General features: G+C 66.1%; 41 protein-coding genes and 1 tRNA gene. 21 read left to right on the top strand and 21 right to left on the bottom strand.

What is annotated here, in order from left to right:
- From G3N98_RS17625 to G3N98_RS17605, 5 genes are all read left to right on the top strand, one after another.
- A partial coding sequence (locus G3N98_RS17625) for an efflux transporter outer membrane subunit (protein ID WP_206148776.1) occupies positions 1–1,365 on the top strand: 1,365 nt, incomplete at its 5' end.
- A gap of 304 nt (positions 1,366–1,669) precedes the next feature.
- Positions 1,670–3,205 (top strand): catalase, encoded by a 1,536-nt coding sequence (locus G3N98_RS17620; protein ID WP_206148775.1) that lies wholly within the window; start codon positions 1,670–1,672, stop codon positions 3,203–3,205.
- Between the two features lie 77 nt (positions 3,206–3,282).
- A complete protein-coding gene (locus G3N98_RS17615; protein ID WP_206148774.1) occupies positions 3,283–3,894 on the top strand; it encodes an ankyrin repeat domain-containing protein in 612 nt (203 codons plus the stop codon).
- Positions 3,895–4,611: 717 nt separating this feature from the next.
- Positions 4,612–6,444 (top strand): S53 family peptidase, encoded by a 1,833-nt coding sequence (locus G3N98_RS17610; protein WP_206148773.1) that lies wholly within the window; start codon positions 4,612–4,614, stop codon positions 6,442–6,444.
- Between the two features lie 450 nt (positions 6,445–6,894).
- Complete coding sequence (locus G3N98_RS17605) at positions 6,895–8,571, top strand: DUF3300 domain-containing protein (protein ID WP_206148777.1); 1,677 nt, start codon at positions 6,895–6,897, stop codon at positions 8,569–8,571.
- A 136-nt stretch (positions 8,572–8,707) separates the two neighbouring features.
- Here the strand turns inward: G3N98_RS17605 and G3N98_RS17600 are convergent, their stop codons facing one another.
- The gene (locus G3N98_RS17600; protein WP_206148772.1) at positions 8,708–9,358 is read right to left on the bottom strand and encodes a pyridoxamine 5'-phosphate oxidase family protein; all 651 of its coding nucleotides are present in this window, start codon (positions 9,356–9,358) and stop codon (positions 8,708–8,710) included.
- A 314-nt stretch (positions 9,359–9,672) separates the two neighbouring features.
- Between G3N98_RS17600 and G3N98_RS17595 the strand changes: the two genes are divergently transcribed.
- Positions 9,673–11,139 (top strand): PLP-dependent aminotransferase family protein, encoded by a 1,467-nt coding sequence (locus G3N98_RS17595; protein WP_206148771.1) that lies wholly within the window; start codon positions 9,673–9,675, stop codon positions 11,137–11,139.
- 21 nt (positions 11,140–11,160) lie between these two features.
- On the opposite strand, the gene G3N98_RS17590 is transcribed toward G3N98_RS17595, so the two are convergent.
- The 7 genes from G3N98_RS17590 to G3N98_RS17560 form a co-directional block, all read right to left on the bottom strand.
- Positions 11,161–12,711, bottom strand: coding sequence for a phospholipase D family protein (locus G3N98_RS17590; RefSeq protein WP_089474435.1), 1,551 nt, complete (start codon positions 12,709–12,711; stop codon positions 11,161–11,163).
- A gap of 260 nt (positions 12,712–12,971) precedes the next feature.
- A tRNA-Ile gene (locus G3N98_RS17585) sits at positions 12,972–13,047 on the bottom strand.
- 129 nt (positions 13,048–13,176) lie between these two features.
- Positions 13,177–15,597: an RNA polymerase sigma factor RpoD gene (gene rpoD / locus G3N98_RS17580; protein ID WP_089427997.1), complete on the bottom strand. Its 2,421-nt coding sequence runs from the start codon at positions 15,595–15,597 to the stop codon at positions 13,177–13,179.
- 88 nt (positions 15,598–15,685) lie between these two features.
- On the bottom strand, positions 15,686–17,563 hold the full coding sequence (dnaG, locus tag G3N98_RS17575; protein ID WP_089474434.1) for a DNA primase: 1,878 nt from the start codon (positions 17,561–17,563) through the stop codon (positions 15,686–15,688).
- Positions 17,564–17,631: 68 nt separating this feature from the next.
- Positions 17,632–18,078: a GatB/YqeY domain-containing protein gene (locus tag G3N98_RS17570; RefSeq protein WP_089427999.1), complete on the bottom strand. Its 447-nt coding sequence runs from the start codon at positions 18,076–18,078 to the stop codon at positions 17,632–17,634.
- A gap of 209 nt (positions 18,079–18,287) precedes the next feature.
- On the bottom strand, positions 18,288–18,500 hold the full coding sequence (rpsU, locus tag G3N98_RS17565; protein WP_006479415.1) for a 30S ribosomal protein S21: 213 nt from the start codon (positions 18,498–18,500) through the stop codon (positions 18,288–18,290).
- 107 nt (positions 18,501–18,607) lie between these two features.
- Positions 18,608–19,828, bottom strand: a complete 1,221-nt coding sequence (locus G3N98_RS17560; RefSeq protein ID WP_206148770.1) for an NAD(P)/FAD-dependent oxidoreductase — start codon at positions 19,826–19,828, stop codon at positions 18,608–18,610.
- A 130-nt stretch (positions 19,829–19,958) separates the two neighbouring features.
- Between G3N98_RS17560 and tsaD the strand changes: the two genes are divergently transcribed.
- Entirely contained in the window at positions 19,959–20,999 is a 1,041-nt protein-coding gene (gene tsaD, locus G3N98_RS17555) for a tRNA (adenosine(37)-N6)-threonylcarbamoyltransferase complex transferase subunit TsaD (RefSeq protein ID WP_011355802.1), read from the top strand.
- A 98-nt stretch (positions 21,000–21,097) separates the two neighbouring features.
- Here the strand turns inward: tsaD and folE2 are convergent, their stop codons facing one another.
- The 4 genes from folE2 to G3N98_RS17535 form a co-directional block, all read right to left on the bottom strand.
- Positions 21,098–21,907, bottom strand: a complete 810-nt coding sequence (gene folE2, locus G3N98_RS17550; protein WP_089428001.1) for a GTP cyclohydrolase FolE2 — start codon at positions 21,905–21,907, stop codon at positions 21,098–21,100.
- Positions 21,908–22,061: 154 nt separating this feature from the next.
- The gene (gene dxs / locus G3N98_RS17545; protein ID WP_089474432.1) at positions 22,062–23,966 is read right to left on the bottom strand and encodes a 1-deoxy-D-xylulose-5-phosphate synthase; all 1,905 of its coding nucleotides are present in this window, start codon (positions 23,964–23,966) and stop codon (positions 22,062–22,064) included.
- Positions 23,967–24,047: 81 nt separating this feature from the next.
- A complete protein-coding gene (locus G3N98_RS17540) occupies positions 24,048–24,932 on the bottom strand; it encodes a polyprenyl synthetase family protein (RefSeq protein ID WP_089474431.1) in 885 nt (294 codons plus the stop codon).
- Complete coding sequence (locus G3N98_RS17535) at positions 24,929–25,222, bottom strand: exodeoxyribonuclease VII small subunit (protein ID WP_027791079.1); 294 nt, start codon at positions 25,220–25,222, stop codon at positions 24,929–24,931. Before G3N98_RS17535 ends, G3N98_RS17540 begins: the two co-directional genes overlap by 4 nt.
- 270 nt (positions 25,223–25,492) lie before the next feature.
- Here G3N98_RS17535 and G3N98_RS17530 point away from each other — a divergent pair, with 270 nt between their 5' ends.
- Positions 25,493–26,599 carry an aromatic ring-hydroxylating dioxygenase subunit alpha gene (locus G3N98_RS17530; RefSeq protein ID WP_089474430.1) on the top strand — a complete coding sequence of 369 codons (1,107 nt, stop codon included), beginning with the start codon at positions 25,493–25,495 and terminating at the stop codon, positions 26,597–26,599.
- Positions 26,600–26,716: 117 nt separating this feature from the next.
- Positions 26,717–27,586, top strand: coding sequence for a sulfurtransferase (locus G3N98_RS17525; RefSeq protein ID WP_206148769.1), 870 nt, complete (start codon positions 26,717–26,719; stop codon positions 27,584–27,586).
- A 55-nt stretch (positions 27,587–27,641) separates the two neighbouring features.
- On the opposite strand, the gene G3N98_RS17520 is transcribed toward G3N98_RS17525, so the two are convergent.
- The 3 genes from G3N98_RS17520 to polA all read right to left on the bottom strand — a co-directional run bounded on the left by G3N98_RS17520 (position 27,642) and on the right by polA (position 33,299).
- Positions 27,642–28,517, bottom strand: coding sequence for a dienelactone hydrolase family protein (locus G3N98_RS17520; RefSeq protein WP_089474428.1), 876 nt, complete (start codon positions 28,515–28,517; stop codon positions 27,642–27,644).
- A gap of 423 nt (positions 28,518–28,940) precedes the next feature.
- A complete protein-coding gene (locus G3N98_RS17515; RefSeq protein ID WP_089474427.1) occupies positions 28,941–30,275 on the bottom strand; it encodes an NAD(P)/FAD-dependent oxidoreductase in 1,335 nt (444 codons plus the stop codon).
- Between the two features lie 270 nt (positions 30,276–30,545).
- Positions 30,546–33,299 carry a DNA polymerase I gene (gene polA, locus G3N98_RS17510; RefSeq protein ID WP_089474426.1) on the bottom strand — a complete coding sequence of 918 codons (2,754 nt, stop codon included), beginning with the start codon at positions 33,297–33,299 and terminating at the stop codon, positions 30,546–30,548.
- A 1-nt stretch (position 33,300) separates the two neighbouring features.
- Here polA and G3N98_RS17505 point away from each other — a divergent pair, with 1 nt between their 5' ends.
- Together G3N98_RS17505 and G3N98_RS17500 are read left to right on the top strand one after the other, a co-directional pair.
- Positions 33,301–34,059, top strand: coding sequence for a TIGR00730 family Rossman fold protein (locus tag G3N98_RS17505; RefSeq protein ID WP_039358092.1), 759 nt, complete (start codon positions 33,301–33,303; stop codon positions 34,057–34,059).
- Between the two features lie 386 nt (positions 34,060–34,445).
- A complete protein-coding gene (locus G3N98_RS17500) occupies positions 34,446–34,742 on the top strand; it encodes a hypothetical protein (RefSeq protein ID WP_089474425.1) in 297 nt (98 codons plus the stop codon).
- 127 nt (positions 34,743–34,869) lie between these two features.
- On the opposite strand, the gene G3N98_RS17495 is transcribed toward G3N98_RS17500, so the two are convergent.
- Positions 34,870–36,396, bottom strand: a complete 1,527-nt coding sequence (locus G3N98_RS17495; RefSeq protein ID WP_089428010.1) for an AMP nucleosidase — start codon at positions 36,394–36,396, stop codon at positions 34,870–34,872.
- 129 nt (positions 36,397–36,525) lie between these two features.
- Here G3N98_RS17495 and G3N98_RS17490 point away from each other — a divergent pair, with 129 nt between their 5' ends.
- The 5 genes from G3N98_RS17490 to G3N98_RS17470 all read left to right on the top strand — a co-directional run bounded on the left by G3N98_RS17490 (position 36,526) and on the right by G3N98_RS17470 (position 40,027).
- Positions 36,526–36,921, top strand: coding sequence for a hypothetical protein (locus G3N98_RS17490; protein ID WP_039358086.1), 396 nt, complete (start codon positions 36,526–36,528; stop codon positions 36,919–36,921).
- A 101-nt stretch (positions 36,922–37,022) separates the two neighbouring features.
- Positions 37,023–38,021, top strand: coding sequence for a homoserine kinase (locus G3N98_RS17485; RefSeq protein ID WP_206148768.1), 999 nt, complete (start codon positions 37,023–37,025; stop codon positions 38,019–38,021).
- A complete protein-coding gene (locus G3N98_RS17480) occupies positions 38,012–38,821 on the top strand; it encodes a BPSS1780 family membrane protein (protein ID WP_069251080.1) in 810 nt (269 codons plus the stop codon). The genes G3N98_RS17485 and G3N98_RS17480 overlap by 10 nt, the downstream gene beginning before the upstream one ends.
- A gap of 177 nt (positions 38,822–38,998) precedes the next feature.
- Entirely contained in the window at positions 38,999–39,451 is a 453-nt protein-coding gene (locus G3N98_RS17475; protein ID WP_206148767.1) for a MarR family transcriptional regulator, read from the top strand.
- 156 nt (positions 39,452–39,607) lie between these two features.
- Positions 39,608–40,027 (top strand): organic hydroperoxide resistance protein, encoded by a 420-nt coding sequence (locus G3N98_RS17470; RefSeq protein WP_011355825.1) that lies wholly within the window; start codon positions 39,608–39,610, stop codon positions 40,025–40,027.
- A 113-nt stretch (positions 40,028–40,140) separates the two neighbouring features.
- Here the strand turns inward: G3N98_RS17470 and G3N98_RS17465 are convergent, their stop codons facing one another.
- Positions 40,141–40,317, bottom strand: coding sequence for a DUF3563 family protein (locus G3N98_RS17465; protein ID WP_069251078.1), 177 nt, complete (start codon positions 40,315–40,317; stop codon positions 40,141–40,143).
- 81 nt (positions 40,318–40,398) lie between these two features.
- Complete coding sequence (locus tag G3N98_RS17460) at positions 40,399–41,508, bottom strand: PHB depolymerase family esterase (RefSeq protein WP_089474420.1); 1,110 nt, start codon at positions 41,506–41,508, stop codon at positions 40,399–40,401.
- 248 nt (positions 41,509–41,756) lie between these two features.
- On the opposite strand from G3N98_RS17460, the gene G3N98_RS17455 reads away from it, so the two are divergent.
- From G3N98_RS17455 to G3N98_RS17440, 4 genes are all read left to right on the top strand, one after another.
- The gene (locus G3N98_RS17455; protein ID WP_089428015.1) at positions 41,757–42,455 is read left to right on the top strand and encodes a phosphatase PAP2 family protein; all 699 of its coding nucleotides are present in this window, start codon (positions 41,757–41,759) and stop codon (positions 42,453–42,455) included.
- A gap of 137 nt (positions 42,456–42,592) precedes the next feature.
- Entirely contained in the window at positions 42,593–43,393 is an 801-nt protein-coding gene (modA, locus tag G3N98_RS17450) for a molybdate ABC transporter substrate-binding protein (RefSeq protein WP_089432359.1), read from the top strand.
- 10 nt (positions 43,394–43,403) lie between these two features.
- On the top strand, positions 43,404–44,081 hold the full coding sequence (gene modB / locus G3N98_RS17445) for a molybdate ABC transporter permease subunit (RefSeq protein WP_069251074.1): 678 nt from the start codon (positions 43,404–43,406) through the stop codon (positions 44,079–44,081).
- A 55-nt stretch (positions 44,082–44,136) separates the two neighbouring features.
- The gene (locus G3N98_RS17440) at positions 44,137–44,838 is read left to right on the top strand and encodes an ATP-binding cassette domain-containing protein (RefSeq protein WP_089428017.1); all 702 of its coding nucleotides are present in this window, start codon (positions 44,137–44,139) and stop codon (positions 44,836–44,838) included.
- Between the two features lie 167 nt (positions 44,839–45,005).
- Here G3N98_RS17440 and G3N98_RS17435 read toward each other — a convergent pair whose 3' ends face one another.
- The 3 genes from G3N98_RS17435 to G3N98_RS17425 all read right to left on the bottom strand — a co-directional run bounded on the left by G3N98_RS17435 (position 45,006) and on the right by G3N98_RS17425 (position 48,035).
- On the bottom strand, positions 45,006–45,842 hold the full coding sequence (locus G3N98_RS17435) for a TOBE domain-containing protein (protein ID WP_089428018.1): 837 nt from the start codon (positions 45,840–45,842) through the stop codon (positions 45,006–45,008).
- 48 nt (positions 45,843–45,890) lie between these two features.
- The gene (locus tag G3N98_RS17430; RefSeq protein ID WP_206148766.1) at positions 45,891–47,525 is read right to left on the bottom strand and encodes a CHAD domain-containing protein; all 1,635 of its coding nucleotides are present in this window, start codon (positions 47,523–47,525) and stop codon (positions 45,891–45,893) included.
- A 126-nt stretch (positions 47,526–47,651) separates the two neighbouring features.
- A complete protein-coding gene (locus tag G3N98_RS17425; protein ID WP_089428020.1) occupies positions 47,652–48,035 on the bottom strand; it encodes a tautomerase family protein in 384 nt (127 codons plus the stop codon).
- A gap of 115 nt (positions 48,036–48,150) precedes the next feature.
- Between G3N98_RS17425 and G3N98_RS17420 the strand changes: the two genes are divergently transcribed.
- Positions 48,151–48,722, top strand: a 572-nt coding sequence (locus G3N98_RS17420; protein ID WP_206132237.1) for a LysR family transcriptional regulator, incomplete at its 3' end; no start/stop codon positions are given.

The following is a 48,722-nucleotide window of genomic DNA, read 5'->3' as shown; positions in this document are numbered from 1 at the left end:
TTCGTGCGCGCGCCGGCCACCGGCGTCGACCCCACGGCGCCCGCGCCGAGCGCATGGTGGCACGCGCTCAACGATCGCCAGCTCGACGACCTGATCACCGCCGCGCTCGCGTACAACCCCGATCTGCACGCGGCACAAGCCCGCTTGCGCGCATCGCGCGCGCAGCTCGCGCAACAACGTGCGGCCCAGTTGCCGAAATCGTCGGCCACCGTCGCCGCCATCCGCACGCGCGAGCCGGACGTCAGCGCGCTCGGTTCGCTGCTGCCGTCGAACGGTGCGAGTCAATCGGGCGGCACCTCGCCGTCGCTGGGTGGCTCGGGCCCGCTGCAGCTCTATTCGGCAGGCTTCGACGCAACCTGGGAAATCGACCTGTTCGGCGGCACGCGCCGCGCGGTCGAAGCGGCATCTGCGCAAGCGGAAGCGGTCGACGCCGATCTCGCCGACACGCAGGTGTCGATCGCTGCCGAAGTCGCCAACGCGTACATCGACCTGCGCGATCAACAGCAGCGGCTTGCGCTGTCGCGGCGCACTGCCGAGCTGCAGCAGAAGATGCTCGAACTCACGCAGCAGCGTCGAGCGCGTGGCGTTGCCGCCGATGCCGACATCGAACGCCTGACGACGCAAGTCGAAAACACGCGTGCATCGCTGATCCCGCTCGACGCGCAGGTGACGGAATCGCTCGACCGGCTCGCGATCCTGACGGGCCGCGCGCCCGGTGCGCTCGACGCGGCACTGTCGACATCGGATGCGCCGCTGCCGACGCTACCCGGCAGCGTCGCGATCGGCGATCCGGCCACGCTGCTGAAACAGCGCCCCGACATTCGCGCGGCCGAGCGCCGGCTCGCATCGAGCAATGCGCAGATCGGCGAGCACGTCGCCGATTATTTCCCGAAGGTGACGCTGCTCGGCGATCTCGGCTTCAGCGCGACGGATCCGGGCCACCTGTTCCGCAAGCAGAACTTCACCTGGGTCGGCGCGCCGTATCTGCAATGGAACATTCTCGACTTCGGGCGTACGCGCGGTGCGGTGCGCGCGGCCGAGGCATCGCGAGACGAGGCGGAAGCGAACTATCAGAAGGCGGTGCTCGGCGCCCTGCAGGATGCCAACACGGCATTGCAGCGTTACGGGCACCAGCGCGAGCATGTCGTTGCGCTCACCAAGGTGCAGACGTCGGCCGTGCATTCCCGATCGCTGATGGACGAGCGCTATCGCGCGGGCGTCGCATCGATGATCGACCTGCTCGATACGCAACGCGAAGCGTTGGCCGCGCAGCAGAACGTGATCGCCGGGCAGGCCGAGCTGATCAAGGACTACGTGTCGTTGCAGAAGAACCTCGGGCTCGGGTGGCAGGCGGGCGCCGGTTGATGCCGGGTTGATCGGTGCCGCACGGCAGGGTTCGTCGAGGCTACTGCGGCGCCGATGCTCGCAATGCGGAGCAAGTCCAACGCACCCGCGTTCGACGCTTGTGATCGCTTCACGGCGCGCGACGCAACAACTCATTGCGCACGCAACAATATTCATCGTCCGCGCTGATGAGAACCGCACCCACGCCGCATCGACGCCGTCGCTATCGGAAACATATCGAATATCAATTAGCCAATCGTCTGACGATCTCTTCTAATTCAGTCGGCTTCCCCACCACCGATCGGATTCAAGGAGTTCCATCGTCATGTCCTCATCCTCCCATCGCGTGCTGAGACACGCAGTCGCCGCGATCTGCGTTGCACTTTCCGCGTCCCCCCATGCCGCCGAACTCACGCGAGACACGGGCGCCCCCGTCGGCGACAACGAGAATTCGCAGACGGCCGGCCCTGCCGGCCCCGTGCTCCTGCAAGACTCCGCACTCATCGAGAAACTGCAGCGCTTCGATCGCGAACGCATTCCGGAACGGGTCGTGCATGCACGCGGCACCGGCGCATTCGGCGAGTTCGTGCCGACCGCCGACATCTCGAACCTGACGAAAGCGAAGGTCTTCACACCCGGCACCCGCACGCCCGTGTTCGTGCGCTTCTCCACCGTGATGGGCTATCGCGGCTCGCCCGAACAGGCGCGCGATCCGCGCGGTTTCGCGGTGAAGTTCTATACGCAACAGGGCAACTGGGACATGGTCGGCATCAACTGGCCCGTGTTCTTCATTCGCGACGGCATCAAGTTCCCCGACTTCGTTCACGCGAACAAGCCGAGCGCCGTGACCGGCGTGCAGGACCCGAACCTTGCGTTCGACTTCTTCGCGCACACGCCCGAAGCGACTAACATGCTGACGATGCTGTACACGAATGCGGGCATGCCCGATTCGTATCGTCACATGGACGGCTTCGCGGTGCACGCGTTCAAGTTCGTCAATGCGCACGGCGACGTGCATTACGTGAAGTTCCACTGGAAGAGCCAGCAAGGCGTGCACGGCCTGCGTCCGCAAGACATCAATGCATCGATCGGGCGCGACTGGAACATGATGACGAACGACCTGTACGGCGCGCTGAAGCAAGGCGAATTCCCGAAGTGGGATCTGTACGTGCAGGTGCTCACACCGCAGGACCTGAACCGTTTCGACTTCGATGCGCTGGACGACACGAAGGTATGGACGGGCGTGCCCGAGCGCAAGATCGGCACGATGACGCTGAACCGGGTGCCCGACAACTACTTCCAGTCGACCGAGGAATCGGCGTTCGCGCCGTCGCGACTCGTGCCCGGCATCGAGCCGTCAGAAGACCGGATGCTGCAGGACCGGCTGTTCGCGTACGCCGACACGCAGATGTACCGGCTCGGCGCGAACTACATGGACCTGCCGATCAACCGGCCCGCCGTGCCGGTGGTCAACAACAACCAGGACGGCAAGATGAACGCCGGCGACCGCAAGGGCGAGGTGAACTACGAACCGTCGACGCTGCATGAACTCGCGCCGGATCCGCAATACAAGTCCGTGCGCATGACGCTCAACGGAACGACGCAGCAGGAAGCGATCCACAAGAAGCTGCGGTTCCGTCAGGCGGGCGAGTACTACCGCAGCCTGTCGCAGCAGGACAGGGACGACCTGATCACCGCGCTGTCCGGCGACCTCGGCAAGGTGACGAACGCGCACAACCAGTACGCGATGCTGTCGTACTTCTACAAGGCCGATGCCGACTACGGCACGCGTCTCGCGCAGGCCGTGCACGCCGACGTCGGGCAAGTGCAGGCGCTCGCCGCGAAGCTGAGCGAGAACTGATCCCGCGACTCCGGTCGCCGTCGACGTGCGGGGTTGCGCCGCGCACGTCGACCTTACCCACCCATCAGGACATCCTCATGCAATCCGAACGCCTGACGCGCGCGATCCGCTCCACCGCGACAGCCCTGGCGCTGGCCGCGCTCGCCGGTTGCGCGCACCTTCCCGACCAGCCGGCGTATGCGCCGGCCGACCCTGCCGCGCTGCGTCGCTACGACGGCGACTGGTTCGACGCCGCCCGCGTCGGCCGCGTCGACATCCTGCGCGCATTGCACGACGCCGGCTATCCCGTCGATGCCACCGACAGCCATGGCTTTACGGCCGTGATACTCGCGTCCTACGATGGCCAGCCCGCCGCGCTCGACTACCTGCTGTCGGCCGGCGCAAACGCATGCGCCGGCGACCGCCACGGCAATACGGCGCTGATGGGTGCCCTCTTCAAGAACGAACCCGACATCGCGCGGCGCCTGATCGACACGCCATGCCCGATCGACCAGACGAACGGCGCCGGGGAAACCGCGCTGGGATTTGCCACGCTGTTCAACCGATTCGACCTGATTCCGCTCCTCGTCGCGCGTGGCGCGAATCCGAATCATGTCGATCGGCGCGGTCAGTCGCTGTTGCAGCTCGCGCGGTCGCACGACAACACGGAAGCCGTGGACGCGCTGCAGCATGCAGGTGCGCGGCAGTAGCTTCATGCCCTGCTTCCTGATGCCCGCGTGCTCGCCTCGCTTCACCGCGACCCAGCGATTCGAGTCACGCCTCGAACACGATCGGCGAATTGCGCCCATTACGCATCAAACCGGAAATGATCGGCAATTCGCATTCCGCATTACTTTATTTGGCGGCCTCGAATATTACAAAACACTGCCAATATTTTCAAAAACATTGCGCCTATTCGCTTTAATTTAGTTTCATATAATCAAAAAAAGTTTGACACCTCGCTTTCGTTCTTGATACCGTCCGATGCAAGCAATCTGACGAATTGCTCACTACGCAATCGCTTCCGCTCTACGTTTTTTCGCTTTCGCCGCACCGCAGTGCTCGCCGCCGGCCGCATCGTTCGCGCGCCGACGCATGCAACATCCCGATGCATCTCATTGGACAACTGCCATCCGGCAGCGGGTCGAAGGATCGAATCAAATGAGCAGGACAACGAAACTGTTGCTCTAGCAACCCCGCCCGCGTCACGTCCGGCGCAGTTGTGTCGTATCGCGGCGCAGCCTTCCCGTTACCGCGTTTTCCGTATTTCGCCCCCGGAGAAAAGACACCGTTCCGGATCGGGCGAAAGGCCCTGTCGCGTCCGTGCCATCCGCACGCGTGCGACAGAAATCGGCGGTGCATGACCCGCACCGCTGTCGACCGTTGTTGTTCGTGCTGTTCGATGTTCAACCGGAGGGGTAATTCAAATGAATCAGGTTGCAGACAAGAATCAAAAGCACAATCGCTTCGTCAAACTCGCCTTCGCCGCCGCGGCCGCCGCATCGTTCGGCATGGCGACCGCCCATGCCGCGCCTGCGGCCGGCTGGACGGAAACGCACACCAAGGGTTTCCTGCCGCTCGTGCAGCAGAGCGAAGCCGGTACGGCCGGCGCGCCCGCCGCGAGCACGGCGGCGGCTGCAGCAGCCGCCGTCGAGATGGCGCCGGGCGAGTCGGTGGACATCGTGCTCGGGCTGAACCTGCGCAACGAGGCGCAACTCGACCAGTATCTGCACGACCTGCATACGCCTGGTTCGCCGCACTACCGGCAGTTCCTCACGCCGGCGCAGTTCGCGTCGCAATACGCGCCGACCGACCAGCAGGTCGCCTCGGTCGTCGCGCATCTGCGCACGGCAGGCTTCGTGAACATCGTCGTCGCGCCGAACCGTCTGCTGGTCTCCGCGTCCGGCACCGCGGCCACCGTCAAGTCCGCGTTCCGCACGACGCTCAAGCGCTTCACGCGCAACGGCCGCAGCGTCTACGCGAACACCGACGCCGCGCAAGTGCCGAACGCGATCGGCGGCGTCGTGGGTTCGGTGCTGGGCCTGCAGAACGTCGAGCTGATGCACACGGGCGCGGGCAGCCAGCCGCAAGGCAACACCAGCAACCTGACGATTCCGGCCGGCGCATCGGCGGTGCCGCACAACCCGACCGAATTCTCGTCGATCTACGGCGGCGACGGCACGCCGACCGCGTCGCAGACCACCGTCGGCATCATTTCCGAAGGCGACCTGTCGCAGACGGTGAGCGACCTCAATACGTTCGCCGCAAACAACAGCCTCGGCACGATCAGCAGCAGCATCGTGAAGACGGGCCCGTCCGGCAGCTCGTACACCGACACCGACGGCACCGTCGAATGGAACCTCGACAGCCAGTCGATCGTCGGCGCGGCCGGCGGCAGCGTGAAGCAGGTCGTGTTCTACGTCGCACCGTCGATGACGCTCACGGCGATCACCGCCGCGTACAACAAGGCCGTGACCGACAACGTCGCAAAGGTGATCAACGTGTCGCTCGGCGTGTGTGAATCGTCCGCGAACAGCACCGGCTCGCAGGCCACCGACGACACCATCTTCAAGCAGGCAGTCGCGCAGGGGCAGACCTTCTCGGTATCCGCCGGCGACCATGGCGCGTACGAATGTGCGAGCGGTACGCCGTCGCGCTCGACCTACACGGTGAGCGAGCCGGCAACATCGCCGTACGTGATCGCGGTGGGCGGCACGACGCTGTTCACCAATACGTCGACCAACGCGTACAACAGCGAGATCGTCTGGAACGATCCGAGCTGGCAGCCGGGCACCGTGTGGTCGACGGGCGGCGGGTACAGCAAGTACGAAGCCGCGCCGTCGTGGCAATCGTCGAGCCTCACGGGATCGACCAAGCGCGCACTGCCCGACGTCGGCTTCGACGCGGACCTGCGCACCGGCGCGATTCTCGTCGTCAACGGCCAGACGTCCGACACGCTGTGGGGCTCCGGCTACCTCAACAACGAAGGCGGCACGAGCCTCGCCGCGCCGATCTTCACAGGCATCTGGGCGCGCCTGCAGTCCGCCAACAACAATGCGCTCGGGTTCCCCGCGTCGAGCATCTACAAGTACTTCCCGAGCAACGCGGCGCTACTGCACGACGTCACGTCCGGCAACAACGGCAGCGGCACCTACGGCTACAAGGCGAAGGCCGGTTGGGACGCGACGACGGGCTTCGGCAGCGTGAACATCTCGAAGCTGAACACGTTCATCCAGAGCACATCGGATTTCGCACGCTGATGGAAAGATGACCGCCCCGGTTCCGCATGCGCACCGCAGCGCATGCATGGAACCGGATGTGATCGCTTGAGCAACCCGTGAGGGCCGCAAGGCCTTCGCGGGTTTTTTGTGTTCCGCGCAATCTCGAGGCGCAACCTCCGGCGCGACGATGCCTTCTCCAACCTTCCAATCGTTGCACAAGCAACTTTCATGTCCATTACCCGGGCAGCATCGACCCGCTTACGGACTGCAAGGTACACACTGTTACACAACGCACAGACAACTTCCGCGCGTGTCGTGCGTTTAACTGAATATATCGATTCGTCGCGGGACAACCACGCTGCGAGCGCGACCCTGCCGCCAGCCCCGGCCGATGCCCCCGGAGCATGCGCTGACGGCCGCGGCACAGTACTCAAGCCGATCGCACGGCCCGCGTGCCTGCCAACGCCGACACAACACCGAACGAACAACATGAACAACACACGTGCATACCGCCCCGTGAGAACGCTGATCGCGTCGTCCCTCATCGTGTCGCTGCTCGGCCTCTCGGCCTGCAACAAGAACGGCGACAGCAGCGCCGCCGCTGCGGCCAGCGACGCAAGCGCGGCCGCCGCAGCCCAGCCCGCCTCGACGCCCGTCGCCTACACGCCGCCGACTGCCGACCAGCTCTACCAGATGGTCGCGCCGATCGCACTGTTCCCCGACAAGCTCGTCGCGCTGGTGCTGGCGGGTGCAACGTACCCGGACCAGGTCACGGCCGCCAATAACTGGGTCATGCAGAATCCGTCGTTGAAGGGACAGCCACTCGCCACCGCCGCCGATTCGCAGCCATGGGATCCGGCCGTCAAGGCATTGACCGCGTTCCCCGCGGTGCTGTCGCAGATGGCATCGAACCCGGCCTGGACCACGTCGCTCGGCCAGGCCTACTACAACGACCCTACCGACGTGATGAACGCGATCCAGGTGATGCGCCAGCGCGCGCAGACGTCCGGCCATCTCCGCTCGGGCGGCCAGATGCGGGTCACGCAAGTCGCGCAGGCCGCGCCGACCGGTTATACGCCGGCTACCGACGCGCCCGTGGTCTACGCCGGGCCGGCGATCGTGCCGCCCCCCGCGCAGGCGATCGAGATCGAATCGGCACAGCCCGACGTCGTCTATGTCCCGTCGTACAACCCGACGGTCGTCTACGGCGAGCCGGTTTCGGCCTACCCCGGCTACGTGTACCGGCCCCCTTCATACAGCACGGGGGAAGTCGTTACTGCCGGCGTGATCACGTTCGGCATCGGCATCGCCGTCGGCGCCGCGATCTTCGGGCACCACGACTGGGGTTGGCATGCATGGGGCATGAACTGGGGCGCGCCGCGTCCGGAAGGCCCCCGCTGGAATGGCGGCTGGGAGCGCCCGGCCGTGGTGTACAACCACACCACGTACGTGTCGAAGTCGACCACCGTGATCAACAACATCACCAACATCCGCAACACGCGAATCACGAACAACTACGGCGGCAACGTCACCAACAATACGACGAACACGACGATCGAACGCAACACGATGCAGCCGGGTGCGGAGCCCATGCGCGGGCAGGCCATGGCGCAACACCCTGGCGCCGTGCCGATGACGATGCCGCACTTCGGCGCGAACGACGCGCGCCCCGGCGCGCGCCCGTCGCCTGGCGCGTTCGCACAGAACCGTGCGAACGAACCGCATGCCGAGGCACCGGCGCAACATGCGCCTGACGCGATGCGCGAAGAGCGGCAGCAGGCCATGCAGCAGGCGCACGCCGCGCAGGAAAATCGTGCGGCCGCCCAGCAGCAATTGCAGCAGCAACGCGAGGCGATGCAACAGCACAACGCAGTACAACAGCAGCAACGCGAGGAAATGCAGCAACACAACGCAGCCGAGCAACAGCAGCGCGAGGCGTTGCAGCAACACAATGCGGAGCAGCAACGCCAGCGCGAAGCCATGCAGCATCGCAACGAGACTCTGCAGCACGTGCAAAAAGAGACGCCACAGCACAACGAAGCGCAACCACAGGAACACGCGGCAGCGCAGCCGCGGCAACCGGCCCCCGAGCACGCACCCGCACCGCATCCGCACCCTGCGGAGTCGCATCCGCCACACGAGACGCATGAGCATCGCGCCGAGTGAAATGCTCGCCGTGACGGCAGCGCGGTATTCGCACTGCCGGCGGCGAAATCGCGTCTCGTTGCCGTGCGAACGCAGCTCGGCGCAACATTCCGCGCGCCACCATTCTCAGCGAAACCGCACGGCCCTGCCGTGCAACTTACTCCTCCCAGTTCCGGACATAATCCGGCACCGGCACGCTGCCCTCGGCATGGACCGGCGCACCGCGCGTCATCTTCAGCGGCAGGATCCCCGTCCAGACAGCAAGCGCGAGATCTTCGTCCTTGTCGGACGGCATTGAGTCGCTGACCTTCACGGCTGCTTCCGCAAGCGCAATCCGCAGCACGCTGGTCGCATTGATTTCTTTCTCGTTGCCGGGCCGCGCGTCATGCCTGCGACCCGGCGCGATCTTGTCCATCAATGCATCCAGCGCCGCCAGCTTGTCCGCACTGCCCTCCACCATCTCGAACCGCCCGTAGATCACCGCGGATCGATAATTCATCGAATGGTTGAAGGCCGACCTCGCCAACACGAGACCGTCCAGCAACGTCATCGCGACGGAGGCCTGTGCACCCGCGGCCAGCGCCTTGATCATCCGGCTGCCGTTCGATCCGTGAATATAGAGGTGATCGCCCCGTCTCCAGTGCGCGGTCGGGATGCAGTGCGTGTCCTCGCCCGAACCGAATGCAATGTGGCACACGTAGGCCTCGTCCACGATGCGATGAAGCATCTCGCGATCGTGGTTTGCCAGCTCCGGCAGGCGGCGAATGGTGGTGCGGGATGTGGGTGAGATGACGGTCTGGTCTTTCATGTTTCGTTTTCCTGTTTGCACGCTCTTGCGCGCATCGAGCGGCCCGCGTTTCGGCAACGCGCAGGCATTCACTCGAAATATATTTGTACTACGAAGTGAATGGCATCGAACGCTACAGCTTGCGCGCGCGAATGACCGGTCGATCGGCCCATCGACAGTCGCTTGGCAAATCAATCAAAATACGCGTACGCGCCTATCCGTGACGATCGCTGGACATGCCCGCGCACCGCGCCGGCACCACGAGAACGTGAACGATACGACGCGCGTCGAATCTTCAAAAGAACCAGCTCAACGAAAAATTCTGGAACCAGCCCATGGATCTCGCGCTGCTCGTCTCATCGCTTTCCAGACAGGACGGCACGACACGACACAGCCAGCAGGAGACCCTCTACCGGAGCCTGCGCAACATGCTGCTGGACGGGCACATCCCGCCCGGCACGCGGCTCGTGTCGACGCGCGTGCTCGCGGCCGAGCTGGGCATCGCGCGCAACTCGGCGGTCTATGCGTACGAGCGCCTTGCCGAGGAAGGCTTCGTGGCGGCCACGCGCAACGGGACGATCACACTATGGGACGGGTGCGGCCGTTCCACCACAGAGCCCGAACGCGGCCCGGCCCCGGTTCGATTGTCCGAGCGCGTGCATGGGCTGGAGAACGCCGATCCCGAACCCGAACGCATGCTGCCGTTCGTTCCCGGCCTCCCTTCGCTCGATGAATTCCCCGTCGCCCAATGGCGCCGTTGCATCGAGCGCGCATGGAAAGTCATCAAGCCCGCGCAGCTCGCCTACGGCCCGGTCGAAGGGCTGCCCGAATTGCGGCGTGCCGTGGCCGCCTACATCCGGGTCTCGCGCGGCGTGCGCTGCGAAACAGGCCAGGTATTCATCACCGACGGCACGCAAAGCAGCCTCGAACTGTGCGCGCGCATGCTGGCGAATCCCGGTGAATATGGCTGGCTCGAGAACCCCTGCTACAACGGCGCCCGAACCGCATTCCGGTCGACCGGGCTGGAGCTCGTGCCAATCGAGGTCGACCACGAAGGCATGGCGCCAACCGACGAACAATGGCGCACCCGGCCGCCCCGGCTGATCTATACGACACCGTCGCACCAGTACCCGCTCGGCGCGCTGATGAGCCCCCGTCGGCGCGCGGCGCTCGTCGAGCACGCACGTGCGTGCGGCGCGTGGATCATCGAGGACGATTACGACAGCGAGTTCCGCCACGGCGGCCAGCCCCTGCCCGCGATCCAGGGCCTCGATGCCGACGCACCGGTCTGCTATCTCGGCACCTTCAGCAAGACGATGTTTCCCGCCCTCCGGCTCGGCTTCATGGTGGTACCGCCGACGCTGGTCGATCGCTTCACCCGCACGCTGCGCGAACTCGTCCATCGCGGCCACTCGGCCGATCAACTGGCGATGGCCGAATTCATCGACACCGGCCTCTTTGCACGACACCTGCGCAGGATGAGGACGCTGTACGCCGAGCGTCGGAGCAGCCTCGAAGCCGCACTCGCCCGCCACCTCGGGGCCGTGCTGGGCATTCGCGAAAGCGCGGGCGGCATGCATCTGTCGGCCAATCTCGCGATGCCGCTGCACGACACCGACGTCGCCCGCGCCGCAGCCGCGCATGGCCTGCTGCTTCAGCCGCTGAGCAGCTATCGGGTCGGCGACGGCCGCTCATACAACGGCTTCGTGCTGGGCTATTCCGGGCTTAACGACGCGACGATCGAAGCCGCGACGAGGCAGCTCGCAGCCATCATCGAGCAACACGGCCGCACGCGCGGCTGAATGTCGCGCCGGCATCGTTGCTCACAGTTGCGACTCGAGCGGAAACAGCCCGAGGAACCAGACTTCCATCCGCCGCGCAGCAGACACTTCCGGTTCGTGATCGAGCTCGGTGACCTTCCCGTCCGAATCGGTCTGAATCCACTTGAGCCGCCCTTTGCCCGCCGGATCGGTTCTCAGCTCGACCCGCCACGCGATGCGATCGAGCCGTGCCTCCAGATCGTTGGCCACCTGCGACGCAATCGCCGGACTCTCGCAGTAAACGCCGATCTCCGTATTGAGATTCAGCGAGCGCGGATCGAGATTCATCGACCCGATGAAAATGCTCTTGTGATCGAACACGTAGGTCTTGGCATGCAGCGATGCGCGCGACGACCCGATGATGACCTGCTTCGAGATACTCTTGTCACCCGACGGCCGCCGCTCGTAAAGCCGCACGCCGGCCGCCACGAGATCGCTCCGATAGTGCCGGTAGCCCGCATGCACGGCCGCGACGTCGGTCGACGCGAGCGAGTTGGTCAGCACCGTCACGCGCACGCCACGCGCCGTGAGCGCGCGCAGCCGCTCGACGACCTCCTTGCCCGGCACGAAATACGGCGACACGATCAGCAGGTCATGTTCGGGCTGCAACGCGAGCGCCCGCAGCTGCGGCATCAGGTGTCCGTCGCTGTCCTTCGGCGCATGCGCGATCTTCGACGGATCGTCGTACAGCACCGTCGCGTGCCCCCACGACAGTTCCGTGCCCTGCCCGTGAACGATCCGGTCGAGCCGCTGTCTGGCCTCGAGCACGTACGGATTGTCTTCCATGGCCCTCAGGTAGTCGCGCAACCGTTCGCGCTCGCGGTCCAGCCCACCCGGCGCCGCATCGTGCCCGACCAGCGCACTGATCGGGTACGCGTACGGGGAATTCCAGAACGTATCGAATTCGGTCGAAATGTCCTTCACGACCGGGCCGTGAACGACGACATCGAGATCGCCGAACTCCAGCATCGACGATGCGCCGAAATACTCGTCGCCGATATTGCGGCCACCGACGATCGCCGCCTGGTTGTCCGCGATCATCGCCTTGTTGTGCATGCGACGATTGACGCGCGAGAACTCGAACACCGTGCCGATCTTCTTGAACCGGCGCGTGGCGACCGGATTGAAGAGCCGGATCTCGATGTTCGGATGCGAACTGATCTCGAGCAGCTTGCGGTCATCCGCGTTCGTGCCGAGGTCGTCGAGCAGCGCACGCACGCGCACGCCGCGATCGGCCGCGCGAATGATCGCATCGGCCAGTTCGTGCCCGGTCAAGTCGTCATGCCAGATGTAGTACTGAAGATCGATCGAGCGGTCCGCGCGATCGGCGAGCAACACGCGCGCATCCAGCGCGTCGACCGGGTCGGTCAGCAGATGAAACGCGTCCTGCCCCGGATGCGTACTGGCCTGCTGCTGGAACGCGACACCCAGCCGCGTGTTGTCCGTATCGGTGTACGCGTGCGTCGGCGCGCGATCTGCCTGCGGCGGCAGGCTCGCGCATGCAACGAGCGCCAGCAACGAAAGAAGCGCACCCCACGAACGCAGCATGGTCATGATTGCCGTCCCACTCCCGGCCGAAGTCTGTTTGTTCTCGCCGCCGGATGGATCGCGGGGCTGTTTGGCTTGCCTTGGGCCGCAATCGGTATCGCGTGTGAAACGGCCGCGCTACAGCATACTTCGATTGACGGCGACGCGGCACCCTCTCGGTACTTTCCTGATCACGACATGGGTCACGCGCCCCCGCAAAGAAAAACCCGCGACGCATGAAGCGATCGCGGGTTTTCGGCATGCCGCACGAACGCGCGCATGAAATCTGGTGGGCCCGGCGGGGTTCGAACCCGCGACCAATCGATTATGAGTCGACTGCTCTAACCGCTGAGCTACAAGCCCTGATGAGAAGCGAAGCGTGTCACACGCTGCCCCGACGAAGAAGCCGGGCCGGCATTGTAACAACAAAGGAGAGAAACGCCACCGGCATCACGCGGATGCCGGTGGCGTTCGCAGGAGAGACGCTGGAAATCAGTTCCCTTCGAGGAACGACTTCAGCTTGTCGGAACGGCTCGGGTGACGCAGCTTGCGCAGCGCCTTGGCCTCGATCTGACGGATCCGCTCACGCGTGACGTCGAACTGCTTGCCGACTTCCTCGAGCGTGTGATCGGTGCTCATCTCGATACCGAAGCGCATCCGCAGCACCTTCGCCTCGCGCGGCGTCAGCGAATCGAGCACGTCCTTCACGACGTCGCGCATGCTCGCATGCAGCGCGGCATCCGCCGGCGCGACCGTGTTGGTGTCCTCGATGAAGTCGCCGAGATGGGAATCGTCGTCGTCACCGATCGGCGTTTCCATCGAGATCGGCTCCTTCGCGATCTTCATGATCTTGCGGATCTTGTCTTCCGGCATCTCCATCTTCTCGGCGAGCGTTGCCGGATCCGGCTCGAGACCGGTTTCCTGCAGGATCTGCCGCGAGATGCGGTTCATCTTGTTGATCGTCTCGATCATGTGAACCGGAATACGGATCGTGCGCGCCTGGTCCGCGATCGAGCGCGTGATGGCCTGACGGATCCACCACGTCGCATAGGTCGAGAACTTGTAGCCACGACGGTATTCGAACTTGTCCACCGCCTTCATCAGGCCGATGTTGCCTTCCTGGATCAGGTCGAGGAACTGCAGGCCGCGGTTCGTGTACTTCTTCGCGATCGAGATCACGAGACGCAGGTTCGCCTCGGTCATTTCGCGCTTCGCCTGGCGCGCCTTCAGTTCGCCGGCCGCCATCTGACGGTTGGTTTCCTTCAGGTCCTTCAGCGGCAGCACGACGCGCGCCTGCAGGTCGAGCAGGCGCTGCTGCTGTTCGCGGATCGCCGGGATGTTACGCGACAGCACCGCGCTGTACGAATGGCCTTCGGCCATGATCTTCTCGGCCCAGTCGAGATCGGTCTCGCTGCCCGGGAAGCGCGCGATGAATTCCGAGCGCGGCATGCCGCACTTGTCGACGACGATGTGCAGGATCTGGCGCTCGACCTGACGCACTTCGTCCACCTGCGCACGCAGCGTGTCGCACAGGCGTTCGACGGTACGCGCGGTGAAGCGGATCGTCATCAGTTCGGTCTGGATCGTTTCCTGCGCCTTCAGGTAGGCCTTCGACTTGTAGCCTTCCTTTTCGAATGCGCGGCGCATCTTGTCGAACCACTCGCTGATCTGCGAGAACTTCTCGAGCGACGCACGCTTGAGGGCTTCGAGCTGGGCGGCGTTGGCCGATGCCTGCGCGGCACCGTCATCTTCCTCCTCTTCCTCTTCTTCCTCTTCCTCTTCGGCTTCCTCGTCCTCGTTCTCGATGGCTTCCGCTTCCTTCGCGGAGAAGCCGTCGGTATCGGCGGAGTCCGAAGCATTCGGATCGAGCAGGCCGTCGACGAGCTCGTCGACGCGGATCTCTTCGTTCGCGACGCGTTCGGCCATCGCGAGGATGTCGGCGATCGTCGTCGGGCACGCGGAGATGGCCATCACCATGTGACGCAGGCCGTCCTCGATCCGCTTCGCGATCTCGATTTCGCCTTCGCGCGTGAGCAGCTCGACCGTGCCCATTTCACGCATGTACATCCGGACCGGATCGGTCGTGCGGCCGAATTCCGAATCGACGGTGGACAGCGCGACTTCCGCTTCCTCTTCGACTTCATCGTCCGACGACGCGGCGGGCGCGTTGTCGTTCAGGAGCAGCGTTTCCGCGTCCGGCGCCTGCTCGTAGACCGCCACGCCCATGTCGTTGAACGTGCCGATGATGCCTTCGAGGGCTTCGGTCTCGGTGAAGTTGTCCGGCAGGTGGTCGTTGATTTCGGCGTACGTCAGGAAGCCGCGCTCCTTGCCGAGCTTGATCAGCGCGCGCAGTTTCACGCGGCGCTCTTCGAGCTCCTCGGCCGTACCAGGCGTGCTCGTCGCGAACGCTTCCTTCAGTAGCGCCTTTTCCTTGGCGCGACGATCGCGCACCTTGGATTTGCCCGGGGCAGCCGCCGCTGCTGCGGGCTGCTCGTCGCTCTGATTTGCGTCGTCTTCGACGGATACTTCGTTCAGCTTTTTGGTCATGGAGTTCGCCGTACCGGCTATATCGACTCGCGGCTGCTGGACGACAGCCGGTTGAACCGTGGGTGCATGAGTAGTACGTACTGCCGTTTCGTCCGCGGCGGCAGTCGTGTCCCTTGCGCTTTTCGCACTTGCCCGCTTCGCCGCCGGCTTGGCCGGCCCGGAGTCGGGTCTGGCGGCAGCCCGTGTTCTGGCTGCCGGCGCCGGCGCAGCCTGAGCAGTGCCGGCCGCGGTTTTCTTTCCTGCCGGGGCTGACGTGGCTGAAGACGTTGTCCTGGTGGAAGAAGCAGACTTGGCCGCTGTGACCTTTTTGGTCGGCTCCGTCGAGCCCTTGCCTGTTGCTTTCTTTCCGCCTGTCGTCTTTGCCATCGCGATTCTCGCCTCTGCTTGGAAAACAAACCGCTGGAAACCTTATATTATAGCACGCTGGGGAGCCCTCTCTAAGCTCTCCAGCCGCCTACAGCCCGAGCCGACGCTTCATGTCGGTTCGCTGCTGGTTCAATTCCGTCAATTCGGCCAATTCCTCGGGTGTGAAGGTAGATTGCCGCGCCAGCCTGTCAAGCCGGTCGCAGCAAGCGTCGTAACGCATCTTGAGCACCGCCGCCTGCAGTTCCTCCCCCGCGATCCGTTCCTGTTCACGCTGCCGCTCGGGCACCGTCTCGTCTTCCGGATTCTGTAACAGCAAGTCGCGGACGTTTTCATCATAGTCCAGAATTTCGCGGAAGATTTCCTCGTAAGTCGCTCCATTCGAGGACGTCCGCAGGACATCCGACAGCAGCCGGAACTCCGCGCCTTCGCCCAGCGCGCGCGCGTGATCGACGACTTCCGCGAACAGCTCGCCGATGCGCGGCAATGCGCGCAGGGTCGCCAACTGCTCATCGTCGAGCTGCGACGCGATGCGCGGATGCATCACCAGCGTGCGCAATGCACGCTTTTCACTGTCCGTCACGCGGCGCCGCTCGCTGCGCGGGGGCGCCTGGCGCGGCGGTGCCGCGATCCGCGTATCGACGTCGGAGAGCGCCGCGACCTCTTCGAACGGGATATCAAGGCGGTCGGCGAACATGTGCATGATCTGCGCGCGCAACGCGTTCGCGGGCAGCGCCTGCAACAACGGCTTCGCATCGAACAGCGCCTTCGCGCGGCCTTCCGGCTGATCGAGCGCCTTGCCGGAAATTGCTTCGTTCAGCAAAAATTGCGACAACGGCATCGCGCGCTCGACCTGCTCGGAGAACGCCGCCTCGCCGAACTCGCGCACATAGCTGTCCGGATCGTGCTCGGCCGGTAGAAAAAGGAACCGGATCGTGCGGTTGTCCCCCGCATGCGGCAGGCAGGCCTCGAGCGCTCGCCGGGCCGCTCGCCGCCCGGCCGAATCGCCGTCGAAGCTGAAAATGACCGTATCGGTCTGGCGCAGCAGCTTCTGCACGTGAATCGGCGTGCACGCGGTACCGAGCGTCGCGACCGCGTTCGGGAACCCGAGCTGGGCGAGCGCGACGACGTCCATGTAGCCTTCGACGACCAGCACGTACTTGCGCTCGCGAATCGCGAGCCGCGCCTCGAACAGGCCGTACAGCTCGCTGCCCTTGTTGAACAGCGGGGTTTCAGGCGAGTTCAGGTACTTCGGCTCGCCGCTGCCGAGCACGCGCCCGCCGAAGCCGATCACCTGGCCCTTCACATTGCGGATCGGGAACATGATCCGCTCGCGGAACCGGTCGTAGCGGCGCGCGACGCCCTGCGCATCGGTCTTCTCGCTGACGATCACGAGCCCCGACTCGACGAGCGACTCGTCGCGATAATCCGGGAACGCGGCCTCGAGGTTCTGCCAGCCGTCCGGCGCATAACCGAGCCCGAAGCGCGCAGCAATCTCGCCGGTCAGGCCCCGGTTCTTCAGGTACTGGATCGCGACGGTCGCGCCGCGCAACTGCTTGCGGTAGTAGTCGCACGCGGCGGTCATCGCATCGGACAACGCAGTCGCGACCGATTTCGACACCGGCGCCGGATAGTCACCGCCACCGCCGCCGCCCCCACCGCCGCCACGCATCGACGGCTCGTGCGGCACGGTCAGCCCGACGGACTGCGCGAGATCCTGCACGGCCTCCGGGAACGTGAGCCCCGCGTGTTCCATCAGGAAGCCGATCGCGGTGCCGTGCGCCCCGCAACCGAAGCAGTGATAGAACTGCTTGGTTGGACTAACGGTAAACGACGGGCTCTTCTCGTTATGGAACGGGCACAGCCCCATGAAATTGGCGCCGCCCTTCTTGAGCTGCACGTACTTGCCCACCACGTCGACGATATCGACGCGGTTCAGCAAGTCCTGCAGGAACGAATGCGGAATCACCGTGGGATCGAGCGAAAAAAGACAATACGACACCCCGGCGCACGCACCGCGCGCCGGGGAAACAGGTGTTACTTCGTGAGCGCGGCCTTGACCAGCGCGGAAATGGCCGTCATGTCGGCGCGGCCGGCGAGCTTGCCCTTCAGCACGCCCATCACCTTGCCCATGTCCTGCGGGCCGGCGGCGCCCGTCTGCGCGACCGCGGCCTGGACTTCGGCGGCCACCTCGGCCTCCGACAGCTGCTCGGGCATGTAGCCGCTCAGCACGACCAGTTCGGCCTGCTCCTTCGCGACGAGGTCGTCACGGCTGGCGGCCTGGAACTGGCTGATCGAATCCTTGCGCTGCTTGATCATCTTGTCGATCACGGCCGTGATGCCCGCATCGTCGAGGGTGATCTGATCGTCGACTTCGCGCTGCTTGATCGCGGCCATCAGCAGGCGAATCGTTGCCAGGCGCTCGCTGTCCTTCGCGCGCATCGCGGCCTTCATGTCTTCGCTGATCTGCTCTTTCAAACTCATCTTTCACCCGGGAAGGAAACGTGAATCCGACGCCCGCCAAAGGGCGTCAACACAAAAACCCGCTTGGGACAATGTCTCAAGCGGGTTGCTCGAATCCGGCATCGGCGGCTCGCCCGATCGGTCGCACGATCATGCTCGATCTTTCGCGATCACCTGATCGCACGGAGTCGCCGGTGCGCCGCTCAGCGAACCGCGCGGCGCCCAATCGTTCAGTACAGCTTCTTCGGCAGTGTCTGGCTGCGGATGCGCTTGTAATGACGCTTCACTGCAGCAGCCTTCTTGCGCTTGCGCTCCGCGGTCGGCTTCTCGTAAAACTCGCGCGCACGAAGCTCGGTCAACAGACCATTCTTCTCGATCGTACGCTTGAAGCGACGCATTGCAACTTCGAACGGCTCGTTCTCTTTAACGCGAATGATCGTCATGATCCGACACGAATAAAGGTTTGCAGGGAAAGACTACCGAGTATAGCAGAGCGATTGCCTAAAGGCACGGGGCCCGGCCCCGCCAAAACGGCGTCGGCCCAGCCCCGTCAGGCGCCGCGCGCATACTCCGCCGCGGCCTGTCCGGCCGCCGTGCCGGACGCCCACGCCCACTGGAAGTTGTAGCCGCCGAGCCAGCCCGTCACGTCCACCGCCTCGCCGACGAAGAACAGCCCCGGTACGCGTGCGCTCATCATCGTCGTCGACGACAGGTCGCGCGTATCGACCCCGCCCTTCGTCACTTCGGCCTTCTTGTAGCCCTCGGTGCCGTTCGGCGTCAGCGTCCAGCCGGACAGCGCGTCGCCGATCTGGCGCAGCGTCTTGTCGGGCAGGTCCGCGAGCCGCGCGTCGGCCGCGACGCGATGTGTGTCGAGCCACGCATGCGCGAGGCGCGACGGCACCCAGTCGGCGAGCAGCGAACCGATCTGGCGCTTTGACGTGCGCTTCGCGTCGAGCAGGTCGGCCACCGTGTCGCGCTGCGGCAACAGATCGACGCGAATCGGGTCGCCGGGCTGCCAGTAACTCGAGATCTGCAGGATCCCGGGCCCGGACAGGCCGCGGTGGGTCAGCAACAGGTCCTCGACGAATTCGCCGCCGCGCTTCTTGTCGCCGGTCGACACGCGCACCTCGAGCGATACGCCGGACAACGCCGCGAACGGCTCCCAGTCCTGCTGCGCGAACGTCAACGGCACGAGCGCGGGCCGCGTGTCGATGAGCTTGTGACCGAACTGCTTGGCGATCCGGTAACCGAAGTCGGTCGCGCCGATCTTCGGGATCGAGAGGCCGCCGGTCGCGATGATCAGTGCGCGCACACCGATCGTCCCCGCCTGCTGCGTGTCGAGCGTGAAGCCATCGGACGGCGCGTGGCGCACCGCGTCGACGACGACGGGCCGGCGCCACGCGATACCGCCCGCGTCGCACTCGTGCTTCAGCACGTCGATGATCGCGTCGCTGCCGTGGTCGCAAAAGAGCTGGCCCTTGTGCTTTTCGTGCCAGGTCACGTGATGGCGCTTGAGCAGCCCGAGGAAGTCGCGCGGCGTATAGCGCGCCAGCGCCGAGCGCGCAAAATGCGGATTCGACGACAGATAGTTGTCGGGGCCGGCGTACAGGTTCGTGAAGTTGCAGCGGCCGCCGCCCGAGATGCGGATCTTCTCGGCGAGCCGCGGCGCGTGATCGATCAGCACGACGCGGCGGCCGAGTTGCCCGGCCACCGCGGCGCTCATCATTCCGGCGGCGCCCGCGCCGATCACGGCGATGTCATAAGTTTCCATGGCGCGGATTGTACCTGCCCGGCATCCGGCCCGGGCCGCTGCCAGCGGGGGCAGGCCCTCGCCTGCTATACTTTCCGGTTACGTTGACCTTCCTGCGGCGCGCCCGATACGGCGTGCCCTGCCCGTACCCATGCTCGTTCTCGGCATCGAAAGCTCCTGTGACGAAACCGGCCTCGCGCTCTACGACACGCAGCGCGGCCTGCTCGCGCACGCGCTCCACTCGCAGATCGCCATGCACCGCGAATACGGCGGCGTCGTGCCCGAGCTCGCATCGCGCGACCACATCCGGCGCGCGCTGCCGCTGCTCGAGGAAGTGATGGCGCAAAGCGGCACGCGCCGCGACGACATCGACGCGATCGCGTTCACGCAGGGCCCCGGCCTCGCCGGCGCGCTGCTGGTCGGCGCGAGCATCGCGAATGCGCTCGCGCTCGCCTGGAACAAGCCGACCGTCGGCATCCACCACCTCGAAGGCCACCTGCTGTCGCCGCTGCTCGTCGACCAGCCGCCGCCGTTCCCGTTCGTCGCGCTGCTGGTGTCCGGCGGCCACACGCAACTGATGCGCGTGACCGACGTCGGCGTGTACGAGACGCTCGGCGAAACGCTCGACGACGCGGCCGGCGAAGCATTCGACAAGACGGCCAAGCTGATCGGCCTTGGCTACCCGGGCGGCCCGGAAGTGTCGAAGCTCGCCGAAACCGGCACGCCGGGTGCGGTCGTGCTGCCGCGCCCGATGCTGCATTCGGGCGACCTCGACTTCAGCTTCAGCGGCCTGAAGACGGCCGTACTCACGCAGATGAAGAAGTTCGAAGCGGCGAAGCTCGAAGGTGAAGCACTCGAACGCGCGAAGGCCGACCTTGCTCGCGGCTTCGTCGACGCGGCCGTCGACGTGCTCGTCGCCAAGTCGCTCGCCGCGCTGAAGAAGACAAAGCTCAAGCGCCTCGTGGTCGCGGGTGGGGTCGGCGCGAACCGCCAGCTTCGCGCCGCGCTGTCGGCCGCGGCAGCCAAGCGCGGCTTCGACGTGCACTATCCCGATCTCGCGCTCTGCACCGACAACGGCGCGATGATCGCGCTGGCAGGCGCGTTGCGGCTTGGCCGCTGGCCCGAGCAGGCGAATGCCGACTACGCATTCACGGTGAAGCCGCGCTGGGATCTCGCGTCGCTCGCGCGCTGAGCCGCGCCGCGCACGCGACGCAACGCCGCACCGGCAAACAGAAAGGCCGCTCAATTTTGAGCGGCCTTTCTTCATCGACGCGACAAAACGCCGCGGCGTTATGCAGCCAGTCGCTTGTCGCGTTCTATCAGCGCATACGCGCTGTGATTGTGGATCGACTCGAAGTTCTCGGCTTCGAGCACGTATGCCACCACACGCTCGTCCGCATCGAGACGCTGCGCGACGTCACGCACGAGATCCTCGACGAACTTCGGGTTCTCGTACGCGCGCTCGGTGACGAACTTCTCGTCCGGACGCTTCAGCAGGCCCCACAGCTCGCACGATGCCTCTTCCTCGGCGATGCGGATCAGCGCCTCGACCGGCAGGTCGGCCGCGAGCTCCGCGTCGATCGTCACGTGCGAACGCTGGTTGTGCGCGCCGTACTGCGAGATCTTCTTCGAGCACGGGCACAGGCTCGTCACGGGCACGAGCACCTTCAGGAACAGGCGCGTATCGCCGTTGCGGCTTTCGCCCGCGAGCGTCACCTCATAGTCGAGCAGGCTCTGCACGCCCGACACCGGCGCCGTCTTGTTCACGAAGTACGGGAACGTGACTTCGATGCGACCGGCTTCGGCTTCCAGCTTCTCGAGCATCGATGCGAGCATCGCGCGAAAACGCTCGACCGTCAGCGGTGCACGGTTCTCTTCGAGCAGCGCGACGAAGCGCGACATGTGCGTGCCCTTCTGGTCGGCCGGCAGGCGGACATCGAGGTTCCAGACACCGACGGTCGGCTGCACGTCGCCGCTTTCGGTGCACACCGTCAACGGATGCCGGACCGCCTTCACGCCCACACGCTGAATCGGAATCTGGCGGGTATCCACCGTGCTCTGCACGTCGGGCATCACGAAGGCGGGATTCATCTGGTTCATCTTGTTCAATCCTTGTAAGCCGCGCGTTCGACGACGCGCACGCCGCGTCATGCGGCAGCCGGAAAAGCAACATGGGCCCGCAGGCCCATGTTTTCCGCATCAATGAAGACCGGTTGCGCCAGTCGCACCGACACCGCCCGCGGGCGGCGCCAGCTTATGCGACGCGCTTCGCCTGACCGGCGACGTCGGCCGCCGGATTCAGAAAGCGTTCGCGAATCGATTTCGCGATACCCGCGCCGTCGAGGCCGCATTGCGACAGCAGCTTCGCGGGGTCGCCGTGATCGATGAACAGGTCAGGGAGGCCCAATTGTAGTACGGGTCGGATAACCCCACTCTCCATCAGGGCTTCCACGCAGGCCGAGCCCGCGCCACCCATCACGCAGCCTTCCTCGACCGTGACGAGGTAGTCATGCGTCTCGGCGAGTTCGCGCACGAGCGCCGCATCGATCGGCTTCACGAAGCGCATGTTCGCGACGGTTGCGTCGAGCTCCTCGGCCGCGGCGAGCGACGGCGCGACCATCGTGCCGAACGCGAGGATCGCGACGCGCTTGCCTTCCGGCTGCGACGTCTGGCGACGCACTTCACCCTTGCCGAGCGGGATCTCGGTGAATTCCTTCACCGTCGGCACGCCCGTGCCCGCGCCGCGCGGATAGCGCACTGCGGTCGGGTTCGGCTGCTGCAGCGCCGTGTGCAGCATCTGGCGGCATTCGTTCTCGTCGGACGCAGCCATGATCGTCATGTTCGGGATGCAGCGCATGAACGCGAGATCGTACGCGCCCGCGTGCGTCGCACCGTCCGCTCCGACGAGGCCCGCGCGGTCGATCGCGAACACGACCGGCAGGTTCTGCAGCGCGACGTCGTGGATCAGCTGGTCGTATGCACGCTGCAGGAACGTCGAGTAGATCGCGACGACCGGCTTGAGGCCTTCGGTTGCCATGCCGCCCGCGAACGTCACCGCGTGCTGCTCGGCAATGCCGACGTCGTAGTAGCGATCCTTGAAGCGCTTCTCGAACTCGACCATGCCCGAGCCTTCGCGCATCGCGGGCGTGATGCCGACGACGCGCGTATCGCGCTCGGCTTCGTCGCACAGCCACTCGCCGAACACCTGCGTGTACGTCTTCTTCGCGGGCGTGGTCGACGGCTTGATGCCTTCGGCCGGGTTGAACTTGCCGGGGCCGTGGTAGAGCACGGGATCGGCTTCGGCGAGCTTGTAGCCCTGGCCTTTCTTCGTCACCACGTGCAGGAACTGCGGGCCGCGCAGTTCGCGGATGTTCTGCAGCGTCGGGATCAGCGAATCGAGATCGTGACCGTCGATCGGGCCGATGTAGTTGAAGCCGAACTCTTCGAACAGGGTAGCCGGCACGACCATGCCCTTCGCGTGCTCTTCGAGCTTGCGGGCGAGTTCGAGCACCGGCGGCGCAACGCTCAGCACGCGCTCGACGCCTGCGCGCGCAGCCGCATAGAAGCGGCCCGACATCAGGCGTGCGAGATGGCGATTCAGCGCGCCGACCGGCGGCGAGATCGACATGTCGTTGTCGTTCAGGATCACGAGCACTTTCGCATCTTCCGACACGCCCGCGTTGTTCATCGCCTCGAACGCCATGCCGGCCGTCATCGCGCCGTCGCCGATCACGGCGATCGAGAAGCGGTCGTCGCCGTTCAGCTGGCTGCCGATCGCCATGCCGAGCGCGGCCGAGATCGACGTGCTCGAGTGCGCGGTGCCGAACGTGTCGTATTCGGACTCGCTGCGGCGCGGGAAGCCCGAGATGCCGTCCTGCTGGCGCAGCGAATGCATCTGGTCGCGGCGGCCCGTCAGGATCTTGTGCGGGTAGGTCTGGTGGCCCACGTCCCAGACGATCCGATCGTTCGGCGTGTTGAACACGTAGTGCAACGCGATCGTCAGCTCGACCGTCCCGAGGTTGGACGACAAATGGCCGCCCGTCTTCGACACGCTGTCGAGCACGAACGCGCGCAGTTCATCCGCGAGCGGTTGAAGTTGGCGACGATCGAGGCGGCGCAAATCCGCCGGGTCGTCGATGGTTTTCAGCAAGTCGTACATCGTCGTTCCATTGTAGGAAATCAAACGCGCCCGCATTCTGATGCACGCACCGTAGCATGTGCGCGGCGGCGGGCTTTCGCGTCAGCTGACCCGGTTCACTACCAGGTCGGCAAGTTCGGCCAGACGCTGTGCGCGCGCGCCGAACGGTTTCAGCGCGTCGTGCGCTTCGGCGCGCAGTTGTGCTGCGAGCTCGCGCGACGCGTCGAGGCCGAGGATCGATACATAGGTCGGCTTGTCATTCGCCGCATCCTTGCCGGCCGTCTTGCCGAGCGTCGCCGAATCGGTCGTGACGTCGAGAATGTCGTCGACGACCTGGAAGGCCAGACCCACGGCCCCCGCGTATACGTCGAGCGCAGCCATCGTTTCCGCGGACGGCGTCTCGCCGGCCAGCGCGCCCATCCGCACGGCCGCGCGCAGCAGTGCGCCCGTCTTCTTCCGGTGCATCGTCTCGAGCTGCTCGAGCGTCAGCTTGAGGCCGACGCTCGCCAGGTCGATCGCCTGCCCGCCGGCCATGCCGATCGAGCCGCTTGCGAGCGCCAGCTCGCGCACGAGCGCGGCCTGCTGCACCGGCGACAGCGCGGCGGCGTCGGTCAGCGCGACGAACGCCTGCGACTGCAGCGCGTCACCGACGAGCAGTGCCGTCGGCTCGTCGTACTGCACGTGCACGGTCGGCTTGCCGCGACGCAGCGCGTCGTCGTCCATGCACGGCATGTCGTCGTGCACGAGCGAGTAGACGTGGATCATCTCCAGTGCCGCCGCCGCCGCATTGCGGGCCGCTTCGGTCGCGCCGGTCAGTTCGCCTGCTGCATGGCACAGCAGCGGGCGAACGCGTTTGCCGCCGCCGAGGACCGCATAGCGCATCGCCTCGTGGAGTTTCTCCGGCACCGCGGTTTCAGCGGGCAAATAGTGGCCGAGTGCGTCCTCGACACGGTCAAGCACGGACCGCATCCATTGTTCGAATGTCATAGATCGTCGTCTTCGCCGTCCGTGGCGGCCGTTCCGGACGAAAGCGGCTTCAGCGTCGCGCCGTCGAGCACGCGAACCTGCTGCTCCACTTTCTCGAGCTGCTGTTGGCAAAACGCAACAAGGGTCGCACCGCGGCGATACGCCGTCAGTGAATCCTCGAGGCTCAACGCGCCGCCTTCCATCCGGGCAACCAGCGTCTCGAGTTCCGCGAGCGCCGTTTCGTAATTGTCCGGCAACGGTTCGGTACCATTGCCGGGCGGCGTGGCGCCTGGGGATGCGGTTTTCGCCATGGACGAGGGTGTCAAATTTCAAAACAAGTCGGACATTCTACGGCAAAAGAGAATTTTCCGACCTGCCGTCGTGGCACCCGGGTACATATTCCGGCCCCACCTTCGACACACATTGTGCGCCTTCCGATTGTCGCCCGACAAAAAATTGACACAAATCAGGCACTTAATCCTAGCCTTGCGAGGCGAACCGGGTATAATTCCCCGTTTCCCTAAATCGATTTTTCGATGGTTGGGTTGTTCACTGCTTTCACGCTAACACCGGGAGTGGGAATGTCCAATCTGAGCGATGCGCTTCAGTTGAAGTCGGCTCACAGCCAGCTTCCAGTCACTGCATACTTCGATGAGGCGCTACTCGAGCGCGAGATCGAAACCCTCTTCAAGAAAGGACCTCGTTACGTCGGGCACGAGTTGATGGTGCCCGAGGCGGGGGATTATTTTGCGCTGCCGTCCGAGCAGGAAGGCCGCGTGCTGGTTCGCAACCAGGCGAACCAGATCGAACTGCTGTCGAACGTGTGCCGCCACCGGCAGGCGATCATGCTCAACGGGCGCGGCCACACGCAGAACATCGTGTGCCCGCTGCACCGCTGGACCTACGATCTGGAAGGCCAGTTGCTCGGCGCGCCGCACTTCCCCGACAAGCCGTGCCTGAACCTCGGCAAGAGCCCGCTGCAGAACTGGCAGGGGCTGCTGTTCGAGGCCGAGGGCCGGAATGTCGCGCGCGACCTCGCCAACCTCGGCACGAAGCATCACTTCGACTTCTCCGAGTACCTCTTCGATCACGTCGAAGTGCACGAGTGCGATTACAACTGGAAGACGTTCATCGAGGTCTATCTCGAGGATTACCACGTCGTCCCGTTCCACCCGGGCCTCGGCAGCTTCGTGTCGTGCGACGACCTCAAGTGGGAGTTCGGCGACTGGTACAGCGTGCAGACGGTCGGCGTGCACAACGCGCTCGCGAAACCGGGCAGCGCGACTTACCAGAAATGGCACGAGCAGGTGCTGAAGTTCCGCAACGGCGTGCCGCCGGAGTTCGGCGCGATCTGGATGGTCTACTACCCGGGCCTGATGATCGAGTGGTATCCGCACGTGCTCGTCGTGTCGTGGCTGATTCCGCAAGGCCCGCAAAAGACGACCAACATCGTCGAGTTCTATTACCCCGAGGAAATCGCGCTGTTCGAACGCGAATTCGTCGAGGCCGAACGCGCCGCCTACATGGAAACGGCCGTCGAGGACGACGAGATCGCGATGCGGATGGACGCAGGCCGCCGCGCACTGATGGCACGCGGCGAGTCGCAGGTCGGCCCGTACCAGAGCCCGATGGAAGACGGCATGCAGCACTTCCACGAGTTCCTGCGCCGCCACCTCGGCGACATCTGATAACCGGTGCGGCGCTTTGACGCTGCACGGTATCCGGCAGACGAAAAGACGGGCTTCGGCCCGTCTTTTTTTGTTTAGACTTGGAATGTCAGGCCATTCGCACTCCAGGGAGCCGTCATGCCACACACTCACTACACCACGCTCATCTCCGCCGCCAATCTCGCCGAGCGCCTGGCGGCGGCGCCCGGCAGCGTCGCGCTGTTCGACTGCCGCTTCGATCTCGTCGATCCCGCCGCCGGTGAGGCCGCCTATGCGGCCGGCCATCTCCCCGGCGCCCAGTATCTCCATCTCGACCGCGACCTGTCGGGCCGCAAGACGGGCACCAACGGCCGCCATCCGCTGCCGACCCGCGACGCACTCGCCACGCTGCTCGCGAGCCGCGGCCTCAAGCAAGGCCAGCAGGTCGTCGCGTACGACGCACAAGGCGGCGCCTATGCGGCGCGCCTGTGGTGGCTGCTGCGCTGGCTTGGGCACGATTCGGTTGCCGTGCTCGACGGCGGCCTGCAGGCCTGGGAAGCGGCCGGCCAGCCGCTGACGGCCGACGTACCGCACCCGGCAGCCGGCGATTTCCGTGCGGCCGCGCCGCTCGAATCGACGGTCGACGCGGCAGCCGTGCTCGCCAACGTGAACGCACCCACGCGTGTCGTGATCGATGCGCGCGCACCCGATCGCTACCGCGGCGAAAACGAAACGATCGATCGCGTGGGCGGTCACATTCCCGGCGCGCGCAACCGCTTCTTCAAGGACAACCTGACCGCCGACGGCCGCTTCAAGACCGGCCATGAACTGCGCGAAGCGTTTTCCGCCGTGCTGGCGGGCACCGAACCGAATCGCGTGATCCTGCAATGCGGCTCCGGTGTCACCGCATGCCACAACGCACTGGCGCTGGAAGTTGCAGGCCTGCACGGCGCATCGCTGTATCCGGGCTCGTGGAGCGAGTGGAGCGCGGACCCGTCGCGGCCGGTCGCAACCGGCCCGACACCGTAAGCGCCGGCGCGGCGCAGTCGCAAAAGAAGCGGCGGCCCATGCCGCCGCTTGCCGTTTACATCACGCCGTACTTGCGGAGCCACGCGATCGCGCGCTTCCAGCTCTCCTCCGCGTCGGCCTTCACATAGCTCGGCCGGTAATCGGCAAAGAACGCGTGACCGGCATCCGGGTACACGACGATCTCCGATTCGCGCGCGAGCTTCGAATCGCTCGTCTGGATTGCCTTGCGCATGTCGGCGAGCGACGCCTGCGTGATGTTCGCATCCTTCTCGCCATACAGCCCGAGCACGGGCACCTTCAGCAACGATGCATGATCGACCGGGTTGAACGGCGTCATCTCGTCGGTCTTGCCTTCGACGAACCCGTACCATGCAACGGCCGCACGCACGTGCGGGTTGTGCTCCGCATACAGCCAGCTCTGGCGGCCGCCCCAGCAGAACCCGACCACGCCGAGACGCGACAGGTCGCCGCCGTTCTTGCCGGCCCACGCGACGGTCGCATCGAGATCCTCGGTCACCTGCCGGTCCGGCACCTTGCTGACGATGTGCTCGACCAGATCCTTGATCGTCGGATACTTCTCCGCATTGCCCTGCCGCGCGAACAGGTCCGGCGCGATCGCGAGATAGCCGAGCTTCGCGAAGCGGCGGCAGACATCGGCGATGTGCGCGTGCACGCCGAAGATCTCGTGGATCACGATGACGACCGGCAGGTTCGTCTTGTCCTTCGGCTGCGCGCGATACGCGGGCACGCTCGCGTCGCCCGAGCGGATCTCGACGGTGTCGACGTCCAGCCCTTCGCTGTCGGTCGTGACCGTCTGCGCCGACACGGGCAGCACGGCCGCCGCGAAGGCACTGCCCAGCGCGGCCTGCATGAACTTGCGGCGCGAGAACGGAACGTGGGGAACCAGGCTGTCGACTTCGGGTTTCAACATGAATGCACTCCTCGATTGGGGGCCGCCGCCACGATCACGGACACGGCATGACGGGGCATCGCACCGGCGCACGGCGCGGATGTCGCGGCGGTTGGCACCCCGCCGCGAACGGAAACCCGGACAAGATGCCCAATAATCCGTTGTCGCGTCAACTGTCGGATATGTAAGACTCGATTACGGCGCGTTGATTCGCCATGTCGATCGTCGCGCCAAACACCGCGGGCGACCCGTCGAATCGCGATGCAACAGGCCGCATGCCGATCGCCGTTGCGCGATCGGATGCTTGCCGATTGAAACGAAAAACGCGCGGTCGATGTTGCCCGCCACAGGCAGGTACGACAGCCCGGCTGGCCGCAAAGAACAACGGGCGGCGACCACGCACGACCTGCGCGCTCCCCGCCCGCCTCATGCGCGAACGCGCGCTCAGTGCAGCTTGACGCGCGGCAGCGTCGTACGCCGCAACCAGTGCGCGACCGTGTCGAGCATCATGCGCGGATAGCCGTGCAGCGCGGCGATATGCATCCGGTACAGCGACATGTACATGAAGCGCGCGAACAGCCCCTCGATCAGCATGTTGCCGCCGATCAGCCCGCCCATCAGGTTGCCGACCGCGCTGAAATGGCCGAGCGACACGAGCGAACCCAGGTCGCGATAGGTGAATTCGGGCAGCGGGCGCCCGTCGAGCCGGCAGCCGATTGCCTTCAGCAGGAAACTCGCCTGCTGGTGCGCAGCCTGCGCACGCGGCGGCACGTTGCGCTCGTTGCCGGGCCATGCGCATGCCGCACAATCGCCGAGCGCGAACACGTTGTCGTCGGTGAAGGTCTGCAGCGTGCGACGCACGTCGAGCTGGCCGAGCTTGTTGACCTGGAGGCCATCGAGATTGGCGAGCACGGCCGGCGCCTTGATGCCCGCGGCCCAGACCGTCAGGTCGGCACGTATTGTCTTGCCGCTCGCCGTATGGACGGCCCCGGGCGCCACCTCGGTGACGCGCTCGGCGAGCATCAGCCGCACGCCGATCTTTTCGAGCAGTTCGGCCGTCGCCGACGACACGCGCTCCGGCAACGCCGGGAGGATCCGCGGCCCCGATTCGATCAGCACGATGCCGACGTCGTGCCGCGGGTCGAGCTTGTGCAGCCCGTAGGCCGACAACACCTGCGCGGTGTTGCGCAGCTCGGCGGACAGCTCGACGCCGGTCGCGCCGCCACCGACGATCGCGACCTGGATGCGCGGCTCGGCCGCTTCACCCGGCGCGGTCGGCGCCGGCGCCTGATGCTCGGCGCGCATGCACGCGGCGATCAGCCGCTTGCGGAAGCGCTCGGCCTCGCCAACGGTATCGAGCGCGATCGCGTTTTCCGCCGCGCCCTGCACGCCAAAGAAGTGAGTCGTACTGCCGATCGCGATCACGAGCGTGTCATATTCCAGCTCGCGCGCCGGCAACAACTCCTCGCCGTCGCTGTCGTTGACGGGTGACAGCGTGATGCGCTTCGCCGCGCGGTCGAGCCCGGTCAACCCGCCCTGCTGGAACTCGAAGCCATGCCAGCGCGCCTGCGCCGCATATTCGAGCTCCTGCGTGAACGGGTCCATGCTGCCGGCCGCGACCTCGTGCAGCAGCGGTTTCCAGATGTGGGTCGGATTGCGGTCGACGAGCGTGACAAGCGCACGCGCCGAACGATTGCCGCGCGCGCCGTAACGGTCGCCGAGCCGCGTCGCCAGTTCCAGGCCGCCCGCGCCTCCACCTACGATGATGATCCGATGCATCTGTTCCCCCTTTGCGATTCGAAACTGCTGCCGCCGGACGATGCGAACGCGATGCATTCGCGCGACCCGGTGGATTAACCGGTTCGGACATCATCGATGTGCAGTTCGAAGCACTTCGATGCGCCCAACCCGGAACGCGGGGCGCGCATGCCCCCGTGTCAATGACATGCATTGTCCGGGAGCTTGCGCGTTGACCACAAGCAAACCATCTCGATATTCAGCATCCCTGCAACAATATGCCGCAGGAATCGGGAACCGCGCAACGGTGCGTCAGTGTGCCTCTTCCCAGTTCGCGCCGGCGCCCACTTCGGCCACCAGCGGCACCTTCAGCTTCGCCACGCCGCACATCATTTCGGGCAGTTTCTCGCGCACCAGCGACAGCTCGCCGTCGGGCACCTCGAGCACCAGTTCATCGTGCACCTGCATGATCATCCGCGACGCGAGCTTGTCGCGCGTGAGCCAGTCGTCCACCGCGATCATCGACAGCTTGATCAGGTCGGCCGCCGTGCCCTGCATCGGCGCATTGATGGCCGCGCGCTCCGCCGCCTGGCGGCGCGGGCCGTTGCCGCCGTTGATCTCGGGCAGCCACAGGCGGCGGCCGAAAACGGTTTCGACGTAGCCCTTCTCCTTCGCAACCGAGCGTGTGTCTTCCATGTACTGCGCGACACCCGGGTAGCGGGCGAAATAGCGGTCGATGTAGAGCTTCGCCGCATCGCGCGTGATGCCGAGGTTCGACGCGAGCCCGAACGCGCTCATCCCGTAGATGAGCCCGAAGTTGATCACCTTCGCAATCCGGCGCTGGTCGGAATTGACCTCCAGCGGCGTCACGCCGAACACCTCGGCGGCCGTCGCGCGGTGGATGTCCTCGCCCTGCGAGAACGCGCGCAGCAGCGACGCGTCGCCCGAGATGTGCGCCATGATCCGCAGTTCGATCTGCGAATAATCGGCCGACACGATCCGGTGGCCCGGCGAGGCGATGAACGCCTCGCGGATCCGCCGGCCTTCGGCCGTGCGCACCGGAATGTTCTGAAGATTCGGATCGTTCGATGCCAGGCGGCCCGTGACCGCGACGGCCTGCGCGTAGTTCGTGTGCACGCGGCCCGTTGACGGGTTCACCATGCGCGGCAGCTTGTCGGTATAGGTCGACTTCAGCTTCGACAGCCCGCGATGCTCGAGCAGCAGCTTCGGCAGCGGGTAGTCTTCGGCCAGCTTCTGCAGCACTTCTTCGTCGGTCGACGGTGCGCCGCTCGGCGTCTTTTTCACGACCGGCAACTGCAGCTTGTCGAAGAAGATCTGCCCGATCTGCTTCGGCGAGCCGAGATTGAATTCGCCCCCGGCCAGTTCGTACGCCTGCCCTTCGAGCTCGATCAGGCGCGTCGCGATTTCGGTGCTCTGCGCCTGCAGCAGCGCATCGTCGATCAGCACGCCCGTGCGCTCCATCTTGCGCAGCACGAGCGACACGGGCATCTCGATCTCGCGGTACACGTGCAAGAGGCCCGGTTCGCGCGCGACCTGCGGATACAGCGCGTGATGCAGTTGCAGCGTGATGTCCGCATCTTCGGCCGCGTATTCGGCGGCCTGCGTGAGCGCGACTTCGTCGAAGCCGATCTGCTTCGCGCCCTTGCCGGCCACGTCTTCGTACTTGATCGTCTTGACACCGAGATGACGCAGCGCAAGGCTGTCCATGTCGTGCGTGCGATGCGATTCGACCACGTACGATTCGAGCAGCGTGTCGTGCTCGATGCCGTTCAGCGCGATGTCGTAGTTCGCGAGCACCTGCGCGTCGTACTTCAGGTGCTGGCCGACCTTCTTGCGATCGGCCGATTCGAGCCACGGCTTCAGGCGCGCGAGCACTTCGTCGAGCGGAAGCTGTTCGGGCATGTCGGGGCCGCGATGCGCAACCGGCAGATACGCCGCCTTGCCCGGCTCGACCGAGAACGACAGGCCCACGAGCCGCGCGAGCATCGGATCGAGCGCGGTCGTCTCGGTGTCGAATGCGGTGAGCTCGGCCGCGTCGATCTTCGCGAACCACGCGTCGAATTGCTCCCACGTCTGGATCGTGTCGTATTCGCGCACGATGTCGGCCGCCACCACCGGCGCCGGCTCGCCTTCCGGCGCGTCGGCGCCGCCGCCTTCCGCCGGCGCGCTGTCGACTTCGCGCAGCCAGGTCTTGAAGCCGTAGCGCGCGAAGATGTCGCGCAGCAGGTCGCGCGCTTCGCCGTCGGTCTTCAACGACGCTTCGATCGATTCGAGATGCGGCGCGAGATCGCAGGCCGTCTCGACGGTCACGAGCTTGCGGCCGAGCGGCAGGAAGTCGAGCGCGCGGCGCAGGTTGTCGCCGACCACGCCCTTGATGTCGCCCGCATGCTCGATCACGCCGTCGAGGCTGTCGTACTGCGCCAGCCATTTCACGGCCGTCTTCGGCCCGCACTTCTCGACGCCCGGCACGTTGTCGACGGTGTCGCCGATCAGTGCGAGGTAGTCGATGATGCGCTCCGGCGGCACGCCGAACTTCGCGATCACGCCGTCGCGGTCGAGCGTCTCGTTGGTCATCGTGTTGACGAGCGTGACGTGATCGGTGACGAGCTGCGCGAGATCCTTGTCGCCGGTCGACACGATCACGTTCATCCCGTGCCGCTCGGCTTCGCGCGCGAGCGTGCCGATCACGTCGTCGGCCTCGACGCCTTCGACCATCAGCAGCGGCCAGCCGAGCGCACGCACGGCGCCGTGGATCGGTTCGACCTGCAATGCGAGGTCGGGCGGCATCGACGGACGGTTTGCCTTATAGTCGGCATAAAGGTCGTCACGGAACGTCTTGCCCTTTGCATCGAACACGCAAGCGCTATACTCTGCACTGACTTCCTTGCGCATACGGCGCAGCATGTTGATGATTCCGTAGAGCGCTCCGGTCGGCTCCCCGCCAGGGCCACGCAAATCAGGCATCGCATGGTAAGCCCGATACAGATAGCTCGAACCGTCAACCAATAGCAGGGTCTTACCTTCCAGATTTCGTTCTTCAGGCATTATGAACAAGAGAAAAGTGATTCCGAGTCTGCGTTCGCTCGCAGATCAAGAACGCGCGACGGCCAAGAAGGCGCGCGCATCGTGGCAGATGTTCACGATTATGGCAGAGTTTATCGAGGCGACCGAGTACCTGTCGGAGATCCGCCCGGCTGTCAGCATCTACGGTTCTGCCCGCCTCAAACCCGATACGCCGCACTACAAGCTCGCCGCGCAGATCGCGCGCAAGCTGTCCGACGCCGGCTTCGCCGTGATCTCCGGCGGCGGCCCCGGCATCATGGAAGCGGCGAACAAGGGCGCGCACGCCGGCAAGGCGCCGTCGGTCGGCCTGAACATCGAGTTGCCGCACGAACAGGCCGGCAACCACTACCAGGACATCTCGCTGCGCTTCCGCCATTTCTTCACGCGCAAGGTCACGTTCGTGAAGAATTCGGATGCGGTGATCGTGATGCCGGGCGGCTTCGGCACGCTCGACGAACTGTCGGAAGTGCTCACGCTGATCCAGACGAAGAAGTCGCGCCTCGTGCCGATCATTCTCGTCGGCAGCGAGTTCTGGAAGGGGCTGCTGCAGTGGTTCCGCGACCAGCTGATTCCGATGGGCCTCATCAATCCGGAAGACATGGACCTGATGCAGGTGATCGACGATCCCGACCAGGTGCTCGACGCGGTGCTCGCGTTCTACGAGGACAGCGGCGAGGAAGAAGGTTCGGACGATGAAGGCCATCCGCCGCGCCCCGAAGAAGACCGGATGTTCTACCTGTGATCCATCCGTGACGACCGCCGGCCCGACGGCCGGCGCGCCCCTCCCGCGCGGCAGACGTGGCGATTCCGCCACCTGCCGCGTGTCACTTTGTAACGCGCCATTAATCGCGCTTCGTGGCCGCGCGCCGCCGAATGTCAAATCCGCGCCGCCGGTGCCGTGCGGCGCACGCCATCATCCGCACACGCAGGCCGCCATTGTCAAATGACATGGCCCGACGCCCGCATCCGGCGCCTGCCGGCCGCAATCCTCCGTAACAACCCCGCCTCGCATTTTCCGTCGCGCGCCAGCACACTACATGTGTCGGTGCGGCGTTCCCCCGGTGGAACGGTCCCCCTCGCTTCCATCGCGTCGCGCCGGCCTTTTATAACGACACCACGGAAAAGAACATGCAACGCTCGCTGATCGCCCTTGCCTTCGCCGGCCTCGGCCTTTCGCTGTCCGGCCTCGCCCACGCCGTCAACGTCGACGTCAACATCGGCACGCCCGCGCCGGTCGTCGTTGCGCCCGCGCCCGTCGTGGTCGCCCCGGCACCCGCGGTGATCGTCGGCTGGCATGGCGACCGCTACTGGGACGGCCGCCGCTACTGGGAACGCCGCGAGTGGGAAGACTACCAGCGTCATCGCGGCCACGGCGATCGCGGCTATCACTGCCCGCCGGGACACGCGAAGAAGGGTGAGTGCTGAGCGCGTGATTGCCGGGCCGCTCGGCCCGGGCACTGAAGCACTGGCAAAAAAACAAAAGGCCGCACGCGAACCAACATTCGCGTGCGGCCTTTGCCGTTGCTGGTGCTGCGGCGCGGTACCGTCGACGTTACTGGAACGCCACTTCCGCAAAACTCCGCAACTTCCGGCTATGCAGCTTGTCGAGCCCGTTCGTGCGCAGGATCTCCATCGCCTTCACGCCGATCTGCAGATGCTGGTCGACCTGCCCACGATAGAACGTATCGGCCATGCCCGGCAGTTTCAGCTCGCCGTGCAGCGGCTTGTCCGACACGCACAGCAGCGTGCCGTACGGCACGCGGAAGCGGAAGCCGTTCGCGGCGATCGTCGCGCTTTCCATGTCGAGCGCGATCGCGCGGCTCTGCGACAGGCGCTGCACCGGTTCGCGATGGTCGCGCAGCTCCCAGTTGCGGTTGTCGACGCTCGCGACCGTGCCCGTGCGCATCACGCGCTTCAGTTCGACGCCATCAAGCTGCGTGACCTCGGCCACCCCGCGTTCGAGCGCGAGCTGCACTTCAGCGAGCGCCGGAATCGGCACCCACAGCGGCAGGTCGGCGTCGAGCACGTGATCCTCGCGCACGTAGCCGTGTGCGAGCACGTAGTCGCCGAGACGCTGCGTGTTGCGCAGCCCCGCGCAGTGGCCGAGCATCACCCACGCGTGCGGACGCAGCACCGCGATGTGATCGGTGATCGTCTTCGCGTTCGACGGGCCGACGCCGATGTTGACCATCGTGATCCCGCTGCCGTCCGCGCGCTTCAGGTGATACGCGGGCATCTGCGGCAGGCGCGGCGGCGCGTTGCCCTCGGCCGGCTCGCTGCCGAGGTTCGCGTTGTAGGTGACGACATCGCCCGGCTCGACGAACGCGCTGTACTGGCTCCGGTATGCGCGCACCTCGGGATCGTCGCTCTCCGTCATCACCGTGCGGCCCAGCTTCACGAACTCGTCGATATAGAACTGGTAGTTCGTGTAGAGCACGTAGTTCTGGAAATGCGTGGGCGACGTCGCCGTGTAGTGGCGCAGCCGGTGCAGCGAGAAGTCGACGCGCGCGGCCGTGAACAGCGCGAGCGGATGCGGCTCGCCCGGCGCTGGCTCGAACGTGCCGTTGACGATGCGATCGTCGAGATACGACAGGTCGGGCGTGTCGAAGATGTCGCGCATCGCGAGCAGGCGGTCGCGGTCGAGCTCGCCCTCGAGATGGATGCCTTCCGGAAATGCGAAATGGATCGGAATCGGCTGCGACGACACGCCGATCTCGATCTTCACATGGTGGTTCTTCGCCAGCAGGCGCAGTTGCTCGCGATAGTAGTTCGCGAAGAGATCGGGGCGCGTGACCGTCGTCTCGAATACGCCGGGGCCCGCGACGAAACCGTACGAGCGGCGCGAATCGACGTGCGTGTTGACGTCGGTGCGGATCCGCACGAACGGGTAGCACGCGCGCACGTGCTCGGTAATCGATTCGTGGCGGCGATAGCGCGCGAATGCGTCGCGCAGGAAGCCCGTGTTCGTGTCGTAAATGGCGGACAGCCGCGCGACGGCGGCGATCGGATCGTCGAAAGCCTCGACCGACGGGCTTTCGGGCGTCAGCACTCGGTGCCGGCGGCTCAAATCGTTCTTCATTTTCATCACCTCGTCTGATCCGACGACATTACCACGGAACCCGGTCGCCTTTATGGCTGCCCCTACGCACGCGAGGGCCGGATGGGGCGCAGTATTTGCTAAAATCGGTGGGTTCACTGGAGACTCATCATGAAGCCGCTCATTCTCGTCGCCGCTGCCGCCGCGTTTGCCGCCGCCAGCGTCGCTTACGCCGCCGGCGGCACGCCTGACGCCGACGCGCAGGCCCGGGCCGAGGCCAACGAGGCCGCCGGCCTGCCCGATCTCCGCAAGATCAACCGGCCGGGCGCCGAAGTCACGTCGAAAGTCGACTTCGCCGACATCCGCCGCACGCCGAGCTTCCACGAAAAGAGCAAGAACGGCACCGAAGTCACCGAGTACCGCGATCGCGGCAAGCCGGTCGAGATCGACGTGAAGTCGAACTTCGGCACGCGCTACCAGATGAGCTCGACGCCCGACACGTCGCCGAAGCCGCACGACGCGGGCATCCCGATCACGCGCCTGCCGTCGCTGAACCTGCGCTACTGATTCCGCGGCGCGCGGCCCCGAACGCCGCGCGCCACCTCCCTTCACCCGATGTCGCGACGCACGCCGCCCGCGTGCCGACACCCTGACCTGACGCATCCCGCATGGCCGTTTTCACTGCTGTTTCCGACTCCGATCTCGCGCAATGGATGCGCCACTACGAACTGGGCGACGTGCTTGCGTTCCGCGGCATTCCGTCCGGTATCGAAAACAGCAATTTCTTCCTGACGACGACGCGCGGCGAGTACGTCCTCACGATCTTCGAAAAGCTCACGGCGCAGCAACTGCCGTTCTATCTCGACCTGATGCGCCATCTGGCCGGCCACGGCGTGCCGGTGCCGGATCCGATCCCGCGTGACGACGGCGCGCTGTTCGGCGAGCTGCACGGCAAGCCGGCCGCGATCGTCACGAAGCTCGAGGGCTCGGCCGAACTGGCGCCGGGGGTCGAGCACTGCATCGAGGTCGGGCAGATGCTCGCGCGCCTGCACCTCGCCGGCCGCGACTATCCGCGCACCCAGCCGAACCTGCGCAGCCTGCCGTGGTGGCAGGAAAACGTGCCGGCGATCGTGCCGTTCGTTACGGATGAGCAGCGCGCGCTGCTGGAAGGCGAACTCGCGCACCAGGCCAGCTTCTTCGCGTCGGCCGACTACGCGGCGCTGCCGGCCGGGCCGTGCCATTGCGACCTGTTCCGCGACAACGTGCTGTTCGCGCACGCGGCGCCCGGCACCGGCCACGCCGTGCGGCTCGGCGGCTTCTTCGACTTCTATTTCGCGGGCTGCGACAAGTGGCTGTTCGACGTCGCGGTCACGGTCAACGACTGGTGCGTCGACCTCGCGACCGGCGTGCTCGACGTCGCGCGCGCCGACGCGCTGCTGCGCGCGTACCAGACCGTGCGGCCGTTCACGGCCGAGGAGCGCCGCCACTGGAGCGACATGCTGCGCGCGGGCGCGTACCGCTTCTGGGTGTCGCGCCTGTACGACTTCTACCTGCCGCGCGCGGCCGAGATGCTCAAGCCGCACGACCCCGGCCATTTCGAACGCATCCTGCGCGAGCGTATCGCGCATACGCCCGCGCTTCCCGAGATCCACACCGCATGCAACTGATCGAAGTGCCCGCCAAAACGGGCTATGTCTGGTTCCGTCAAGGCGTCTGGCTGTTCCGCCGGAACCCGCTCGCGTTCATCACGCTGTTCTTCACGTACCTGCTGGCGATCACGCTGATATCGATGGTGCCCGTGATCGGCTCCGCGCTGCCGCTGGTATTCATTCCCGGCGTCGCGGTCGGCTTCATGGCCGCGTGCCGCGACACGGTGGCCGGCAAGCCCGTGATGCCGACGATCCTCGTCGACGGCTTCCGCTCGTACGGCACCGTCGCGACCCAGCGGCTGCTCGTGCTCGGCGTGATCTACGTCGCGTCGATGGTGATCGTGTTCGCCGCTTCGTCGTTCGTGGACGGCGGCGCGCTGTTCCACGTGATGATGGGCGCGGCGGACGAAGCCAGCACGACGCCGGAAGCGCTCGCCGCGCAAGGCACGCTCGGCGCGCTGTTCTTCGCGACGCTGCTCTACCTGCCCGTCGCGATGCTGTTCTGGTTCGCGCCGGTGCTGGTCGCGTGGCATGACGTCCCGCCCGCCAAGGCGCTGTTCTTCAGCGTCGTCAGCTGCTGGCGCAATCGCGGCGCGTTCGTCGTGTACGGCGTGCTGTGGTTCGCCGTCGCGCTCGGCACGTCGCTCGCGCTGTCGCTGCTGCTGCAGGCGCTCGGCGCCGGCGCCTATGCGCTGACGATCATGATGCCGGTGACGATCATCATCGTCACGATGCTGTACTGCTCGTTCTACGCGACCTATCGCGGCTGCTTCGGCGTACAGGAACCGGGTGCGACGACCACCACGTCGGGCCGCTGAAGTCTCTCCGGCCGGCGCGTGGCGCCGGCCCGCCGTTCTCCGCGCCGGGTGGCCTCCCGGCGCCCCCGCCCTTCCCCCGCCTCCGGCAGCCCCCGCTCGCCCCTGTTCATCCGGATCTTTTGCGCGCAAAATAATTTGCGTACAAATTGTTCGCGCGTTCGCCGCGCCGCCCGAATCATGGACCGCCTGCCTCCGCTGCCCCAGACACTCGACGAGCAACTCTGCTTCGCGCTCTACTCGACTTCGCACGCGATGACGAAGGCGTACAAGCCGCTGCTCGACAAGCTGTCGCTGACCTATCCCCAATATCTCGCGATGCTCGTGCTGTGGGAACGCGACGACATCGCCGTGAAGGACATCGCCGCGCGGCTCGACCTCGACCCGGCCACGGTCACGCCCCTGCTGAAGCGGCTGGAGGCGCTCGGCTACGTCGAGCGTGTGCGCAGCGCAGCCGACGAACGCATCGTGAACGTGCTTGTGACGCCGGAAGGCCGTGCGTTGAAGGAGCGCGCGCGCTCGGTGCCCGCCGATCTCTTTTGCGCGATGCAGCAATCGCCCGACTTCCTGATCCGGCTGCGCGCCAATCTTCAGCAGTTGCGCGACGCACTGTCGGCCGCCAACGAACGCTGACAGCCGAGCCTCGATGAACCGGCCCGACACTGTCGGGCCTTTTCTTCAAAAATTCATTTGCACACAAATGATTTGTGTTCTATTGTTTGTGGGTGGCCGGCGACACCCCGTTCGACCGGGCCGCTTTTCCTCCCTTTTCCAGACAGGAGCTGCACGATGAACATTCTGTACAAGACCAGCGCCACGAGCACGGGTGGCCGCGACGGCCGCGCGGTATCCGCTGACAACAAGCTGGAAGTGAAGCTGGCCGCGCCGCGCGAACTCGGCGGCACGGGCGCGGAAGGCACGAATCCGGAGCAGCTGTTTGCCGCAGGTTACTCGGCCTGTTTCCTGAGCGCGATGAAATTCGTCGCCGGCCAGGACAAGAAGGCGCTGCCGGCCGACACGCAGGTCACGGCGGAAGTCGGCATCGGCCCGAACGACGCAGGCGGCTTCGGGCTCGACGTCGAACTGCGCGTATCGCTGCCGGGATTCGACAAGGCCGACGCGCAAGCGCTGGTCGAAAAGGCGCACCACGTGTGCCCGTACTCGAACGCGACGCGTAACAACGTGCCGGTGCGCCTGACGGTCGTCTGACGCGACACAAGGCCTGGAATGCAAAAAGGGCGCGTGCGGCATGGTGCCGCACGCGCCCTTTTCTGCTGCGTGACTCGCCGGAGCGGCGGACCTGACTGCCCGCCCTGCGCTCCTTAGCGCGAACCGAACGTGTACGGGCGGTTCATCGCCGCTTCGCGATCGATCTTGCGCATGCGGAATTCGAGATCATAGATGTCGGTGGCTTCGGCCAGGTACGCGTCGGCGCGCTCTTTCGAGGCCTTTTCGGCGTTCTTGGTCAGCATCAGGAAGAGGTGGCTCAGCAGGTACATGGTTGATCTCGCAATCCAAAGGTTCTTTGACTAGGGTTTTCCCGAATTATAGGGAAAACCCTAGCCTTTGGCCAGCGTCGATCAGACGGTGCGTCGTTCGGTCGCCACAGTGCGGCGCTGGGTTTCGAAAAAGGCCCAGATCATCGCGCTCGCATCGGGGCCGACCGCCGCGTGGAACGGCACGGCTTCGTCGCCGCCGGCCCACGCATGGTCGAGCCCTTTCACATGACAGAGCCGTACGACCGGCTCGCCGTCGCGGCAGACATCGGTGATCTGCGCGCCTGCGTCGCGCTTCTCGACCCGTTCGCCGCCACGCAACGCGCCGCGGCTGTCGGCAAGCCCGTTCAGGCGCATGAACTGCACCGTCAGCTGGTCGGCATTCTTCGGCGCGACCACATGGTCACCGTCGCCCTGGACGACCAGCGCCGGCATGCCCGGATACGCGGCGGCATCGACCAGCGCGTCGACGGCCGCCGCCGGGTTCTGGCGCACGCCGCGCCGCATCACGTCCATCGCCGTAATGCCCGAAGTCGCCTCGCCGAGCGCCGGGCCCGAATGCAGCGCCACCGCCGCGAAACGGTCCGGATGGTGCAGTGCAAGAAGCGACGCGAGCCCCGCGCCGGCCGACAACCCCGCGACATAGACACGCGACGCGTCGAAACCGTGTTCGTCGACGAGCGCGTCGACGAGCGACGCCACCGCGTTCACCTCGCCGCGGCCCGCGCGGTCGGTGTCTTCATACCAGTGCCAGCAGCCATGCGCGTGCGCGCGCAGCGACTGCTCCGGATACAGCACTGCAAAGCCGTGCTTGTCGGCCAGCAGGTTCATCCGCGTGCCTTGCGCGAATTCGTCGACGGACTGCTGGCAGCCGTGCAGCATCACCACGAGCGGCATCGCGCCACGCCGGCGGCCAGGCGGCACGTAAAGGCCGTACGCGAGATTCTGGACGAGGCGCCCGAGCGCGGGGGCCATCGGATGTTCGCCGCGCGTCCACTCGCCGGCCGCCCATGCGGCCGCGCGCGGTCGCACGCGCGATTCGCGCGGCGGGGACAGATCGGATACGGCGGCGGAGGCCGCAGCCTCGAGTGCATCGCGTGTGATGCGCTGCGCATCGCGCGCCGAGCGCTTGGCGGCAGGAGACAGCATGCGTTTCATGCCGCCCAGCCACACCTTGGTCAGACTTTTGGTCATCGATCGGGCTCGCAGTCAGGAAAAATAGGGGCACCACAGCGGATGCATCGTTCGTCTTTGTGCAATGCACCATAACATTGTTTCTCGGACTTTTCCTGCATGCGGATCGTTCCCGGCCGCGCAAAAAACGGGGCTCATGCGCACGCGGCGCTATACTGGGGCTTCGCCGCTTGTATCCGTTGTAGTCGTTCTTTCCGGCTCGCGCGTTGATTTAAGCATCCTCCCCGCCTTCGTTCGTCCCCTTCCCGATGTTTGACCTGTCGTCTCACCTGTGGATCATGATCACCGCGTTCGGCGGCGCCGGCCTGACCTTGCCGCTCGCGATCACGATCGCCGTCTGGCTGGCGCTCGGCTATTCGTGGCAGCGCGCGGCGGCGTGGCTCGGCGTGCTCGCGGCCGCGATCGGCGTGGTCGCGCTCACGAAGATCGCGTTCCTCGGCTGGGGGATCGGCATCCGCAAGTGGGATTTCACGGGGTTCAGCGGCCACGCGATGCTGTCGACGTCGGTTTATCCGGTCGCGATTTTCCTGGCGCTGATCCGCACGCGCACGCCGGTGCGACTCGCCGGCATCGCGCTCGGGCTCGCGGCCGGCGTCGCGGTCGGCGTGTCGCGCGTCGCACTCGACGCCCATTCGCCGTCCGAATCGATCACCGGCTGCATCGTCGGCGCGATTGCCGCGATCGCGTTCATCGCCGGTTCGTGGCGCGCGGTGCCGCACCGCTGGTCGGTGCCTGCGGTCGTCGCGAGCCTCGCGCTCGTGACCGTGGCGCTGCACGGCATCACGGTGCCGTCACATCGCTGGGTCACCAAGGTGGCGCTGCAACTGTCGGGCCACGAGCGTCCGTTCGTCCGCGCGCGCTGGAAGGCCAACCCGAACTACCGCCCTGCTTCGCAGCCGTCGTCGCTGCAGCGCACCCAATCGTCGCCGCACACGCTCCGTACGTGACCGGCCACCCGGCCGTCGCGTTCGCCACTTTTCACGTCTGACCATTACATGCGCGCCGTCGCATGAGCGGTATGTCGAGCGTTATAACCCGCCCTATATTACGATTACGGTTTCCACCCATTCAAAACGAATCCGCCATGCGCTCAACCGTCCGTCCGCTTCGCCGCACCCTGCTTCGCCTGCTGCCGATCGCCACGCTTGCCGCTGCCGGTATCGCGTTCAGCGCGCCCGCTTCCGCTGCCGACGAACTGGTCGTGTCGGCCGCCGCCAGCCTGACGAACGCGTTCAAGGCCGTCGGTGACGCGTACGAGAAGCAGCATCCGGAGACCAAGGTGCTGTTCAACTTCGGCGCGTCGGACGTGCTGATGCAGCAGATCGCCAAGGGCGCGCCGGCCGACGTGTTCGCGTCGGCCGACCAGAAGGCGATGGATCGCGCGGCGGACGAAAAGGTGATCGTGCCCGCCACGCGTCGCGATTTCGCGGCGAACTCGCTCGTGCTGATCGTGCCGGCGGACAGCAAGGCCGCCGCGCCGACGGCGCTGAACGACCTGACCGCGCCCGGCGTGAAGCGCATCGCGTACGGCGACCCGGCATCGGTGCCGGTCGGCCGCTACACGGAAGGCGCGCTGCGCGCGGCCGGCGTGTGGGATGCCGTCAGCGCGAAGGGCGTGCTGGCCGCCAACGTGCGCCAGAGCCTCGACTATGTCGCGCGCGGCGAAGTCGATGCGGGCTTCGTGTTCGGCACCGACGCCGCGATCATGCCGGGCCGCGTGAAGGTCGCGCTGACGGTGCCGACGAAGACGGCCATCACCTATCCGATCGCCGTGGTCAAGGACAGCCGCCACGCCGCGCAGGCGCAGTCGTTCATCGACTTCGTCGCGTCGCCGCAGGGCCAGGCCGTGCTGTCGACGTTCGGCTTCAAGCCCGCGGGCAAGTGAGCGTAGCGCGATGCAAGACGCCTGGGTACCGCTGCTGCTGTCGTTGAAGGTTGCCGGCTGGGCAACCGCGCTCGACATCGTGCTCGGCGTCGCGGCCGCGTTCATGCTCGCGCGCTGGCGCTCGCCGCTGCGCGACGTCGTCGATTCCGTGCTGACGCTGCCGCTCGTGCTGCCGCCGACGGTACTCGGCTATTACCTGCTCGTGCTGCTCGGCCGGCGCGGCGTGTTCGGCGCGTGGCTCGACACGCTCGGCATCGAGCTCGTCTTCACGTGGCAAGGCGCGGTGATCGCATCGATGGTCGTCGCGTTTCCGTTGATCCTGAAGTCGGCACGGGCGGCGTTCGAAGGCGTCGATCCGCACCTCGAACGCGCGGCGCGCACGCTCGGGCTCGGCGAAGTCGCGGTGTTTTTCCGCGTGACGCTGCCGCTCGCCACGCGCGGCATTCTCGCGGGTGCGCTGCTCGCGTTCGCACGCGCGCTCGGCGAGTTCGGCGCAACGCTGATGATCGCGGGCAACCTGCCCGGCCGCACGCAGACGCTGTCGGTCGCGATCTACGCGGCCGTCCAGGCCGGCGACGACAATACGGCCAACTTCCTCGTGCTGGTGACGTCGATCACCTGCGTGCTCGTACTGCTCGCGACCGGCTGGCTCGTGCCGTCGCGTGCCCGGCGGGACCAGCTGACATGATGCGCTCGCCTCGTTCATCGTCTTTCGCCATTGAGCGGCTTCGACGGAGGCACGCATGAGCCTCGTCGTCGACATCCGCAAGACCTACGCAAACGCCGAACGCCGCTTCACGCTCGACATGTCGTTCACGGCAACGACGCAGCGCGTCGTGCTGTTCGGGCCGTCCGGTGCGGGCAAGAGCATGACGCTGCAGGCGATCGCCGGCCTGCTGTCGCCCGACGAAGGCACGATCACGCTGAACGGCGAACCGCTGTTCGACGCCGCGCGCCGCATCGACGTGCCGACCCGTGAGCGGCGCGTCGCGTACCTGTTCCAGGATTACGCGCTGTTTCCGCATCTGAACGTGCGCCAGAACATTGCATTCGGGCTCACGTCGGGGCTGCGCAACCCGCGTGCGAAGACGGTGCCGCCGGAAGTCGCGTACTGGCTGCAGGCGTTCGATCTCGAGGCGCTCGCGGGGCAGTATCCGTCGCAATTGTCGGGCGGGCAGAAACAGCGCGTCGCGCTGGCGCGCGCACTGGTCGCGCAACCGCGGATCCTGCTGCTCGACGAACCGTTCGCGGCGCTCGACGGCGCCATGCGCCAGCGCATGCGTCACGAGCTCGCCGAGCTGCAGGCGCGGCTCGATATCCCGATGGTGCTGATCTCGCACGACCCCGACGACGTCGCCGCGTTCGGCGACCAGGTCGTGCAGTTGAGCGAAGGACGCGTGCAGGCGGCTCCGCCGCACGCCGAGTGGCCGACGCGCGTCACCTGAGCGCGCGAGGCCGTGGTCGTGGCAGGCAGGTTGGAGCCTGAGAGAAGCCGCGCGTAGCGGCATAGGCTGAAAGCGGAAACGAAGCCGGTGCCGTGCAGGCGCTGTGCGATGCCGGCTTCGCCCCGCCCGTCACACGACCGTCGATGCGCGCCGCCCGGCCTGCTTCGTCAGCCCGTCACCGCAAGAATCACGCTCGACGCCTTGAACAGCGCGATCGCCCGCTCGCCGGCGTCGAGTTGCAACGCCTCGACGCTGTCGTTGGTCACGACGGCCGTCAGCGTCCCGCCGCCGTCGAGCGCCAGCGTCACCTCGCTGTTCACCGCGCCCGCCGCGACGGTTTCCACGCTGCCGCGCAACTGATTCCGTGCGGACACCTTCAACTCGGGTTCGCCATCGTCGACCGCGAGCACGACCCACGATGCCTTCACCAGCGCGCAGGCGTTCGCGCCGACCTGCAGTCCGAGCGCATCGGCGCTCTCGTGCGTCAGCACGGCAACGATCGGCTGCCCGCCGGGCAGCGTGAGCGTGACTTCGTCGTTGACGGTGCCGCGCACGATCGATGCGACCTTGCCGAACCACTGGTTGCGTGCGCTGGTCTTCATCCCGATCCGGCCGATCAGCGCCCAGTCGACGTCGAACCCGGCCACGGCCGCGCTCGCGGCCTCGATGAACCGGCGATGCTCGCGCTCGATCGTGCGGAACGCGGCGATCAGCGAAGTGGCGCGCGGCGTCAGCGTCGTGCCGCCGCCGCCCTTGCCGCCCGTCGAGCGCGCGACGAGCGGTTCGCCGGCAAGATTGTTCATCGTGTCGACCGCATCCCACGCGGCCTTGTAGCTGAGGCCGACGGCCTTCGCCGCGCGCGTGATCGAACCGGTGTCGCCGATCGCCGCGAGCAACGCGATGCGCGTGGCGCCGCCAAGCGTCTGCTCGCCGGCGCGCAGCCACAGCTCGCCGCCCAGTTCGAGCGGTTCGGCGGACGGGAACGAATGCGGTGCGTCGGTCATCGGGATGCGTAGGGAAATCGGGCGGCCATTATAGTCAGCGCGTGCCGGTCAACCCGGCTTGCCGTCGAGCTTCGGCGGCCGCAGGCTGGCCAGCAGTGTCTCGGCGTCGCGCGCCGCGCGCTGCTCGAGCGCCGCGCCGTAGCCACGCACGAACCCGAGCTGGTACGGCGGCGCAGCCAATTTTTCGAGGTGCTGCAGCGCGACCATCGTGTCGTTCGCTTCGCCGAGCACGCTCTGCACGCGCGCGAGTGTCTTGACCGTGTCGGTGCGCGTGCGGCGCGACGCCAGCGACGCGAAGAATTCGAGCGCATAGCGCAGCCGCTTCGCATCGATCCGCACCTGATGGCGCGCGGCCGTGTCGAGCGACGTCAGCGACGGTGACGCGTACAGATGACCGAACAGCCGCCGCACGCGCTTCGTCGCGTGGCGCCGCAGCGAAGGCGCGTCGCCGTCTTCGGCCGACGGCAGCACAAGCGAGCTCAGCCACTCGAGCCAGCCGAGCGTCAGCCGCGCATAGCGGGCCGAATGCAGCGCCTGGCGCAACTCGACCCGCGCGGCCGCGCACTGCGCGCGCGCGGCGTCGAGCGTGCCGTTCCACTCGCCGTCGCCGCCGTCGGCCGCAATCAGCGCGGGCAGGCTTTCGGTCGCGAACACGTCCCAGTCGCGCACCGTGCCGAGCAGCGACGCAAGCCAGCGCAGGTCGACACCGAGCGTGTCGCGCCACTGGCGGTCGGCAAAGCGCGGGAAGAAGCGCATCAGCGTGCGCAGGCGGCGCAGCGCGACACGCATCTGGTGCACGAATTCGGGATCGTCATGCTCGAGCACCCCGCCCTCGTTGCCGAGCCACTGCGCGGTGATGTCGCCGGACAGCGCGAACAGCGCGGCGCGCTGCGTGCGCACGCCGTTCAGGTCGACGGGCTTGGCCTTGACGGGCCCATCGGCGGCCGGCTCGGCCGCGCATGCGCGATCGATCACGCTCGTCAATTGCACGAAGGCGGGCCACGCGCCGCTCAATTCGCGCGCCGCGGCAAACAGCGCATGCAGCGCGGCGGTGCGCGCGGGCAGTGTCTCCCAGTCGGGCGCCGCAAGGCGAAGCTCGACGAAGCGACGCGGCGGCTCGCTGCCGCGATGCAGCGTGACGTCGTCGAGCGTCATCTCGACCACGACGCCGCCGTCGTCGGCCCAGCGCCCGCGCCGCCGTTCGCTGACGAGGCGCAGCGCCGACGATTCCGGCTGCACGCTCGGGGCCGGGAGCGCTGCGGCGTCGGGCGCGACGCCGTCCACTTCATCTGCCGGTGCATCGGCGGCGGCCGCAGCGGCCGCCTCGGGCACGGGCAGCGGCATCGCGACGGCGATGCCCGCATGCTCCGCGTCGAACAGTTCGCGCGCCGTGACGCCTGGCGCAAATGCCGTCGTGCGCGACGCGACCACGCGCCTGCCGTGCGCATTCGACTCGACCCACGTCCACCAGCTCGCGCCGGGGCTCGACTCGGCCTCCTCGATCTGGCACGGCTCGATCGTCACGCGCTCATGGCCGCGGCGCATCCGGACCTGCGGGCAGATCCGCCACGCGCGCACGAGTTCGGCGCCGAAATCACGCTGCGCCCCCCGGGCGCGACTCGCGGCCTTGACCGGCCACCCTTCCAGCGACAGCGACAACACGATTTCCAGCACACGCGACATGGAGGCTCCTGCACATGAAGAATCGCCGGCGCATCATCCGCGCCGGCGTCGACCGTGAAGCTGCTTCCATAGTACACGTCGCCCAAATTCGCAGGCGACGATCTGGCCCTGTCGTGCTGTCGCAGGTCAAACGGCGTATTGCGCGAGGCCGTTGCCGAACGACCAGTCCTCCTTCAGCACCTCGACAAGACTGATGAATACGTCCTGCTGCCGCACGCCCGGCTGCTGCGCGAGGTTGTCCGCGATCGCCCGGTACAGCGCCCGCTTTTGCTCGAGCGTACGCGTGTTGTTCGCGGTGATCTGGATTATCACGAGATCGTCGCTGCGTTCGATATCGAGGTAGTGACGACCGAACACGAAGTTCTCGGCCGCATGCTCGGTGACGACCATGAAGATGTCGTCCTCGGGCACGTTGAACGTGTGCATCAGCGCGCGATGCACGCCGTCGACGAGCGCCGCACGGTAGGCGGCCGGCTTGCCTTCGCGCACTGCGATACGGGTGAATGGCATGGTCCTGCTCCTGTCGGTGAAGTTGACGTTGAAGAACGGAAACACAGCGTCAGGTTAGGCACGCCGAACTATAATGAACAGTCATCGATGAATATTTCATCCATTTACATCGAAAATGAAAGTCCTGGATCTCGATGCCGTCCGCGCGTTCGTGCTGGTCGCCGATCTCGCCAGCTTCACGCGCGCCGCCGATGCGCTCGGCACCACCCAATCGGCCGTCAGCCTGAAGCTGAAGCGGCTGGAGGCCCACCTCGGCAAGCCGCTGCTCGCGCGTACGCCGCGCGTCGTCAAGCTGGCCGCCGACGGCGAGAATTTCCTGCCGGCCGCCCGCGCGCTGCTCGATGCGCACGATCATGCGCTGGGCGCGATCTCGGCCGGGACGCACCGGCTGTCGCTCGGCGTCAGCGAGCACGTCGCGGTGCCCGACCTGCCGGCCGTGCTCACGAGCCTGCATCGGCAGGATCCGGGGTTGTCGCTCGAAATGCATCTCGGCACGTCGACGAACCTGCTCGCGCAATACGACGAACGCCGGTTCGATGCGGTGATCGTGCGGCACGAGCCGGGCGAAGACCCGCCGCGCGAAGACGGCACGCTGCTGTTTTCCGAACCGCTCGCCTGGCTCGCCGCGCCGGACTGGGTGCCGCGCGCGGGCGAGCCGCTGCCGCTCGCGGTGCTGGCCGGCCCGTG

It is taken from the genome of Burkholderia sp. Tr-20390, from assembly GCF_017104595.1.
Lineage (GTDB): Bacteria > Pseudomonadota > Gammaproteobacteria > Burkholderiales > Burkholderiaceae > Burkholderia.
The sequence above is the reverse complement of the archived record's forward strand: the minus strand, read 5'-3'. Positions and strand labels throughout refer to the sequence as shown.

Coding starts and splice junctions, on each gene's coding strand:
- G3N98_RS17560 (WP_206148770.1), bottom strand. CDS start 19,828: ATGGAAACTTATGACATCGCCGTGATCGGCGCGGGCGCCGCCGGAATG.
- G3N98_RS17495 (WP_089428010.1), bottom strand. CDS start 36,396: ATGAAGAACGATTTGAGCCGCCGGCACCGAGTGCTGACGCCCGAAAGC.
- G3N98_RS17455 (WP_089428015.1), top strand. CDS start 41,757: ATGTTTGACCTGTCGTCTCACCTGTGGATCATGATCACCGCGTTCGGC.
- modB (WP_069251074.1), top strand. CDS start 43,404: ATGCAAGACGCCTGGGTACCGCTGCTGCTGTCGTTGAAGGTTGCCGGC.
- G3N98_RS17610 (WP_206148773.1), top strand. CDS start 4,612: ATGAATCAGGTTGCAGACAAGAATCAAAAGCACAATCGCTTCGTCAAA.
- G3N98_RS17485 (WP_206148768.1), top strand. CDS start 37,023: ATGGCCGTTTTCACTGCTGTTTCCGACTCCGATCTCGCGCAATGGATG.
- G3N98_RS17480 (WP_069251080.1), top strand. CDS start 38,012: ATGCAACTGATCGAAGTGCCCGCCAAAACGGGCTATGTCTGGTTCCGT.
- G3N98_RS17535 (WP_027791079.1), bottom strand. CDS start 25,222: ATGGCGAAAACCGCATCCCCAGGCGCCACGCCGCCCGGCAATGGTACC.
- G3N98_RS17460 (WP_089474420.1), bottom strand. CDS start 41,508: ATGACCAAAAGTCTGACCAAGGTGTGGCTGGGCGGCATGAAACGCATG.
- dxs (WP_089474432.1), bottom strand. CDS start 23,966: ATGTACGACTTGCTGAAAACCATCGACGACCCGGCGGATTTGCGCCGC.
- G3N98_RS17475 (WP_206148767.1), top strand. CDS start 38,999: ATGGACCGCCTGCCTCCGCTGCCCCAGACACTCGACGAGCAACTCTGC.
- rpsU (WP_006479415.1), bottom strand. CDS start 18,500: ATGACGATCATTCGCGTTAAAGAGAACGAGCCGTTCGAAGTTGCAATG.
- G3N98_RS17470 (WP_011355825.1), top strand. CDS start 39,608: ATGAACATTCTGTACAAGACCAGCGCCACGAGCACGGGTGGCCGCGAC.
- G3N98_RS17620 (WP_206148775.1), top strand. CDS start 1,670: ATGTCCTCATCCTCCCATCGCGTGCTGAGACACGCAGTCGCCGCGATC.
- G3N98_RS17465 (WP_069251078.1), bottom strand. CDS start 40,317: ATGTACCTGCTGAGCCACCTCTTCCTGATGCTGACCAAGAACGCCGAA.
- polA (WP_089474426.1), bottom strand. CDS start 33,299: ATGCCTGAAGAACGAAATCTGGAAGGTAAGACCCTGCTATTGGTTGAC.
- G3N98_RS17600 (WP_206148772.1), bottom strand. CDS start 9,358: ATGAAAGACCAGACCGTCATCTCACCCACATCCCGCACCACCATTCGC.
- G3N98_RS17435 (WP_089428018.1), bottom strand. CDS start 45,842: ATGACCGACGCACCGCATTCGTTCCCGTCCGCCGAACCGCTCGAACTG.
- G3N98_RS17530 (WP_089474430.1), top strand. CDS start 25,493: ATGTCCAATCTGAGCGATGCGCTTCAGTTGAAGTCGGCTCACAGCCAG.
- G3N98_RS17525 (WP_206148769.1), top strand. CDS start 26,717: ATGCCACACACTCACTACACCACGCTCATCTCCGCCGCCAATCTCGCC.
- G3N98_RS17590 (WP_089474435.1), bottom strand. CDS start 12,711: ATGACCATGCTGCGTTCGTGGGGTGCGCTTCTTTCGTTGCTGGCGCTC.
- rpoD (WP_089427997.1), bottom strand. CDS start 15,597: ATGGCAAAGACGACAGGCGGAAAGAAAGCAACAGGCAAGGGCTCGACG.
- G3N98_RS17490 (WP_039358086.1), top strand. CDS start 36,526: ATGAAGCCGCTCATTCTCGTCGCCGCTGCCGCCGCGTTTGCCGCCGCC.
- G3N98_RS17430 (WP_206148766.1), bottom strand. CDS start 47,525: ATGTCGCGTGTGCTGGAAATCGTGTTGTCGCTGTCGCTGGAAGGGTGG.
- G3N98_RS17505 (WP_039358092.1), top strand. CDS start 33,301: ATGAACAAGAGAAAAGTGATTCCGAGTCTGCGTTCGCTCGCAGATCAA.
- G3N98_RS17540 (WP_089474431.1), bottom strand. CDS start 24,932: ATGACATTCGAACAATGGATGCGGTCCGTGCTTGACCGTGTCGAGGAC.
- G3N98_RS17425 (WP_089428020.1), bottom strand. CDS start 48,035: ATGCCATTCACCCGTATCGCAGTGCGCGAAGGCAAGCCGGCCGCCTAC.
- modA (WP_089432359.1), top strand. CDS start 42,593: ATGCGCTCAACCGTCCGTCCGCTTCGCCGCACCCTGCTTCGCCTGCTG.
- G3N98_RS17605 (WP_206148777.1), top strand. CDS start 6,895: ATGAACAACACACGTGCATACCGCCCCGTGAGAACGCTGATCGCGTCG.
- G3N98_RS17570 (WP_089427999.1), bottom strand. CDS start 18,078: ATGAGTTTGAAAGAGCAGATCAGCGAAGACATGAAGGCCGCGATGCGC.
- G3N98_RS17515 (WP_089474427.1), bottom strand. CDS start 30,275: ATGCATCGGATCATCATCGTAGGTGGAGGCGCGGGCGGCCTGGAACTG.
- G3N98_RS17520 (WP_089474428.1), bottom strand. CDS start 28,517: ATGTTGAAACCCGAAGTCGACAGCCTGGTTCCCCACGTTCCGTTCTCG.
- G3N98_RS17615 (WP_206148774.1), top strand. CDS start 3,283: ATGCAATCCGAACGCCTGACGCGCGCGATCCGCTCCACCGCGACAGCC.
- tsaD (WP_011355802.1), top strand. CDS start 19,959: ATGCTCGTTCTCGGCATCGAAAGCTCCTGTGACGAAACCGGCCTCGCG.
- G3N98_RS17595 (WP_206148771.1), top strand. CDS start 9,673: ATGGATCTCGCGCTGCTCGTCTCATCGCTTTCCAGACAGGACGGCACG.
- folE2 (WP_089428001.1), bottom strand. CDS start 21,907: ATGAACCAGATGAATCCCGCCTTCGTGATGCCCGACGTGCAGAGCACG.
- G3N98_RS17440 (WP_089428017.1), top strand. CDS start 44,137: ATGAGCCTCGTCGTCGACATCCGCAAGACCTACGCAAACGCCGAACGC.
- G3N98_RS17500 (WP_089474425.1), top strand. CDS start 34,446: ATGCAACGCTCGCTGATCGCCCTTGCCTTCGCCGGCCTCGGCCTTTCG.